Consider the following 53,651-nt stretch of genomic DNA (forward strand, 5'->3'; position numbering starts at 1 on the left):
CCAGGGCCCCGAGGGGGATGTCGGCGGTGGCGGCGGTGGCGATGGCTCGCAGCACCACGGTGCCGGCCGCGGCCCGGCGGCTCATGACCTCGGCCGCCAGGCGGGACTTGCCCACCCCGATGGGCCCGGCCACCAGCACGCCCCGCCCCTCGGGGGCGTCGAGCACGGCGGCGATGGCGGCCAGCTCCGGGGCCCGCCCCACCAGCGGGGGCGTGGCCAGGGCCCGCAGCGACGGCGGCTCGGCCGGCCGGTCCACCGGCTCAGCCCAGGAGGGCACGGAGCTGGGAGATGGACAGGACGTTGCCCCCCCGGGCCCGGGAGCCGGCCCGCACCCGCTCGTCGTTGCTGGCCACCACCACGACCCGGTCGGGGGGCTCGGCGTCGACCATGTCCAGGAGCACGTCGTCGGCCTCCACCCCCTCGTCGGTGAAGCGGACCCGCACCTGCCGGGTGACGCCCTGCACCGACGCCGCCACCCCGTCGAAGACGGCCACCGCCTCGACCCCGGATCGAGCCTCCAGGACGGCCAGGCCGCTCACCAGGCGTTGGCGCTGGTCGGCCAGCGGGGTGTCGGGCCACATGGCCAGGGAGGCGTTGTAGCCGTCGACCAGCAGGATGGCCCCGGGCCGGCGGACGAGGTGGTCGGCGGCCTCGGCGGTGTCGTCGTGGATGCCGCCGGGCAGGCGGGCCGGGCGGCGCCGGGCCCGGGCCGGCGGGCGGGCCGGGGGCGACCCCTCCGGGGGCCCGCCGGCCTCGACGGCGGCGTCGGGTTCCTCGTCCGGGGCCTCGGTCCCGTCGCCGGGACCGGCCGGCGCCGGTTCGGTCGGCGCCGTCGGCTCGGTCGGCTCGGCCAGGGCGGCCACCGCGGCCAGGGCGGCGTCCAGGGCGGTCGAGGCGTCGGTGGCCTGGGCCACGGCCCGGGCCAGGGCCGCCCGGTCGACCTCGGCCCGCCGCGCCGCCTGACCCGTCCCACCCTCTCGCAGCTCCCGGAGCTGCTCGTGGGCTCGGGCGTGGGCCTCCTCCAGCTGCTTCAGGGCCCGGACGGCCTCGGTCCGCTCGTCCTCGGCGGCCCGGGCCCGGTCCTCGGCCTCGTCGGCCGCCTGGCGGGCCGCGGCCAGGTCCTGGCGGGTGGCGGCCAGCTCCTGCCGGAGGTCGGTGGCCTCCAGGCGGGTCCGCCCGGCCTGGGCCACGGCCCGGTCCCGGGAGTCCTCGGCCGACCGGCGGGCCCGGCGCTCCCGGGTGAGCTTCTGGCGGACGTCGGCCTCCTCGACATCGGCCGCCTCCACCTGCACCATCTCCTCCAGGGCCGCCTCCCACCCGTCGGGCCGCTCCAGCCACAGCCGCTGGGCCGGGGTCAGCTTCTCCAGCTCCACCAGCAGGGCCACCCGGGACCGGAACGGGTCGTCGTCACCGGCCCGGTCGGCGGCGGCCAGGGCCCGGGGGCCGAGGCGGCTCAGGCGCACCACCGGCCGCAGCGGCAGGGGCACGAGGGACGGGTCGGTCTCCATGTCGTGGCGGGCCACGCCGATGGCCAGCTCCAGGAGGTCGTGGAGCAGGACGCTCCGGGCCTTCTGGAGGGACTTGGGGCCGGGGGCCGACACGGTGCGCTCGGTCCTGGCCGGCCGTCAGGCCCCGGCGAGGGCCTCGACCGCGCCGGACGGCCCGCACCAGGCGCACTCGACCACCTCGACCACCTCGCCCAGCACCTCCGTGCGCTCCACGGTGAGGTCGCCCCCCACCGTGTAGTGGTGGAAGGCCCGGGTACGGCGGGTGGCGGTGACGTCGAAGCGGGTGAGGTTGCCGCACGACGTGCAGCGGTAGCGGGTGGGCGGCCGCGGGTCGCCGGTCACGGGGGCCGAGGGGGAGGGATCGGGCATCGCCCGGCATCGTACCGACGCGTACCACCCCGACCGGTGCGGGCAGCCGATGACACCGGGATGACCCGTTGACGACGAACACAGGTTCGCCCTAGCGTCGAACACGTGTCCGCCCCCCGCCGCTCCCCCGCCGGGCCCGGGGGGCAGGCCTCCTTCGACGACCTGGGCACCCCCCTGCACCAGGTCACCTTCTGCGTGATCGACATCGAGACCACGGGGGGCCGGGCCACCGACGGCGGCATCACCGAGGTGGGGGCGGTGAAGCTCCGGGGCGGGGAGTGCGAGGGCACGTTCCAGACCCTGGTCAACTGCGGCCAGGCCATCCCCCCGGCCATCACCGTGCTGACCGGCATCACCGACGCCATGGTGCTGCCCGCCCCCCGCCTCGGCCCGGTGCTGTCGGCCCTGCGGGAGTTCGTGGGCGACGCCGTCATCGTGGGCCACAACGTGCGCTACGACCTCGGCTTCCTGAACGCCGCCTACGAGGCCCACGGCTCGACCCGCTTCCCCAACCGGTGGGTCGACACCTGCGCCCTGGCCCGGCGCCTGGTCCGTGACGAGGTGCCGAACTGCAAGCTCGGCACCCTGGCCTCGCGCCTGCGGCTCGACCACCAGCCGTCGCACCGGGCCCTCGACGACGCCCTGGCCACCGGCGACCTCCTCCACGTCCTGCTGGAGCGGGCCGCCGGGCTGGGGGTGCTGGGCCTGGACGACCTGCTGGCCCTGCCCACCATGGGCGGCCACCCCCAGGCCGCCAAGCTGGCCCTGACCCGGCACCTGCCCCGGGCCCCCGGGGTCTACCGCTTCCGCGACCGGGGCGGGCGGTTGCTGTACGTGGGCAAGGCCACCGACCTGCGGTCCCGGGTGCGGTCCTACTTCTCGGGCGACGACCGCCGGAAGGTCGGGCAGCTCCTGCGGGAGGTCGAGGCGGTCGACGCCATCGTGTGCACCAGCCCCCTGGAGGCGTCGGTGCTGGAGCTGCGCCTCATCCGGGCCCTCGACCCCCGGTTCAACCGCCAGGGCCGGGCCCGGGGCGGGCCGGTGTGGGTGAAGCTCACGGCCGAGCGGTTCCCCCGCCTCTCCGTCGTGCGCCAGGTGCGGCCCGACGGGGCCGACTACCTCGGGCCCCTGCCGTCGACCCGGGCCGCGGCCCGGGTGGTGGAGGCCGTCCACACCGCGCTGCCCATCCGGCGCTGCTCGGGCGCCCCGGGCCGGCGGGCCGCCCGCTGCGCCCCGGCCCAGATCGGGCGGGCCCTCTGCCCCTGCGCCGGCGACCTGGCCGAGGACGAGTACCGGGCGGTGGTGGCGGCCGTGCGGGCCGGCTGGGACGGGCGCCCCGACCTGCTCCTGGCCCCCCTGGCCCGGCGCATGGAGGTCCTGGCCGCCGGCGAGCGCTTCGAGGAGGCGGCCGAGGTGCGGGACCGGGCCGCCGCGGTGGTGGCCGCGCTGCGGCGGGGCCGGAGGCTGGCCGCCCTCGCCGCCAGCGGGCGCACCGAGCTGGCCCTGCCCGGGGGGGCCGGCGCCGTGCTCGACGGAGGGGTGCTGACCAGTGCCTGGGGGGCCGACGGCCAAGTGCGGGCCCTCGACGTGGTGGCCGGCGTGCCGCCCCCGGTGGCCGACGGCCCGGGGGGGCCGGGCACGGCCGCGGTCGACGCCGAGCGCCTGTGCGTGGCCGCCTGGCTGGACCGGGCCGCCGGTGCCGTCCGGGTGGTGCACAGCGAGGGTGGCCTGGCCTCGGCGTGGCCGGCGCTGCCCCGGTTCCAGGCCCTCCCGCCCCGGCCCACGGCTCCCTCGGCGCCGGCCGGGGCAGCCGGGGCGGGAGCCGGGTCCGCCCGCGCCGCCGGACGGCGCTCGGGTCGGCCCCGGCCCGAGATCCCCGCCAGCGCCCTGGCCCGGTCCGGCGCCTGAGCCCACCGGGGTGGCGCCCCAGAGGCGAACGGTGGCCCACCCCACGGGCGCGAGCCGGGTCACCGGTACCCTGGCCCGGTGGACGCCTTGGCCGCCGCCCTGATCGTCGCCCTGGTCCTGACCCTGCTGATGGCGCTGGCCGCGGTGGTGGCCCTGCTGGTCGGCCTGCGGCGCCTGGAGCGGCGCAACCGGGTCAGCCCCGACGTGCCGTCACCGGCCCCGTCGTCGTGGGGGGCCGGGCACCCGTCGGCCCCGGCCCGGCTCCACCGGCGGCTGCGCTCGGCGGTGGCCGCGTCCCGGGCCGCCTGCGCCACCGCGCCCTCCGCCCCCCGCCTGGCCGAGCTCACCGCCGAGTTGGAGGCCGAGGCCGTGGCCCTGGACGGGCAGATCGTGGTGGTGGCCCACCTGCCGGCGCGGAGCCGGCGGGTCCCGTTGGCCGGCCTGGCCGCCCGGGTGCGCCAGGTCGAGCAGGTGGCGTCGCAGGTGTCCCTGCTGGCCGTCCGGGCCCAGGCTCCGATGGTGGCCGCCGGCCAGGCCTCGGCCCTGGACGAGCTGGCCCGCCAACTCGACCTGCTGGAGCAGGCCCGCACCGAGGTGGCCGACATCGAGGCCGCGGCCGGCGTGGCTCGCCCCAGCCCCTACGCCGACCCCGGTTCCTAGGTCAGAGGCCGGCGGTGCGGGCGGCGACGGACGTGGTGACCAGGCGGTCGAGGGCGGCGGCCGCCGCCCCCGAGTCGAGGGCGGCCCCGGCCCGCTCGATGCCGTCGGGGTAGTCGTCCACCTGCCCGGCGGCCACCAGGCCGGCGGCGGCGTTGAGGACCACGATGTCGCGGTGGGGGCCGGCCTCGCCGGCCAGCACGGCCCGGGCCAACCGAGCGTTGGTGGCCGGGTCGCCGCCCCGCAGGTCCTCCAGGCGGGCCGGGCCCAGGCCGAAGGCCAGGGGGTCGACGGTGAGGGGGCGGATCGCGCCGTCGGTCACCTCGACCACGTTGGAGGTGGTGGTGATGGTGATCTCGTCCAGCCCGTCGCCGCCGTGGACGACGAAGGCCCGCTCGGCCCCGTGGGCCAGCAGCACCTCGGCCATGCGCTCGGCCATGGTGGGGTCGCCCACCCCGACCACGTAGCGGCGGACCCGGGCCGGGTTGGCCAGGGGCCCGAGGATGTTGAACACGGTGGGCACCCCCAGCTCCTTGCGGGTGGGCCCGGCGTGGCGCATGGAGGCGTGGTACCGGGGGGCGAAGCAGAAGCCGATGCCGGCCTCGGCCACGCACCGGGCCACCCCCTCGGGCCCCAGGTCGATGACCACGCCCAGGGCCTCCAGCAGGTCGGCCGAGCCGCACGACGACGAGGCGGCCCGGTTGCCGTGCTTGCACACCCGGGCCCCGGCGCCGGCCACCACGATGGCGGCCAGGGTGGAGACGTTGATGGAGTGGCTGCGGTCGCCACCGGTGCCGACGATGTCGACCACGCCGTCGAGGTCGGGCAGGGGCACCCGCTCGGCGGCGGCCAGCATGGCGTCCAGCATCCCCCCCATCTCGGCCGCGGTCTCCCCCTTCATGCGCAGCGCCACGATGAAGGCGGCGATCCGGGCCGGGCTGGCCTGGCCGGCCAGGATCTCGGCCATGGCCGCCCGGGCCTCGACCGGGGTGAGGTCGCGCCGCTGGGTCAGTGCCCCCAGGACCCCGGGCCACCCCCCCACCTCGTCCAGCGACGGCGTGTCGTCAGCGGGAGCAGCAGCGTCAGCGACCATGGCCCGGCAACCTAGAGCACCCCGGCGGGGACCCCGTGGGGGTTCAGTCCCACCACAGGTGGCCGGCCAGGACGCCCTTGCCGATGAGGCCGAGCTGCACCTGGGTGGTGCCCTCCACGATGGTGAGCTGCTTGGCGTCGCGGTAGTACAGCTCGGTCATGTGGTCCTTCATGTAGCCGGCCGCGCCCAGCATCTGGAGGCACACGTTGGAGGCCTGCACCGCCACCTCGGTGGCCTTGTACTTGGCCATCGACAGGTAGGGCACGAACTCCTTGGTGAACTTGCCCTCGTCGGCCATGACCGCGGCCCGGTAGGTGAGGAGGCGGGCGGCCTCGATCTCGGTGGCCAGCTTGGCGATCTCCCACTGGGTGCCTTGGAACTCCGCGATGGTCTTGGTGAAGGCGGCCCGCTCCTTCACGTACTCGGTGGCGTACATGAGGGCCCCCTCGGCCAGGCCGATGCCCCGGGCGGCCACGATGGGGCGCATGGAGTTGAGGCCCTGCATGGCCGCCTGCCAGCCCCCGATCTCGCCGATGACGTTGGCCGCCGGCACCCGCGCCCCGTCCAGCAGCAGCTCGCCGGTGGCCACGCCCCTGACGCCCATCTTCTGGTCGAGGGTGCCGACCTGGACCCCGTCCCAGCCCCGCTCGACCACGAAGGCGGTGATGGAGTCGTGGTCCCGGCTGGCCGGGTCGGCCGAGGTCTTGGCGAACACCGTGTACCAGTCGGCCTGGGCCACCCCGGAGATCCAGCACTTGGTGCCGGTCAGCACCCAGTCGTCGCCGTCGGGCACCGCCTTGGCGCGCATGCCCATGACGTCGCTGCCGGCCTGGGGCTCGGACAGGCAGAAGGCCCCCCGCTTCTCGCCGGTGGCGATGGGGGCCACGTAGCGCTCGTTGAGGTCGCGGCTGCCGGCGATCATCACCGGGCCGGTGGGCAGCCGGGTCAGGAGGAGCATCAGGGCCGCGGTGTTGGAGTACTTGGCCACCTCCTCCATGGCGATGGTCAGGCCCAGGATGCCGGCCCCGCCGCCGCCCAGGTCCTCGGGGATGCACAGGCCCAGCAGGCCCGTGTCGCGGAACACCTCGAAGATGTCCTGCGGGTACTCGTTGGACTCGTCGATCTCCCGGGCCCGAGGCTTGACCTTGTCCTGGGCGATGCGCCGGCAGGTCTCCTGCAGGGCGGTGAGCTCGTCGGAGAACGTGAAGTCCATGGCCGGCGACGGTACCGGTCAGCGCAGGGGCAGGCGCAGCTCGACCTCACGGATGGCGGGGGCGGGCTCGTACGGCCGTTCGGCGCCGGTGGGGACGAAGCCGAGGGCCTCGTGGAAGGCCCGGGCGTGGGCGTTGCGCTCCACCAGCCACTGGCGGACCTCGACGGCGTTGGCCCTGACCGCCCAGTCCCGGACCGCGCCCACCAGGGCGTCGGCCACGCCGATGCGGCGGAACGGCGGGGCGGACCACAGGGAGGTGAGGGTCACGGCCCCGTCGTCGGTGCGGAAGGCGCTGACCATGCCGGCGGTGTCGGGGCCGACCTCGGCGAACCAGGTGGCCTGGTCGTCGGCCCCGCTGTGGGCCTCGGCCACCCGGGTCCAGGCCTCCACGGGACGGGCCCGGGCCGCCTCCAGGTTGGTGGTGAAGGTGCCGGGGCTGTCGGCGATGGCGGCCAGGCGGACCTCCCGGAGGAGGGGCCCGTCGCTCTCGGTGATGCGGCGGATGCGGACCTCGACGCCGGGGGCGGGGCCGGCGACCTCACCGGCGGGGATGGGGTCGCCCGGGGCGGTGGCGTCGGAGGGCATGGTGGCGGGGACCGGTCCGGGGCTCAGGCCGAGCGCCGACGCTGCCGGATGATCCGGCGCCTCTCCCGCTCGGAGCACCCGCCCCAGATGCCCTCCTTCTCCCGGACGCCGAGGGCGTGCTCCAGGCACAGGTCGACCACCGGGCACTGTGCGCACACGGCCTTGGCGTCGAGGCACTCGTCCTCGTCGTCCGCCGGGTAGAAGATGCTCGGGTCGAGGCCCTTGCAGGCGGCCTGCCTGCGCCAGGGCGGGGTGCTCGTGGTCGCGTCGCTCACGGATCGTTCTCTCTCGGGGCCCCGGCCCACGGTGGGTGCCCGCGGGGGTGCAGCCAGGGAAGGGGCGAGTATCGCCGTGCCCCGGGCCACGTGTCCAGACCGATCCGGCCGGAGCCGAGGGGACCTCACGTCCCCCGCAGGTCGGCCAGGAGCTCGGCCCGGGTCTCGTCGCCCAGCATCGTCTCCTCGTCGTAGGCCGGGTGGGCCACGGCCAGGCGGACCGGCCCGGCCTCCACCGCGTCGACCTGTTCGGGGGTGAGGCTGAAGTGCACGTAGTGGACCGCGGCGGTGATCTCGTCCCGGGTGAGCTGGCTGGCGTGGGCCGGGTCGACCTGGCAGCGCGCGACGGCGCCGTCGCCGTCCCCGGCGGCGCTCAGGCGCAGCTCGACGGAGGTCTCGATGCCGACCAGCTCGGGCAGCCACCGGCGCATGGCGTCGTCATCGGTCAGCTCGATGAACAGGCTGGCGGCCAGGTGGCCGGGCTCGGGCACGAGGGGGTTGTAGACGTCGAGCTCCTCCTGGATGCCCTCGTCGGTGCCGATGCGCTCGACCCGGGCCATCTCCTGGATCTGGAAGCGGACGGTGTCACGGTTCTCGAACACCAGGGTGACGAAGGGCCCCACCCCCACCCGGCGGCGCTTCTTGAGGGCGATGACGTGGCGCCGGAAGGCGTCGCGCTCGCGCTCGTACGCCCGTTGGTCGGCGATGTCGTCGATGGTCAGCTTGGCCATGGGGGGCCTCCTAGTGGCTGGTGGCGCCGGGCTCGGGGTCGATGGCGTAGGCCCGGGCCAGGACCTGGACGGGGTGCGAGGGCCGGGCCCCGGTCTCCAGCTCGATGGCCCCGTTGGCCAGGCTGCAGTCGCCGCACACCACGCGGGCGCCGCTCTTCTCGACGCCAGCGGCCAGCTTGCGGGCCACCTTGCGGGCGTCCTCCATGTTCTCGGCCCGCAGGCCCCAGGTGCCGTCGATGCCGGAGCACTCGGCCACCAGGCGCACCTTGGTGCCGGTCTGCTTGAGCAGGTCCCGGCTCTTGAACCCGATGTTCTGGGCCCGCAGGTGGCAGGCCCCGTGGTAGGTCACCTCGTCGGGCACCTCGCCGGTGAAGTCGGTGTCGAGGTCGGGGCCGCCGCCCTTGTGGACACGGCTCCACAGGAACTCCGCGGCGTCCATGGTCCGGGCCGCCACCAGCTCGGCGTCGGCCCCGCCCACGTAGTCGCGGTAGTCGTTCTTGAGGACGAAGCTGCAGGTGGGCTCGGGCACGACCACGGTGGAGGGCCGGCCCTGGTCGTCGCTCCGGCGCAGGGCCCCGGCCAGCACCTCCACGTTGCCCCGGGCCATCTTGGAGAAGCGGGCCAGGTCCCCCTGGTGGAGGGCGGGGGCGCCGCAGCACTGCTGGCCGGGGGGCAGGTCACAGCCCACGCCGTTGCGGTCGAGCACCTTCACCAGGTCCTGGCCGATGGCCGTGTCCTGGTACTCGACCAGGCAGGTGGGGAACAGGGTGGCGTGGGCGTCGCGGCCCTCGACCTCGGCCGGGGCGCCGTCACGGCGGGCGAACCAGGTCGAGAAGCGGGCCTTGGCGTACGGCGGCAGCACCCGCTGGGAGGAGATGCCGACCGTGGCCTCCATGGCCTTGCGGGGCAGGGTCTCGGGGGTGGCGACGGCCCGGTTGGCCAGGCCGGAGAGGGCGCTGCCCACCTTGCCGGTGAGGTCGGTGCGGCCCAGGGCCTGGTCGGTGAGCCGGGTGCGGAGGCTCTTGCCGCCGCCGGCGTGCTGCACGGCCTTGGCCCGCAGCATCAGGCGGGGGAAGTCGAGGGCCCACTCGTGCTTGCCCGGCGTGTACGGGCAGTTCAGCTCCCCGCACAGCTTGCAGTTGTAGCACTGGTCCACGACCTGGAACCGCTCCTGGTCGGTGAGGCGCTCGGAGTCCTGGTCGTCGTGCTGGTCGATGGCCGCGAACAGGGTCGGGAAGGCCGGGCAGAACTTGAAGCAGAGGCGGCAGCCGTGGCACAGGTCGTAGACCCGGTTCATCTCCTCCCGCAGGTCACCGGTGTCCAGGTAGGCGGGGTGGAACGGGTCGTAGGTGGTGGTCACGGAGCCTCCCGGGGCGGGGGTCGTGGCGATGCGGCGAGAGCGGCCGGCGCCACGGTGGCGGGTGCGGTCGGGGGACAGGGCGCAGGCGGGAGGCGAGCGGGCCGCCACCCCGGCCGCGCCCCGCCAGGGGCCCGGCCGGGGGTGGATCCGGTGGCCGGCTCAGGGGTGGCTCAGGACAGGGCCTCGAGGCCCTGCTGGAAGCGACCGGCGTGGCTCTTCTCGGCCCGGGCCAGCGTCTCCAGCCACTCGCCGATCTCCTCGAAGCCCTCGTCGCGGGCGGTCTTGGCGAAGCCCGGGTACATCTGGGTGTACTCGTAGGTCTCGCCGGCGATGGCGGAGCGGAGGTTGTCCTCGGTCTCCCCCACCGGCTCGCCGGTGGCGGGGTCGCCCACCTCGGCGAGGAAGTCGAAGTGGCCGAAGGCGTGCCCGGTCTCCCCCTCGGCGACGGACCGGAACAGGGCGGCCACGTCGGGGTAGCCCTCGATGTCCGCCTTCTGGGCGAAGTAGAGGTAGCGACGGTTCGCCTGGCTCTCGCCGGCGAAGGCCTCCTTCAGGTTGTCCTCGGTCTGGGTGCCCTTGAGCTCAGCCATGGGGTGTCTCCGTTGTGGGTGGGTGGGTGGATCCGGCCGCGGCGCGGCTCAGACGTGGGCCGGTGCAGCCCGGGTGCCACCGGGACCCTCGGCCGGGGCCTCGGGCGAGCACTGCTCGCAGAGGCCCCGGAAGACGATCTCGGTGGCGGTGACGGTGAAGCCCGGCGAGGTGCCGGCCGGCAGGGCCACGGCCCCGACATCGGCGTGGACGTCGTGGATCCGGCCGCACCGGTCGCAGACCAGGTGGTGGTGGGCCTCGAGGGTGGGGTCGAACCGGGTGGCCCCGGTGCCCAGGTCGAGCGGGACCAGCTCGCCCATGGCGGCCAGGTCGTTGAGCGTCTGGTACACGGTGCGCAGCGACACGGTGGGCATCTGGGCCACCACCGCGGCGTGGACGGCCTCGGCCGTGGGGTGGACGGCGCTGCCGTGGAGCACGCCGAAGATGCACTGGCGCTGGGGCGTGACCTTGAGGCCACGGGCCCGGAACATCTCGGTCAGCTCGTCGGGGGACTTCACCGCCGCCGACCCTACCGCTCTCCTTGCTCATCAGCAACGATTGTTGAGATCTGGCCCTTTCGGGACGACCGGGAGGGCGGTCGTAGGCTCCGGGGCCATGATCGACACCCCGTGCCGCTGCTCCCGCCCCGAGGGCCGGTCGTGATCGGGCCGGGGTGGTTCGACCGGGCCGACGCCCTGCGCCGCCTGGAGGACGACGGGGTCGACGTGCTGGTGGTGGGCGGGGGCATCACCGGCGCCGGGTGCGCCCTCGACGCCGCCTCCCGGGGCCTGCGCACCGGGCTGGTGGAGCGGGACGACTTCGCCTCCGGCACCTCGTCGAAGTCCTCCAAGCTGGTCCACGGCGGGCTGCGCTACCTGCAGCAGGGCGAGGTCCAACTCGTGTACCAGGCCCTGCACGAGCGCCAGCGGCTGCTGCGCAACGCCCCCCACCTGGTGAAGGTCCTGCCCTTCCTCATCCCCATGTTCACCGGCAAGGGCGGGGTGATGAACCCCAAGCTGTCCCGGGCCCTGGGCTCGGCCATGTGGGCCTACGACCTGACCGGCGGGCTGCGCATCGGCAAGCGCCACGAGCGCATCTCGGTCGACGAGGCGGTGGCCCACATGCCCACCCTCCGCGCCGACCGCCTGGCCTCGTCGTACCTCTACTACGACGCCCAGGCCGACGACGCCCGCCTCACCCTGGCCCTGGCCCGCACCGCGGCCATCGACCACGGCGCCGCGGTGGCCAACCGCACCCGGCTGGTGGGCCTGGACAAGGACCCCGCCGGGCGGGTCACCGGGGCCCGGGTGGAGGCCGACGGGCGCCAGCGCACCATCCGCTGCTCGGCCGTGATCAACGCCGGCGGCGTCTGGGCCGACGATGTGCGGGCCCTGGACGAGGGCACCCACCCGGACTCCATCCGGCCGGCCAAGGGCGTGCACATCACCGTGCCCTGGGACCTGGTCCGCAACGACATCGCCGCCGTGGTGCCGGTGCCGGGCGACAAGCGGTCGGTGTTCGTCGTGCCGTGGGGCGACCTGACCTACATCGGCACCACCGACACCGACTACCGGGGCCCGGTGGAGGAGCCGCAGTGCACGGCCGAGGACGTGGCCTACCTGCTCAAGGCCATCAACGGGGCCATCACCGGCACCATCACCGAGGCCGACGTGGTGGGCAGCTGGGCCGGCCTCCGCCCCCTGGTGAAGTCGGCGACCACCGGTCGCACCGCCGACCTGTCCCGCCGGCACCGGGTGGCGCCGTCGGCCAGCGGTGTGGTCACCATCACCGGCGGCAAGCTCACCACCTACCGGGAGATGGCGGCCGACACCGTGGACGCGGTGGTCGAGGGGTTCCCCACCGACCTCCCCCGCCGGGCCCGCCGGAGCCGCACCGCCAAGCTGCGCCTGCGGGGGGCCGACGGCTACGACACCCTGGTGGTGGACGCCGAGGAGCGCACCCTGCACCTGGCCCAGCGCTACGGCGGCGAGGCCCGCACGGTGCTGGCCCTGGCCGACCGGGACCCGGCCCTGGGTCGGCCCCTGGTGACCGGCCTCCCCTACCTGCGGGCCGAGGCCGTCTACGCCGCCCGCCACGAGATGGCCCGCACCGTGGACGACGTGCTCAGCCGGCGCACCCGGGCCCGCCTGCTGGCCCGCGATGCCTCGGACGTGGCCGCCGAGGACGTGGGCGCCCTCATCGCCCCCGAGCTGGGGCTGACCGCCGAGCAGGTGGCGGCCCAGGTGGCCGACTACCGCCGGATGCTGGCCGCCGAGCGGGCCGCCAACGCGGCCCCGACCGACGACCAGGTCGAGCCCGGTCCGGTGGCCACCGATCCGGTCCCCGAGGCCGACTCGCCGCGCCTCACCGAGGAGACCCGCCTGGCCTGATCCCGGCTCGGGCCCGCTGAGTAGGGTCCGGCCGTGACCGAGCTGACGCCCGCCCCGGGGACGCCCACGCCGCCCATCGCCCTGGCCGGCGACCCGGCGGCGGCCACCATCCGTCTCCCGGCGCCGGCGGTGGAGCTGGACGACGCCTTCCTGCGCCGGCTGGCCGGCGCCTGCGCCGAGGTCACGGTGGACCCGGTGGCCACCGCCGAGGCCGGCCGCGACTGGTGGCCCCTGGCCATGGTGTGGGCCACCGGCAACCAGGTACCGGCCCGGGCCGGGGCCGTGGCCCGCCCGTCCACCGAGGACGAGGTGGCCGCGGTGGCCGCCCTGTGCCACGAGGCCGGGGTGCCCCTCACCACCGCCGGGGGTCGCAGCGGGGTGTGCGGGGCGTCGATCCCCATCTTCGGCGGGGTCGTGCTCGACACCACCGCCCTGTCCGGCATCCGGTCCGTGGACGACGCCTCGCTGGTGGTCGACGTCCGGCCCGGCACCTTCGGTGACGCCTTCGAGGACGAGCTCCAGGCCACCCACGGGCTCACCGTCGGCCACTGGCCCCAGTCCATGGCCCTGGCCACCGTGGGCGGCTGGGTGGCCTGCCGGGGAGCGGGCCAGTACTCGACCCGCTACGGGAAGATCGAGGACATCGTCACCGGCCTGGACGTGGTGCTGGCCGACGGGCGCCGCATCACCACCGGCGGCCAGCCCCGCCAGGCCGCCGGGCCCGACCTGACCCAGCTGTTCGTGGGCTCCGAGGGCACGCTGGGCATCATCACCGGCGTGCGCCTGCGGGCCCACCCCCGCCCCACCCACGTGGCCAAGGCGGCCTACGGGTTCCCGTCCTTCGAGGCCGGGCTGGAGGCCATGCGCCGCATCCTCCGCCGGGGGGCCACCCCCGCCGTGCTGCGCCTCTACGACGACATCGAGTCCGAGCGCAACCACCAGACCACCGGCACCCACGACCTGCTGGTCCTGGACGAGGGCGACCCCGGCCTGGTCGACGCGGGCATGGCCGTGGTGGCCGAGGAGTGCGCCGGGACCCCGGCCCTGGACGTGGCCCTGGTCGACCACTGGCTGGCCAAGCGCAACGACGTGGCCGCCCTGGAGGCCCTGATCGGCCGGGGCTACGTGGTCGACACCATGGAGGTCAGCGGCCCGTGGGCCGCCCTGCCCGCCATCTTCGCGGCGGCCACCGCGGCCATCCGGGAGGTGGACGGCACCCTGGTGGCCTCGGCCCACCAGTCCCACAGCTACCTCGACGGCGGCTGCCTCTACTTCACCTTCGCGGCCCAGGTCGAGCCCGACCGGCGCGACGCCTACTACCAGGCCGCCTGGGATGCCGGCACCCGGGCGGTGCTGGCCGCCGGCGGCTCGCTCAGCCACCACCACGGGGTGGGCGTCAACCGGGCCCGCTTCGTGCGCGACGCGCTGGGCCCCGCCTTCGACGTGCTGGCCGCCACCAAGGCCGCCCTCGACCCGGCCGGCATCCTGAACCCGGGCAAGCTGGGCCTGCCGTCGCCCTTCGGCGAGCTCGCCTGGCCGTGACCGAGGGGGCGGGCGGGCGCCCCGACGGCGTCGACTGGGGCCTGGCCCTGCGGGCCGGGCTCAACGGCCTGGTCTTCGTGGCCCCCGCGGCCGTGGTCGGCCAGGTGCTGGCCGACGACGACGGCGAACTGGGCGGCGCCACCGCCCTGGCCGTGGTGGCCGTGCAGCTCCTGGGCTTCGCCTTCGCCGGGTGGGTGGTCCGTCGCCTCGCCCCCCTCTCCCCCATCGCCACCTGCGCCGCGGCCGGGGCCCTGTGCTGGGCCCTGCTCCAGTCGGCGGGGATCGTCACGTCCGTGCTCCGGGGGCAGGACCTGGCCCCGCTGACCTGGGCCGCCACCGGCCTGCTGGCCACCGTCACCGCGGCCTGCGGCGGCCTCCTGGCCCGGGTCGAGCGCGTGCCCCCCCGCCCCACCCCGACCTCCGAGGACGACCCCATGACCGAGGACCGACCATGACCGCCGACCCCCGCCTCCTCGTCGTCGACGTCGGCACCAGCAGCGTGCGGGCCGGCACCGTCGGCCGCGACGCCCGCGTGGCCCACGTCCACCACCGTCCCCTCCTGCCCGACACGCCGGCCCCGGGCCTGGTCGAGTTCGACGGCGCCCTGATGGCCACCACCGTCCTGGAGGTGGCCCGGGCCGCCCTGGCCGAAAGCGGCCCGGTCACCGCGGTGGGCATCACCAACCAGCGGGCCTCGACCCTGGTGTGGGACCGGGCCACCGGGGAGCCCGTGGCCCCCGGCCTGGGCTGGCAGGACCTCCGCACCATCGGCACCGTGCTGGAGCTGTCGGCCGAGGGCATCCACATGGCCCCCAACCTCCTGGGCACCAAGGCCCAGGCCATCCTGGACCAGGTCGACCCCGACCGGAGCCGGGACCTGTGCATCGGCACCGTCGACTCGTGGGTGGCGTGGACGCTCTCCGAGGGCGCCCTGCACGTCACCGACCCCACCAACGCCGCCCTCACCGGGCTCCGCACCCTCGACAGCACCGGCTGGGACGACGACGTGCTGGCCCGCCTGGGCATCCCGGCCGACGCCCTGCCCCGCGTGGTCGACTCGGTCGGGGTGGTGGGGCCGGCCACCGCCCTCGACGGGGCGCCGCCCATCGCCGGCCTGGCCGGCGACCAGCAGGCCTCCCTGGTGGGCCAGGGCTGCCTGGCCCGGGGCCAGGCCAAGGCCACCTTCGGCACCGGCGGCATGCTGGACGTGTGCCTCGGCCCCGAGCGGCCCGCCTTCGCCACCCGGGGACCGGCCGGCGCCTTCCCCATCGTCACCCGCAGCCGGGGCGGGGAGCTGACCTGGGGCGTGGAGGCGGCCATGCTCTCGGCCGGGACCAACGTGGAGTGGCTGCGCGACGACATGGGCCTCATCGCCGATGCCGCCGAGTCCCACACCGTGGCCGCGGCCTGCGACGACAGCGAGGGCGTCTGGTTCGTGCCCGCCCTGCTGGGCCTGGGCGCCCCCAAGTGGGACTACGGGGCCCGGGGCACCCTGCTGGGCGTGAGCCGGGGCTCGGGCCGGGCCCAGGTCGTCCGGGCCGTGCTGGAGGGCGTGGCCCACCGGGGCGCCGACCTGCTGGAGGCGGCCGAGGCCGACGGGGGGGTGGACATCCCCCGCCTGCGGGTCGACGGGGGCATGAGCGACAACCCCACGTTCGTCCAGGCGCTGGCCGACGCCACCCAGCGCCCGATCGAGGTCTCGCCCGAACGGGAGGCCACCACGCTGGGGGCCGCCTACCTGGCCGGGCTGGCCACCGGGGTGTGGTCCGAGGACGCCGAGCTGGCCGCCCTGTGGGCGCCCCGGGCCGTGGTCGAGCCGGCCCGGGCCCTGGACCGGGAGCGCTGGGCCGAGGCCGTCCGGCGGTCCGAGCGGTGGATCCCGGAGCTGTCCGGGCTCGACTTCTGAGGCCGCGGGGGCGCGCACTAGACATGGCGACCGTGCCGCTGCCGACCGGGGCCCCGACCCCGGGGTGCCGACCCAAGGAGGACGAGTGGGGACCCACCCGCGACTGCCAGGCCTGACCGCCGACCGGGAGCCCGGCGAGGCCATGCCGCTGGTCCTGGCGGCCGACGCCGGGGCGTCCCGGCGGGCCTTCCTGACCAAGGTGGCGATCGGGGGCGCGGCCCTCACCGTCGGGTCCCAGCTGGTGCCGGCCACCCGCCTGCTCCCCACCTCCGGGGCCCAGGAGGGCGGCGAGGCGCTGGCCCTCGACGAGGACGAGACCCGGATGGAGTTCCTGGCCAGCATCGCCCTGGCCGCCTCGGAGGCCTACCGGGCCGCCGCGGCCCGCACCACCGATCCCCTGCCCGAGCCGGTGGCCGAGGTGGTCGCCGCCTTCGGCCAGCACCACAGCCAGCAGGCCACCACGTTCCTCGGCCTCCTGCCCGAGGGCTACGACATCGAGTCCCTGGCTCCCAACGCCACGCTCCTGGCCGAGCAGACCTCGGCCCTGGACGGGGCCGACGGCGCCGAGGCCGTGCTCGGCGCCCTCCGCTCGCTGGAGGAGTCCCTGGCCGCCACCCACTTCGTGGCTCTGGGGGCCCTGGAGTCCCAGGACGACGCCCGCGTGGTGGCCACCGCCCTGCCGGTCTGCGCCCAGCACGCCACCGTGCTCGGCGTGCTCGAGGGTCGGGCCCCGGCCGACGTGCTGCCCGAGGCCCAGACCGGCGAGGGCGCCCTGGCCCTGGCCGACCACCCGGTGACCGGCGGCACGGAGGGCGGCGCCGAGGGGGGCCAGGACAGCACCACCACCACCGCCAACGACGGCGGTGACGGCCCCGACGCCAACGGCGAGGGCGGCACCGGCCAAACCGGCGAGGGCACCGACACCGGCGGCGGCGGCGCCACCGACGAGGGCGGCACCGGCGGCGGCGACTCCGGCCAGGGCCAAGGTGGCCAGGGCCAGGGTGGCGCCGGCTCCGACGAGACGACCGAGGGCTAGAGGAGACCGAGGCATGCAGCCCCACGACATCGACGCCCCGGCCGGACGCCGGCAGTTCCTGAAGCTGGGCGGGGGGGCCGTGCTCGGCGCCGCCGTCCTGGCCGCCTGCGGCAGCGACGAGGAGAGCCTCCCGGCCGAGACCGGCACCACCGTGCCCACCACGGCCACCACCCTGGCCCCGCCCCAGGGCACCACCCCCGAGGAGGGCGCGGCCAACGACGCGGTGGTGACCCGCACCCTCCGCAGCTTCGAGCTGGCCGCCGTCGAGGTCTACGGCGTGCTGCTCAGCGACGAGCCGGCGTCCACCGATCCGGACGTCACCGCCCTCCCGGCCGCCATCACCTACGCGGAGGACGTGGACGAGGTGCTCACGCTGCTCGGCGAGCGCCACACCGCCCACGCCGCCGCGCTGGTGAGCGTGGTGTCGGCCGCCGGGGGCGAGCCGGTGAGCGAGCCCAACCAGGGCGTCCTCGACGTGCTGCTGATGGCCCAGCTCCCCGACCTGACCACCCAGGAGGCGGTCCTCCGGCTGGCCCGCTCCGTGGAGGAGATCGGCGCCGCCACCCACGCCTGGGCCGCCGGCGTGGTGACCACGGCCGAGCTGCGCCAGGACCTCATGGCCATCGGGGCGGTGGCCGCCCGCCAGACGGCGTCGGTCGACCTGCTGCTCGACCCCACCGGCCAGTCGGCCGCCCTGCAGCCGATGCTCGACACCTCGGGCCCGGCCCGCCTGCCCGAGGCCCTGCTGGTCCAGGAGGGCCAGGACGGCGGCGACGTGAGCGCCGACCCCGAGGCCGCAGCCGCCGAGGGCGAGGGCACCGGGGACGGGGCCGAGAGCGAGGGCGACGGCGGCGGCGGGGCCGTGGGCGAGTCCGACGGCGGCGGTTGACCGCCACGCCCGACCCGCACCGCGGGCGCGTTCGACGGGCCGGCACCCACGGGCCAGACTGGACCGGTGGTGGTGAGCCGTCCGGGTGACCGCGGCAGGACCGGCGCCAGCCGGTCCCGCTGAGGAAGGTCGGGGCTCCCCAGGGCACGGTGCTGGCGAGAGCCAGGACGGGGCGACCTGTCGGTTCAGGGCAACAGAGAGCAGACCGCCGATGGCCCCGGAGAGATCCGGGGCACAGGCAAGGGTGAAACGGTGCGGTAAGAGCGCACCAGCGTCGTGGGTGACCACGGCGGCTCGGCAACCCCCACCGGGAGCAAGGCCGAACAGGGACAGGGTGGTCCGCCCGTCACGTCCCAGGTGGGCCGCACAGATGGATGGTCACCGAACCGGACCCCCGCAAGGGACCGGGGAACAGAACCCCGCCTACAGGACAGCTCACCACCACACACCCCCTGACCAGGGGAAACGCCCCCGCGAAGGCCTGCAACCCCACATCAGCCCCACCACACCGATCTGACCAGGGCCGATGCGTCGCCCCCTGGACCTTGAGTGTATTTCTCGACTTCTGGGCGCAGCGTCCGATGAGCGGGGCATGAGCGAAACCCGTCGCGCCGCGGACGCGCCCGACACGGTGGACCCCGACGACGTGGCGGACCGCTCGCCACGGCGCCACTGGATCACCCGAGCCCGGGCCTGGCTGCCCCGGGGGGGCACCTTCAGCCCCGAGGACTTCGCGGCCCGGCACCGGACCGTGCTGGTCGTCCTGTGGGGCCACGTCCCCGCCCTCCTGGCCTTCGGCCTGATCCGGGGGGTGCCGCTGACCCACCTCCTCCTGGAGTCTCAGGTGGTGGTGTGCATCGCCGCCGCCGCCTCCCAGAAGCACGTCTTCGCTCCCCGCCTGCGGGCCGCCCTGGCCGCCGTCGGGCTGCTGCTGTGCTCGGCCATCCTCGTGCACCTCTCGGGCGGCTCCATCGAGATGCACTTCCACTTCTTCGTCATGGTCAGCCTCATCTCGCTGTACCTGGACTGGCTGCCCTTCCTGGTGGCCATCGGCTTCGTCGCCCTCCACCACGCGGTGCTGGGCATGGCCCAGCCCCGGCGCGTGTTCGACCACGACGCGGCGTGGGCCGCCCCGTGGAAGTGGGCCCTGATCCACGCCGGCTTCGTGCTGGCCGCCAGCGCCGCCCAGATCGTCTCCTGGCGCGTGGTCGAGGACCAGCACGACCGGTCCCAACGGTCGTTGCGGCGGAGCGAGCGTCGCTTCCGGGCCCTCATCGAGCACTCCCTCGACGCCGTGGCCGTCGTCTCCCCGGAGGGGCAGGTCGTCTACGACAGCGCCTCGGTCGAGCGGGTCCTGGGCTTCCCTCCCGGCCACCGCACGGGCGAGCCGGCTCTCGACTTCGTCCACCCGGAGGACGTGCCCCGGGCCGCGGCGGTGATGACCTCGGTCCTCCAGGAGGCCGGTTCCACCCAGACCGTCGAGCTGCGGGGCCGCCACGAGGACGGCTCCTGGCGCTGGCTCGACGCCCGGGTCACCAACCTGGTCGACCAGCCCGACATCGGGGGCCTGGTCGTCAACTTCCGCGACGTGACGGCCAAGCGGCAGCTGGAGGACGAGCTGGCCCACCAGGCCTTCCACGACTCCCTGACCGGCCTGGCCAACCGTGCCCTGTTCCTGGATCGCCTGGAGCACGCCCTGACCCGCCAGGGCCGGGTGCCGACCGAGACCCTGGCCGTGCTGTTCGTGGACCTGGACGACTTCAAGACGGTGAACGACGCGCTGGGCCACGGCGCCGGCGACCGCCTGCTCCAGGAGATCGGCGGCCGCCTCCGGGACTGGTCCCGGACCTCGGACACGTGCGCCCGCCTGGGCGGGGACGAGTTCGCCGTCCTCATCGAGGGCCTGCGCGACGAGGACGAGGCCACCACCACCGGCAACCGGCTCCTCGAGGTGCTGTGCCAGCCGTTGACGGTCGAGGGCAACCTCATCGTCCTCAGCGCCAGCGTCGGGATCGTGGTCAGCGACGGCACCGAGACGGCCGAGGACCTGGTCCGCAACGCGGACCTGGCCATGTTCCGGGCCAAGCGCACCGGCAAGGGCCGCTTCGAGCTGTACGAGAAGGCCATGCACGACGACGCCCGGCACCGCCTGGACATGCGCGAGGCCCTGCGCCGGGCCATCGACCAGGGCGAGCTGGTCAACCACTACCAGCCCATCGTCGACCTGAGCACCGGCGCCCTGGTCGGCGCCGAGACGCTGCTGCGGTGGAACCACCCCCGCCGGGGCGTGCTGGCGCCCGAGGCCTTCCTGGAGATCGCCGAGGAGACCGGGCTGATCTCGCCCATCGGGCGCGCCGTCCTGCAGCGGGCGTGCCGGGACGCGGCCTCGTGGCCGACCGTCGACGGCCCGCCGCTGACGGTCAGCGTGAACCTCTCGCCCCGGCAGCTCCAGGAGCCGACCATCGTCGCCGACGTGGCCGAGGCCCTGGCCACCGCCGGGCTGCCCGGTGAGCACCTGACCCTGGAGATCACCGAGTCGGTCCTCATCCACGACCCGGGAGCGGCGGCGGCCACGCTCCGGGACCTGAAGGACCTGGGGGTCTCCATCGCCCTCGACGACTTCGGGACCGGGTTCTCGTCCCTCAGCCACCTGGCCCGCTTCCCGGTGGACTGCCTGAAGATCGACAAGAGCTTCATCGACCCCCTGACCGAGGGGGCCGACCAGGAGCACGCCGCCCTGGTCGACGCCATCCTGGAGATGAGCAACCGGCTGAAGCTGAAGGTCACCGCCGAAGGTGTGGAGCGCCTCGACCAGGTCGAGCGCCTGATCGAGTTGGGCTGCGCCACCGGCCAGGGCTGGCACTTCGCCAAGGCCATGTCCCACGAGCACCTGGTCCGCCTGCTCACCTTCGACCTCCCCACCGGCTCCCTCCCTCCCGCCCTCGAGGACGCCCGCCCCCACGAGACCGCCTGACCGTCCCGAGGTGGGTGGGGTCGTCACCGTCGAGCGACGACCCCACCTACCCGGCGGATCAGGTCAGCTCGAGATCGGTGACCGTTGCCGACACGCCGTTGAGGCTGGCGAATGGCGAATCGCACTCGCCGGCCTCGAAGTAGCCCGACCCGTCGAGCGGGCCATCGGGATAGGCGCCGTACAGGGAAAGATGGAGGAGCAGCTCGCACACCTGCTCACCTGGTCCGCAGGTCGCCGGCGCTTCCACATCGCCATCCAGGTCGTGGATGGTGAGGTAGAGCGTCACGTTCTGCGTCCAGAACCCTCCCGCCGTGATGCTCCCGGTGTTGTCGGCTTCGACACCGGTGTAGAGCTCGCTCTCGAGTCGCCACCACTGGCCTGCGAAGCGGTACACCATCTCGGGCACGTCCACGCCGGTGACCTCGGTGGTCGTGGGCAGAGAGCCGGCCAGGTCGGTGTCGACGCCGACTTGGTGCCAATCGACGTCACAGGGATCCTCGGCCGGCGGCTCGTTGAGCTCGAAGCCGAACTCGTACGGGTCGACTTCAAAGGTGAGGGTGTCGCCGGTGTCGCAGCTGGCCGCAGTCAACGTGACCAGGACCGAGACGACGAGGACGAGCAGGGGCCGACGACGGCCGACGATGCGCATGACGCGCTCCTTTTGATGGAGTGGGTGAACCGGCCCGCGACCGGTCGGCGCCAGTGGACCACCCCTCGGTTGCCATCCGTGCGCGAGGACGCCACTCAACGTGGGCTCGGGCCAAGACGACCCGTCGCCGGTACCCTCGGGGGCATGGAGGAGCGGCTGAGCTTCGAGCAGATCCGGCGGGCTCCGAAGGTGCTGCTCCACGACCACCTCGACGGGGGGCTGCGGCCCCGGACGGTGGTGGAGCTGGCCGCCGAGCACGGCTACACCGGCCTGCCCACCACCGACGTGGACGACCTGGCCGGGTGGTTCACCCAGGGGGCGGCCCGCCGCGACCTCGACCTCTACCTGGAGACCTTCGAGCACACCGTGGGCGTCCTCCAGGAACGCGACGCCCTGGCCCGGGTGGCCGCCGAGTGCGCCCAGGACCTGGCCGACGACGGCGTGGTCTACGCCGAGGTGCGCATGGCCCCCGAGCTGTGCCTGGAGCGGGGCCTGACCCTGGACGAGGCCATCGGGGCCATCCTCGAGGGGTTCCGCCTGGGCACCGCCGACGGGCGCCTGGAGGTCGGCCTCCTGGTCACCGCCATGCGCCACGCCGCCAACTCCAAGGAGGTGGCCGAGGCCGCCCTCCGCCACCGGGACGAGGGCGTGGTCGGCTTCGACATCGCCGGCAGCGAGGCCGGCCACCCCCCCACCCGCCACCTGGACGCCTTCCGCACCGTGTCGGAGGAGAACTTCCACATCACCATCCACGCCGGCGAGGCCTTCGGGCTGCCGTCGATCTGGGAGGCGGTGCAGATCTGCGGGGCCGAGCGCCTGGGCCACGGCGTGCGCATCGTGGACGACATCGACGTCACCGGCGACGGGGTCCGGCTGGGGCGCCTGGCCTCGTTCGTGCGCGACCGGCGGGTGCCGCTGGAGATGTGCCCGACCTCGAACGTCAACACCGGGGTGTGCGACACCATCGCCGAGCACCCCATCGGCCTGCTGCGCCGGCTGCGGTTCCGGGTCACGGTCAACACCGACAACCGGCTGATGAGCGGCACGTCGATGAGCCGGGAGATGGCGCAGCTGGTCGACGCCTTCGGCTACGGCTGGGACGACCTGGAGTGGCTCACCCTCAACGCCATGAAGTCGGCGTTCTGGCCCTTCGACCGGCGCCTGCGCATCATCAACGAGCGCATCAAGCCCGGCTACGCCGCGCTGCGGGCCTCCGGCCTGGGCGTCAGCCTGGCCGGTTAGCGCGGCGGCTGGCCGTCGGCGGTGTAGGCCTCGCCCTGGACCCGGGCCAGCTCCACCAGGTCGTCGAGGGCCACGGTCATGTCCACGAGGTGCAGGCCCCACTCGTGGTCGAGGGTCTCGGTCACCAGGCTGCCCAGGGGCCGGGGGTCGGCGGCATCGGCCCGGGCCACCGACAGGTAGTCGTGCGTCTCGGTGGCCTGGCACGACACGTCGAGGGCGTCGGGCAGGGCCACGAACGGCGTGGTGACGTCCTCGGTGCCCTCGACCCGGCCCACCAGCGGCGCCTCGACGGGGGCCACCGGGTCGGCGTGCTGGCGGCCCAGCAGGCCCACGGCGTCGACGCACAGGGCCCGGCCCCCCTCCCCGGCGTCGGCGAAGATGCCCCCCGCCGGTGGCGGTGAGCCCTCGGGCCAGCTCGACCACGTCACCACGCAGCCGACCTGCTCGGCCGAGGTGCAGGCCGGGATGGAGCTGAACGTGCCCCCGACCTCGGCGCCCTCCGGCGCCCGGGCCGCCCCGCCGAACAGGTAGGCGGCCACCAGCCGGTCGCGGAGGGCCGGCTCGTCGTCGACCTCCTGGCGCAGCAGGTCCACCAGGTGGCCCATGCCCTGCGAGTGTCCGATGACGATCACGCCCCGGCCGTCGTTCCAGCGGGTGATGTAGGTCTTCCAGGCGTCGAGCACGTCCGCGTAGGCCACGGGCCCGGCCTCGGCGAAGGCCCCACGCCCCAGCCCCGACAGGGTGATCTGCTGGTAGGCGGGGGCGAAGACCCGGCACGAGCGGGCGAACTGGGCGGCCTGGGCCACGACGGTCAGGGCCTCGGGATCGCTGCGCCCCACCACCCGGTTGCTGTTGTTGCGGACGTCGTTGGACACCGTCGGGTAGACGTAGAAGCAGTCGATGGGGGGCTCCGCCGCCGGCTCCCGCTCCTCGACGGTCCGGGTGCCGTCGGCGGCGATGGTGGTGACGTCGAGGTCTCGGCAGACGTCGTCGGCCAGGTCGGGCCGGCAGATCCACGGCAGCTCCTCGTCGTAGACGTTCGAGGCGTAGCCCGCGTAGGGAGCACCCCCGCCGCCGGCGCCCGTGGTCGACGACGAGGGCGCCGTGGTGGTCCCGTCGGCGCCCTCGGCGTCGCCGTCGGAGCTCGAGCAACCCGCCACCAGGACCAGGGCCGCCCCCACGGCGAGCAGGCGGCGGGCACGGCGAGGGACGGGGCGGGTCGTCATCACGGGCCAGACTGGCACAGTGCACACCACCGTCGTCGACCACCCACTCGCCGCCCAGGCCCTGGGCAGGCTGCGGGACGAGACCACCGAGCGGGTGGCCTTCCGCCAGGCCATGGACGACCTGGCCGGCATCCTGGTGGTGGAGGCCACCCGCACCCTGCCCACCGTCCAGGCCGAGGTGCGCACGCCCCTGGCCACCACCCGCGTGGTGCGGGTGCACCCGGCCCCGCTGGCCGTGCCGGTGCTGCGGGCCGGCCTGGGCCTGCTGCCCGGCGTGCTGCGCCTCCTCCCCGACGCCCCCACCGGCTTCATCGGCGTGGCCCGGGACGAGGGCACGCTGGAGCCGGTGCCCTACATGGACTCGGTCCCCGCCGACCTGGGGGGCCGGCCGGTGCTGGTCCTCGACCCCATGCTGGCCACCGGCGGGTCGCTCACCTACGCCTGCCGGCTGCTGCGGTCGCGGAACCCGGGCCGGGTGACGGCGATCTGCGTGCTGGCCGCCCCCGAGGGCGTGACCCGGGTGAGCAGCTCGGGCCTGGTCGACGACCTGGTGGTGGCGGCGGTGGACGAGCGCCTGGACGACACCGCCTACATCGTGCCCGGCCTGGGCGACGCCGGCGACCGCCTGTTCGGCACCGCCTGAGCCCGACCTGAACCGATCAGGTCGTCGACCAGAGCGCGTCGACGAAGCGTTGGTCCTCGTCGAACAGCCAGCACTCCCGCAGGCGGGCGTCCTCCACGCGGAACACCAGCACCCGTTGCACCACCCGGCCGGGCTCGTCGCCGGCGACGCCCAGCCGCTCCTCGACCACCAGGGCGCTGCGCTCGGCCCCGACCAACACGTCGACCACCCTCTCCAGCACTCGGGCCGAGCGCGCCGTGGCCTGGGCCAACGCCGTCACCGCGGCCTCGAAGCCGACGTGGTCGCCGGCCAACGGGCTGGAGCCGAAGTAGTGGATGACCAGGTCCGGGTGGTAGCAGGCCAGCACCCCGTCGAGGTCGCCGTCCTGCCACGCCCGGGCGTAGCGGTGGAGGACGGTCTCCTCCGGCATCAGTCGAGGCCCAGGGCGGGCGGCAGAGCGGCCAGCAAGGTGGCCAGGCCCTCGTCAGCCCGGGCCCGGGCCCCGGCCAGGTCGCCGTCGCTGACTGGCTCCACGACCTCCACGTAGCACTTGAGCCGGGGCTCGGTGCCGCTGGGCCGGACCACGACCCGGGCCCCTTCCAGGGCCAGGCCCACCACATCGGCCGGCGGGAGGGTGGGTCGGGGTGTGCCGTCCAGGAGGTCGGCCACGCCGGCCACCCGCCGCCCGGCCAGCGCGACCGGGGGTGAGGACCGCAGCCGGGCCATGGCCCCGGCGATGCGGGCCGCCCCCTCGGCCCCCTCCAGGAGCGCCGTCCACCGGCCGGTGGCGTGCACGCCGAAGCCTCGGGCCAGCTCGTCCAGCCGGTCGAGGACGGTGACGCCCCCGCTGGCCAGGTCGCTCACCATCTCGGCCGCCAGGAGCAGGGCTCCGATGCCGTCCTTGTCCTGGACCAGGTCGCCCACGCAGTACCCCAGGGCCTCCTCGTAGCCGAAGGCCAGCCGCCGTCCGGGGCCGGGTGAGCGCACGATCCACTTGAAGCCGGTGAGGGTCTCGGCGTACGGCACGCCGGCGTCCACCGCCAGGGCCCGGAGGAGGGTGGAGGACACGATGGTGGTGGCGAACACGCCCTCGGGGGGCAGGCCGCCCCGGCGCACCAGGTGGTCGGCCAGCAGCCACCCCAGCTCGTCGCCGGAGAGGACCCGCCAGGCCACCTGGTCCCGCACCGCCCCCCGCTCGGGGTCGTGGACGGCCATGGCCAGCCGGTCGCCGTCGGGGTCGTTGGCCAGGGCGACATCCGCGCCGGCCCAGGCCGCCTGGCCCCGCAGCTTGTCCAGGACCCCGGGCTCCTCGGGGTTCGGGGAGGGGACGGTCGGGAAGTCGGGGACCGGCTCGGCCTGCTCGGGCACCTCGTGGAGGGTCACGAAGCCGGTCATCCGGCAGGCCCGCCGCACCGTCGCCCCGGCCACGCCGTGGAGCGGGGTGTAGGCCACCTGCACCGGCGCCTGGTCGCCACGGCCCCGCAGCACGGTGGCCAGCAGCTCGGTCAGGTACTCGTCGACGATGTCGAGGCTGACCCGCTGGATCAGGGGGTTGGCCGCGCCGCTGAGCGGGACCTGGGACAGGGGGCCGGCCGCCTCCATGTGGGCCACGATGGCGGAGGCCTGGTCCACGTCCACCTGGCGCCCCTCGCCGTCGTACACCTTGTAGCCGTTGTCGGTGGCCGGGTTGTGGCTGGCCGTCACCATGATGCCGGCGGCCGCCCCCAGGTGGCGGACGGCGTAGGCCAGCACCGGCGTGGGCACCAGGTCGGGGAGGACGTGGACGGCCAGGCCGTGCCCGGCCAGGACCTCGACGGCCTCGGTCTCGAACACCTCGCTGCCGTAGCGGGCGTCTCGCCCGATGACCACCCCGCCCCGGGGATCGCCGGCGCCGCCGGCCAGGACCCAGCCGGCCACGCCGGCCGTGGCCCGGCGGACCACGGCCCGGTTCATGCGGTTGGGCCCGGGACCCAACGGGCCCCGCAGGCCGGCCGTGCCGAAGGCCAGGGCGGTGCGGAACAGCTCCCGCAGCTCCGCCGCGGCCTCCTCCTCGCCGTCCTCGACCCGGTAGACCAGGAGCTGGAGGGTGCGGGCGTCGGAGGGCTTCGGGTCCTCGGCCACCCAGGTCCGCACCCGGGCCAGCAGGGCGTCGAGCTCGGGGTTCCCGGTGATCGGTCCCATCGACACGCCGCCGATCAGGCGTCGACCAGGTGGAGGAGCTGGGCCAGCGACAGGCCGGGCCGGGCGCCGGTGTGGCCGAGGACGGCGGCGGCGGCCACCGAGCCCAGCCGCCCGCACCGATCCAGGCCCATGCCCTGGGTGTAGCCGTAGAGGAAGCCGGAGGCGTAGAGGTCGCCGGCGCCGGTGGTGTCGACCCGCTTGGGCACCTCGTGGGCGGCGACGTGGTGGGTGGTGTCGCCGGCCACCACCACCGAGCCGTGGCGGCCCTTGGTGACGCAGGCGATCTTGCACCGGCCCCGGACCTTGGCCACCGCGTCCTCGACGTCGTCGACCTGGTAGAGCCGGGTGATCTCGTCGGTGTTGGCGAAGAGGATGTCGACCCCGCCGTCGATGAGGGCCAGGAAATCGTCGCGGTGGCGCTCGACGCAGAAGCCGTCGGACAGGGTGAGGGCCACCTCGCGCCCGGCCTCGTGGGCCGCCGCGGTGGCCACCCGGTAGGCGGCCTTGGCGTCGTCGCGGTCGAACAGGTAGCCCTCCAGGAACGTGACCTGCGAGTCCCGGACCAGGTCGAGGTCGACGTGGTCGGGGCCGAGCAGCGACGACGCCCCGAGGTAGGTGCTCATGGTGCGCTGGGCGTCGGGGGTGACGACGATGAGGCACCGCCCGGTGGCCGGGCCGCTGGTGGCCCGGGGCGAGGTGAAGGCCACATCCAGCGAGGACAGGTCGTGGGCGAACACGGTGCCCAGCTCGTCGTCGTGGACCCGGCCGATGTAGGCGGCCCGGCCGCCGAAGGAGGCCACGCCGACCAGGGTGTTGGCCGCCGAACCCCCGGACATCTCGGTCCGGTGGGCCATGGCCCGGTACAGCTCCTCGACCCGGTCGTCCTCGACCAGGGCCATGGAGCCCTTGGTCAGGTCGTGGGTGTCGAGGAAGGCGTCGTCCTCGTGGCTGAGGACGTCGACCAGGGCGTTGCCGATGCCGACGACGTCGTAGGAGGGCGTGGTCACGGGCCGCGACCCTACCGGGGCCCGCGGCCCGACCCGGACCGCGCCGCCCGGGAGGCCGGCCCCGGCCCGTCGGCCCCCCGCACCGGCGACCCGGCCCGGTACTGTGACCAGCGCAACAGCCCGGCAGGAGGAGCTGCGCATGTCCCCCACCCCCCCGGCCCCCCGTGCCCCGGGACGGCCCGGCGCCCACCGGCGCCTCGCCGTCGCCGCCTCCCTGCTGGCCGTCCTGGCCGGCCTGGGCGTGGCCCCGGCGCCCGCCCCCGCCGGGCCCACCTCCCCGGTGCCCGCCTCCGTCGTACCCGCCGCCGCCGGGGCCCCCGGGCCCGGGTTCGGTGCCCCCGGCACGCCGGCCCGCCCGGGCTCGGAGCGCTACGTCCGCGACGCCTACGCCTCGGTGCTGGGCCGGGGCATCGACGAGCCCGGCCTGGCCTACTGGGGTGGCCGCCTCGACGGCGGGACCAGCCGGGCCACCTTCGCCAAGCTGCTGGTCCTCTCGCCCGAGTCGCTGCGGCGCCAGCTCCGGGCCCTCTACGAGGACGTGGGCATCACCCCCGGCCCCACCGACATCGGGACCGACGCCGAGGCCCTCCGCACCGGGGCCACCTCCCTGGAGGGGGTCCTGGTGCGCCTGCTCTCCACCGCCGAGTTCTCCGAGGGCCCCGGCGGGGGGACCCCCGAGGGCTTCGTGGCCGCCCTCTACGAGCGGGTCCTGGACCGGCCGGCCGAGCCGGCCGGCGCCGCCTACTGGGTGGGGCGCCTGGAGGCCGGGGCGTCCCGGTCCACCGTGGCCCGGGGCTTCGTGCTCTCGACCGACCGGCTCCGCACGGTGGTGGCCGCCGCCTACGACCAGGTCCTGGGGCGCACCACCGACGTGCCGGGCCGCGACTACTGGGTGGCCCGCATGGTGCGGGGCACCGGGCTCCTCGACCTGTTGCGGTACCTGCTCGACAGCGCCGAGGCGTGGTCCATGGGCTGCAGCCTGCTCGACGCCGGCCACTGCCTCCTGCCCTTCCCCAACGACCAGATGACCGTCCCCGACCCGTCGACCGACACCGGCCGCCGGGTGGTCCTCAAGTCGCCCTGGGTGCCCGCGCCGGTGGGCGGGCCCGCCTTCGACCCCTCCGAGTGGAACCGCCAGGACGGGTTCAGCCCGGGCTCGGCCATCATGGTCTCCAGCCGCGGCATCGACCCGGGGCAGTCGGGCCTGGCCCCCCTCACCGACATCGGGGCGTCGCTGGACCCCGACGCCCCCCTGGTGCTGGTCGACCTCGACACCGGCCAGCGCTGGCCCTACTGGGCCGAGCTGGACAGCAACGCCCCGGCCGGTCCCCAGCGCGCCCTGGTCGTCCGGCCCGCCCGCAACCTCCTCGACGGCCACACCTACGCGGTGGGCATCGGCCCCGTGCGGACCGCCTCGGGGGCGGCCGTCACCGCCCCGGCGGGGTTCCGGGTGTTCCGCGACCAGTTGCCCAGCGGCAGCCGCCGGGTCAACGAGCAGCGGGAGCCCACCGAGGCGGCCATCGACGCCGTGGTCGAGGCCGGCCTGGACCGCTCCACCCTCCACCTGGCCTGGACCTTCACCGTGGCCAGCACCCGCAACCTGGCCGAGCGCATCGTCCACATGCGCGACGAGACCCTGGGTGGCCCCGCCGGCCAGGTGGCCCCCGACTTCACCGTGACCGCGGTGGCACAGGGCGGCGACCAGACCACCCGGGTCGAGGGCACCTTCCAGGTGCCGCTGTACCTGACCGGCACCGGCGCCCCGGGCAGCCGCCTGCGCCTGGGCCCCGACCACCTGCCCGAGCCCCGGGGCACCGTCACCGCCCCCTTCGTGTGCACCGTGCCCGACTCGGCCCGCACCACGCCGGCCCGGGCCGGGCTCTACGGCCACGGCCTGCTGGGCAACGGCAGCCAGGCCAACTCGGGGTCGGTCCGGCCCCTGGCCCGGGAGCACAACATGGTGTTCTGCGGCACCGACTGGGCGGGCATGTCCGACTCGGACATCGGCAACGTGCTGGAGATCCTGTCCGACCTGTCGCAGTTCCCGGAGATGGCGGACCGGATGCAGCAGGGCTTCCTCAACTTCATGGTCCTGGGCCGGCTCATGACCCTGCCCGACGGCCTGGTCACCCACCCCGCCTTCCAGCGCCCCGGGGGGGCACCGGCCATCGACGGCGGCGACCTCACCTACTACGGCCTGAGCCAGGGCGGGATCATGGGCGGGGCCCTGGTGGCCACCAGCCCCGACATCACCCGCGGGGTGCTGGGCGTGCCGGGCATGAACTACAGCACCCTGCTGGAGCGCAGCGTCGACTTCGACCTGTTCTTCACCTTCCTGGCCCCCGAGTACCCCAGCGCCCTGGACCGCATCCTCATGATCTCGGTGATCCAGATGCTGTGGGACCGGGGCGAGGCCAACGGCTACGCCAACCACATGACCGCCGATCCCCTGCCCGGCACCCCCACCCACGAGGTGCTGCTCCAGGTGGCCTTCGGCGACCACCAGGTCACCCAGTACGCGGCCGAGGTCATGGCCCGGACCTACGGGGCGGCCACCAACGACCCGCCGTTGGCCCCCGGCCGCCTGCCGGACGTCGCCCCCCTGTGGGACATCGACCGCATCGGCGCCTACCCCTACGCCGGGTCGGCCATCGTGTACTGGGACAGCGGCACCCCGGCACCGCCCGTGGCCAACCAGCCCAACCGCGCCGGTGAGGACCCCCACGGCGACCCCCGCTCCGACCCCGACGCCCGCGACCAGATCAGCGCCTTCCTCCAGCCCGACGGCCCGGTCGTCGACGTGTGCGGGGGCGGCCCCTGCGTGGCCGACGGCACGTAACCGCTACTCGCTGCTCTGGACCACGTAGTCGTCGATGAGGGGCGGGCCGCCCTCGGAGCCGGGCACGAAGGTCAGGGTCACCGTCTCGGTGGTGCGCACCCCGTCGGTGCGCACGTAGCGCAGGGTCAGCTCGGCCCGGGCGGCGTCGGCCTCGATCCGGGGCCGGCCCCGGACCTCGACCGAGGCGATGGTCTCGGTCCAGTAGGCGACGTAGCCCTCGTAGGTCTGCTCGGCCTGGAAGCGCGGCGACAGGCGGCTCCACGACGCCTCGAGGTCCCCGGCCCGCACCAACTGGTAGTAGCGGTCGACGGCGTCGCGGTAGGCGGCCTCGCCGGCCGGGGCGGTGGCCCCGGGGTCGGGCTCCGGGTCGGATCCCGGAGGTTCGGTCCCCTCGGGCACCGACAGCTCGGCCCGGGGCTCGGTGGATCCCGGGGCCGCCGTGCCCTCCGGGGCCTCGGTGCCGGGGGGGCTGGCGGGGGCGCCCTCGGTGGTGCCGGCCACCGTGGCCGCCGCCGGCCCGGCCCGGCCCTCCCCGTCGTCGCGGGTGAGCAGCCAGCCGGCCCCGGCCAGGACCAGCAGCAGGGCCACCACGGCGACGGCCAGGACGCCCCGGCGGCCGGCCGGTGCCTCCGGCGGCGCGTCCGGTGGGGGGGCCAGGGGCCGGGTGGGGGCACCGTCGTCGGGCGGCGGGCCGGCGGCCAGGGCCTCCAGGGCCACGCCCAGCTCCTCGGCCGACGCCGGCCTGGCGTCGGGGTCCTTGGCCAGGCAGCGGTCCACCAGCTCGGCCAGGGCCGGGGGCACGCCCAGGGGCCGGAGGTCGGGCGGCGGCTGGGTGACCACCCGGCCGACCCGGCCCACCAGCGGCTCGCCGGGGAGGCCGGCGAAGGGCGCCTGCCCGGACAGGGCGGCGTGGAGGGTGGCCCCCAGGCCGTACACGTCGGCGGCCGGGGTGGACGGGCCGCCGGAGAGGATCTCGGGGGCGGCGTAGCCGATGGTGGCCTGCACCGACCCGGTGGCGGTGGTGGCGGCGTCGGCCAGGCGGGCGATGCCGAAGTCGCTGAGCTGGGGCTCGCCGTACTCGGAGAACAGCACGTTGGCCGGCTTCACGTCCCGGTGGAGCACCCCGGCGGCGTGGGCCGCGGCCAGCGCCCCGGCCAGGCGGGCCCCGATCCGGGCCGCCTCGGCCGGGGCCAGGGGGCCGTGCCGGGCGATCCGCTCGTGCAGGGAGCCGCCGGCGGCGTAGGGCATGAGCAGGTAGGGGTGGCCCGTGGCGGTGACCCCGGTCGAGAAGGCGCCGACGATGTTGGGGTGGTTGGAGAGTCGGCCCATGGCCGTGACCTCCCGCCGCCAGCGGTGGACGGCCCGCTCGTCCATGCCGGGGGCCAGCAGCACCTTGACGGCCACGTCGCGGCCCAGCTCGGGCTGGCGGGCCCGGTAGACGACGCCGAAGCCGCCCCGGCCGACCTCGACCAGGTCGGTCACGCCGGGCACCACCGGGGGGGCGAGGGCACCGCCGGGGTCGACGCCGGTCACGCGGGCCTCCGGCACATGGGGGCACCGTACCCAGGCTGCCCCCGATCCCGCCCGGTAGGGTCCGGATCTGACGATCCGTCAGGTTCTCGGAGGACCGCCATGCCCGCCCCCGCCCCCGTCCCGGCCCTCGGCGCCGACGGCTGGTTCACCACCGACCCGGAGCCGGCCCTGGTCGGCCACCGCTGCCCGGCCTGCGGCACCGTGGCCTTCCCCCGCCCGGCCCTGGGCTGCCCCAACCCGGCCTGCGCCTCCGACGACCTCGAACCCACCCCCCTGGCCCGGCGGGGCCGGATCTGGAGCTACACCGACGCCCGCTACCAGCCCCCGGCCCCCTACGTGGTGCCCGGATCGGAACACGAGCCGTTCTGCATCGCCGCCGTGGAGCTGGAGGCCGAGCGCCTGGTGGTCCTGGGCCAGGTCGTCCCCGGCGTCACCGTCGAGGACCTCCACGTCGGCCAGGAGGTCGAGCTGGTCGTCGTCCCCCTCTTCACCGACGACGAGGCCGTCCACCAGGTGTGGAAGTGGCAGCCGGTCACCGGGCCCGGCCGGTGAGCGCCACCCCCCGGCCCGTGGCCGTGCTCGGCGTCGGCATGCACCCGTGGGGGAAGTGGGGCCGGAACTTCGTGGAGTACGGCCGCACCGCCGCTCGCCGGGCCCTGGCCGACGCCGGGGTGGAGTGGTCCGACATCGACTTCGTGGCCGGCGCCGACACCATGCGCAACGGCTACCCGGGCTACGTCTCGGGCGCCACCTTCGCCCAGGCCCTGGGCTGGACCGGCAGCCGGGTGGCGTCGTGCTACGCGGCCTGCGCCTCGGGCTCGGTGGCCCTGGAGGCGGCCCGCACCCGCATCCTGGCCGGCCTCTCGGACCTGGCCCTGGTGGTGGGGGCCGACACCACCCCGAAGGGGTTCCTGGCCCCCAACGCCGGTGACCGGCCCGACGACCCCGACTGGCTCCGCTTCCGGCTCCTGGGTGCCTCCAACCCCGCCTACTTCGGCCTCTACGCCCGCCGCCGCATGGAGCTGTGGGGCGCCACCGACGAGGACTTCGCCCGGGTCAAGGTCAAGAACGCCCGCCACGGCGTGGCCAACCCGCAGGCCCGGTACCGCACGGAGGTCACCGTGGAGGAGGTGCTGGCCAGCCCGCTGGTGGCCAGCCCCCTGCGCCTGCTGGAGATCTGCGCCACCTCCGACGGGGCCGCGGCGGTGGTCCTGGCCTCGGAGGCCGCGGCCCGCCGCCTGGCCACCGACCCGGTGACGGTCCGGGCCGTGTCCACGGTGACGCCCACCTACCCCAACGTCGTCCCCGACCTGCCCGACATCGCCGCCGACTCGGCCCTGGCCGTGCCCGCCCCGGCCACCACGTTCAAGGCCTCCATCGCCGGGGCCTGCTACCAGGAGGCCGGCATCGGGCCCGAGGAGCTGTCCCTGGCCGAGGTCTACGACCTGTCCACGGCCATGGAGCTCGACTGGTACGAGGACATCGGCCTGTGCGGCCCGGGCCAGGCCGAGGGACTGCTGCGGGACGGCGCCACCGAGATCGGCGGCCACATCCCGGTCAACCCGTCCGGGGGGCTGGCCTGCTTCGGCGAGGCCGTCCCGGCCCAGGCCCTGGCCCAGGTGTGCGAGGTGACCTGGCAGCTCCGGGGCCAGGCCGGCGCCCGCCAGGTGGAGGGGGCCCGGGTCGGCATCACCGCCAACCAGGGCCTGTTCGGCCACGGCTCGTCGGTGCTGCTGGCCCGGTAGGTCAGTACAGCTAGATCAGTACCGGCGCTCGGGCACCTGGCGGTCCGGGTGGTCGAGGGCGATGTGGGACTGGAGCTCCACCAGGTTGGGGAAGAGCAGCTCACAGAACGGGCACCGGTGGGCGTCGGCCATGGGCCCAGTGTGGCCGGGCCCCGGGGGGATTGCGCGGTCACCGCTCACGACAGGGCCCCGCCCCTCCCCCAGGCTGGCCGGACCAGCCGACAGAGACGGGAGACGGCGCCCATGGGGCTCTTCGATGCGTTCAGGGGGGTGACCGGCGGGGTCGACCCCGCCCTCACCACCCACGGCCTCCGGGGCCGGGGCCTGGTCGTCGGCGTCCAGCTCAACGGGGCCGAGGTGTCCTTCGGGGCCGACTCGTACCGGGTGTGCGACCTGCACGTCCAGGTGTTCCTGGACGGGGGCCAGCCCTACGTGGCCGCCTGCCGGCAGCGGGTCCACGAGGTGGTGCTGCCCCAGCTCGGCGCCGGAGCCGCGGTGTCGGTCCGGGTCGACCCCCAGGACGCGTCGCGGGTGGCGGTCGTCTTCGGCGAGGAGCCGCCGGTCGTCACCCTGGGCGTCCCGGCCGACGGCGGGTCGGCCACCATCCTGGCCCGGGGCGCGCCGGCCGAGGCGGTGATCGTGGCCAGCGCCCCGCTCGGCATCCGCAACCACGAGGGCCACGACGTCGCCCTCTTCACCCTCACCGTGCTGCCCATGGGGGGCGACCCGTACCAGGTGCAGGTGGGCAACCCCATGCCCCGGGCCGCCCTGCCCTTCGTTTTCCCGGGGGCCCGGGTGCCGGTCAAGGTGGGGCCCGAGGGGCCGCAGTCGGTGGCCATCGACTGGGACGCGGCCGCGGCCGGCTCCCCCGGCCCGGCCCGCGCCTGACCGCTCCGTGCCTGACCGCCCCGCGGTCAGGCCAGCCAGCGGCTGAGGGCCTCGACCACCACGGCGGGCTCGTGGCGCCCCTCGACCTCCACGGTGATGCCGATGGTGGTCCGGACCGCCCCGGTCGCCTCGACGGCGTCGACCACCGTGGCCCGGGCCCGCACCCGAGAGCCGACGGGCACCGGGGCCCCGAAGCGCACCGACCCCGTCCCCACGTTGATGCCGCTGCTCACCCCCCGCACCTCGACCATCTCGGGGAGGAACAGGTTGGTGAGGGCCAGCAAGAGCAGGGGCGGGACCTCGTGGGCCCCCTCGCCTTGGTGCGGCCCGCCACCGGTGGCGGCCCGGAAGCGGTCCACCCGCCCGGGGCCGACCTCCAGCCAGCCGGTGGGGCCCAGCTCCCGACCCACCGCGGCCCGCACCGCGTCGAGCCCGTCGAGGACGGCCGGCGGCGGGGTCACGGGTGCTGGCTGGACACGGCCACCACCTCGCCGGTCATGTACGACGAGTAGGGGCTGGCCAGGAAGACGATGACGTTGGCCACCTCCCACGGCTCGGCGGCCCGGCCCGACACCTCCCGGGCCGTCAGCTCGGCCAGCACCTCCTCGCTGGTCACCTTGGCCAGGAAAGGGTGCAGGGCCAGGCTGGGCGCCACCGCGTTGACCCGCACCCCCCACGGCGCCGCCTCCACCGCGGCGCAGCGGGTGAGGGCCATCACCCCGGCCTTGGCCGCCGCGTAGTGGGCCTGGCCGGCCTGGGCCCTCCACCCCAGGACGGAGGCGTTGTTGACCACCACCCCGCCCCGGCCGCCGTCGCGCAGGTGGCGGAGGGCGGCCCGGGTCATGCGGAACGTGCCGGTGAGGGTGACGTCGAGCACGGTGGACCACTGCTCGTCGGTCATGTCGACCAGCTCCGCGGTGCCCCCCAGGCCGGCGTTGTTGACCACCACGTCGACACCGCCCAGCTCGTCGGTGGCCGCCGTGAACAGCGAAGCCACGTCGTCCTCCTCGGTGACGTCGCAGCGGGCGGTGGCCGGCCGGGACCCCGTCTCCTCGGCCAGGCGGTCGGCCGTCTCGGCCAGGCGGCGCTCGTGCACGTCGCTGATGAGCACCCGGGCCCCCTCCTCCAGGGCCCGACGGGCCACGGCCGAGCCGATGCCGGTGCCGGCGGCGGCGGTCACGACCACCGCCCGGTCCCGGAGCAGGCCGTGGCCGGGGACGTAGTCGGGGGCGGTGGTCATGGTGCCTCCTGGGGCCGGGGCTCTCGGGGCAGGCCGAGGCCCCGCTCCCCGATGATGGTGCGCTGGATCTGGTTGGACCCGCCGTAGATGGTGTCGGCCCGGGTGAACAGGAACAGGCGCTGGGCATCGGTGAGCCGGTCGCCGGCGTCGGGGCCGGCGCCCTCCCGGCCCAGCAGGGCGCGCGGACCGGCGGCATCGACGGCCAGCTCGCCCAGGGCGCGGTGCCAGCGGGCCCAGTACAGCTTGGTGACCAGGGCCTGGCGGGGCGTCTCGGCCGTCGTCGACAGCACCCGGAGCGTGGTCCACCGCATGATCTCCAACTCGGCGTGGAGCCGGGCCACCCGCTGGCGCAGCACCGGCTCGCCGAGGCGGCCGCAGGCCCGCAGGTCGGCGACCACCGCGTCGAGCTCGTTGCGGAAGGCCAGTTGCTGGCCCAGCGTGGAGGCCCCCCGCTCGAAGGCCAGCAGGCCCATGGCCACGGCCCACCCGCCGCCGACCTCCCCCACCACGTCGGCGTGGGCGGCCCGGGCCCCGTCGAAGAAGACCTCGTTGAACTCGGCCGTGCCCGTGACCTGGCGGATGGGCCGGACCTCGATGCCGGGTTGGTCCATGGGCACCAGGAAGAAGGTGAGACCCTTGTGCTTGGTGACGCCGTGCTTGGCGGCGCCGTGCTTGGCACCGGGACGGTCGGTGCGGGCCAGGACGACGCACCACTGGGCCCACTGGGCCAGCGACGTCCACACCTTCTGGCCGTGCAGCGCCCATCCGTCGCCGTCGCGCTCGGCCCGGGTCGAGACGTTGGCCAGGTCGCTGCCGGCGTCGGGCTCGGAGTAGCCCTGGCACCACAGCTCGGTCCCGGACCGGATGCCGGGGAGGACGCGCCGGCGCTGCTCGTCGGTGCCGAAGTGCAGCACCGTCGGGCCGACCAGGCCCTCGCCGATGTGGCCCACCCGGCCGGGCCCCCGGGCCCGGGCGTACTCCTCGAACCAGATCACCTGCCGGTGAAGGCCGAGCCCCCGACCGCCGTGCTCCGCCGGCCAGCCCACCGCCGTCCACCCGTGGGCCCCCAGGTGCCGCTCCCAGGCCCACCGCTCCTCGACCAGGGCGTGCTCGTCCCCCGGCCCGCCCCGCCCCCGCACCACCGCGAACTCCCCGGCCAGGGCCTCGGTGAGCCACCCCCGCGCCTCGGCCCGGAACGCCTCGTCCGCCGGGCTGAAGCGCAGGTCCATGACGCCGGGAGGCTATCTGACACCCCGTCAGGTCGGCGCAGGGCGGATCGGTCGTCTCGGTCGACATCGGTCGATGGGGGTGCCGTCGGGTCGGTGGACGTCGAGGGTGTCGCCGGGTCCGCGGGCGAGGTGGAAGCGGCCTTCGTGGACGCGGTGGTGGTGGAACCGGCACAGCAGGCACAGGTTGGCCAGATCGGTCGGCCCGGTCCCTTTGCTGGGGTCGTAGGGCTCGATGTGGTGGGCCTCGCACCAGTCCGCGGGGGCGGAGCACCCGGGGAACTGGCAACCCCGATGCGCGAAGGCCAGCGCCCGCTTCTGGGCCCGGGTGGCCAGACGCACATCGAAGCCGAGGTCGAGGACCTCACCCTTGGCGCCGACCAGGACGCGGTGCAGGACTGCTTCGCAGAGCAACCGCTGCATGGTCGGGACCGGGATGGTGGTGCCGTCGCGGGTCTCACACACCCGGGACTTCTGATCGGTGTCGTCCTCGATGGGCGCGTCGAGGAGGGTGCGCTCGTCCACGATGACCTCGATCGAGGGGCGGATCTCACCGTTCTTGATCCCCACGCGACCCTTGCGCACCAAGACCTGCACCAACGCCTGCCCACGCCGCTCCGGCGGAGCCAGACCATCCTCGGGTCCGAACACCCCGGTGCGGAACATGTCATCCACCTCGGCATCGATCACCGAACCGACGATGGCCCCGTGCTCGGGATCCATCTCCCCGTCGAGCACGTAGCGCCCCTGGAAGGTCTGGGCCAGGTTCACCGCCACCCGCGGCGCCGGATCCGGCGGCGGGCCGTCCGGATCGATCGAGCCGACGGCCAGACGGGCGAACTGCTGCCACGACTGCAAGAACCGCCGCGCCTCATCAGCCCGCAACGCGGCCACCTCCTCCACCAGGTACGCCTCCTGCTCCGCGAACACCCCAGCCAGCTCCGGGGTGCGCACCTCCATCAGCGCATCCACCTTCACCCGCCCCAACCGCCCCTCACGCGCCGCAACCTCCACCAGCGGCGCGTCCCGCAGCTCCCGGGCCAGGCGCACCTCGTGCCGCGCCGCACCAGGCATCACATCCACCCGCGCCGCCAACCACGCCCCCGCCGAACGCGCCGCATCACCAGCCCACACCATCCGCCCGCCCAACACCCCCGTCGCCTCCACGATCGCCGCATCCAACACCGCCCGCAGCCGATGCAGATCCCGCACGTGCCCCCGCACCGCCTCGTCACAGAGCTCCCCCGGCACCACCGCCAACAGCGCGGACGCGTCGAGAGACACCTCACATCCCCTCGGGACGGTCACCGGACATGCCATCCATCCTACCGAACCTGTGTTCCCTAAAACCTCCGGGACCCCGCCTGACCAGGGTTTTCTGACCCGTGTCGCGGGTGGCCACAGCGCGCTCGGGCCCGGCCGCGGTCTGCGGCCGGGCCCGAGTGCGCGACAGGGCAGGACGCGCTAGATCTGGCCCTCGCCCTCCACCTGGGCGCCGGTCTGGGCCGCCTCCTGGTAGGCGTCGGCCACCGACTCCGGGACCTCGGTGCCGGCCGCCGCCGCGGCCGCCTCCTCGTCCTCGGTGGGGGGCCGGTCAGGGGCGTGAGCGGCCCGGGCGTCGTCCTCGTCGACGGCCCGCGTGGCCTCGTCGGTCAGGTCGGGGTCGCTGCCGGAGTCGGTCATCTGTCCTCCTGGGGGGATGGATCCAACCGGCACCTGGCGTGCCGGCACCGGGACCCCTTCCCGGCGGCGGGGCGTCCACGCACACCGCCGGCCGGGCCGGGCCGGCCACGTAGCGTCGGGGGGTGCCCTCGCCGCCGCCGTCGCCCGCCGCTGCCCGGGTGCGCGGGAGCCGGGCCCACCGGGCCGTGCTGGCCGCCTTCGTCGCCATGGGGCTGGCCGTGGGCACGTGGGGGGCCCGGGTGCCCGACGTCCGGGCCGACCTGGACCTCAGCGAGGGCTCCCTGGGCGCCGCCCTCCTGGGCCTCTCGATCGGGGCGGTGGCCGGGTCGTGGCTGGGCGGGGCCCTGGTGCGGCGCCTGGGGGCCCGCCGGGTGGTCACCGGGGGGTGGCTGCTGATGGCCGCCACCCTCGTCCCGCCGGGGCTGGCCGGCTCGTGGGCCACGCTGGCCGCCTCCCTCACCGCCGTCGGCCTGGCCATCGGGGTCATCGACGTGGCCGTGAACGGCGCCGGTGTGCAGCTCGAGGAGGTGTCCGACGAGCCGCTCCTGAGCGGCCTCCACGCCGGGTGGAGCGGCGGCGTCCTGGTCGGGGCCGGGGCCGGGGCGCTGGCCGTGGCGGCCGGGGTGGGGACGGGGCCGCACCTGGTCCTGGTGGCCGGCACCGTGGCCGTCACCGCCCTGGTGGCGGGGCCCCACGTGCCCGCCGGGCGCATCGCCGTGATCGCCGAGGCCCTCCACGACGGGGCGGCCGACGGCAGCGGTCCCCGGCGACGGGCCGCCACTCGGCGGCTGTCGGCGCTGGCCGCCATCGGCGGGGCCATCTTCCTGGTCGAGGGGGCCCTGCTGGACTGGTCGGGCATCCTCGTGCGCGACGACCTGGGCGGCGGGGCCGTGCTCGGTGCCCTGGCCGTGACCGGCTTCTCGGCCGGGGGCCTGGTCGGCCGGATGGCCGGGGACGGGCTGGCCGCCCGGTGGGGGCCCGACCGCCTGATCCGGGTGGGTGTGGTGGTGGCCACCGTGGCCTTCGGGGCCGCGCTGGCCAGCCCGTGGGCGGCGCCGGTGCCCGTGCTCCTGGGGGTCGTGGGGGTGGGGATCGCCCCATCGGTGCCGCTGGCCTTCGCCGCCGCCGGGCGGGCCCACGGCGAGCGGGGCATCGCCGTGGTGACCACCGCCGGCTACGGCTCGTACCTGGCCGGCCCCGGCATCATCGGCGGCCTGGCCCACGCCGTCACCCTGCAGGCCGCCCTCGTCGTCCCCCTGCTCCTGGTGGCGGCCACCGGCGCCCTGGCCTGGAGCACCCGTCCACCCAGCCGAGATCGAGGCGGCACCGCTCCGCCCCCGGTCAGCGGCAAAGAAGGTCCTTGGCGATGTGGGTGATCTGGATCTCGTCGGTGCCGCCACGGAGGCCGCAGGCCGACCCAGCAACACGGTTCGGCGCAGCCCAGATCGAGGCGGCACCGCTCCGCCCCCGGTCAGCGGCGAAGGAGATCCTTGGCGATGTGGGTGATCTGGATCTCGTCGGTGCCGCCGTAGATCTGCAGGACCTTGGCGTCGCGGGCCAGCTGCTCGACGCGGAACTCGCTCATGTAGCCGTTGCCGCCGAAGAGCTGGACGGCCTCCAGGGCCACCTCGGTGGCGGCCCGGGCCGAGTAGAGCTTCATGGCCGAGGCCTCGGCCAGGGTCATGGTCCGGCCGGCGGCGGACATCTCGACGGTGCGGAACACCAGGTTCTCGACGTTGAGGCGGGCCACCTCCATGCGGGCCAGCTTGTCCTGGATGAGCTGGAAGTCGCCGATGGGCTGGCCGAACTGGACCCGGTCCTTGGCGTACTGGACCGAGAGGTCCAGGCACTCCTGGATGATGCCGAGGGCCATGGCGGCCACGCCGGAGCGCTCCTGGAGGAAGGTGGCCTTGGCCCCCTCGCGGCCCCCCTTGGCCACCTCCTCGGTCTCGCCGATGAGCCGGTCGCGCCCGACCCGCACGTCGGTCAGGAACAGCTCCCCGGTGGGCGAGCTGTGCATGCCCATCTTGCGGAGGGGCTTGGACTGCTCCAGGCCAGGCATGCCCCGGTCGAGGACGAAGGACAGGACCTTGCGCTGCGAGAGGTCGTTGCCCTCGTCGAGCTTGCAGATGAAGACGATGGTGTCTGCGTAGGGGCCGTTGGTGATGAACGTCTTGGAGCCGTTGAGGACGTACTCGTCGCCGTCGCGCTTGGCCGTGGCCCGCATTGAGCCGAAGGCGTCGGACCCGGAGCCGGGCTCGGTGATGGCCCAGGCCCCGACCTTCTCCAGGGTCAGCAGCTCGGGGACCCAGCGCTCCTTCTGGGCGATGGTGCCCTTGGCGTTGATGGCCGCCGAGGTGAGGCCCATGGACACGCCCATGGCGGTGACCATGCCGGGGCAGACCCGGCACAGCTCGATGATGGGGATGAGGGTCAGCGAGGAGGCGCCGCCGTCGCCCTCGCGGGTCGGCTTCTCGGGGGGCGTCCCTCCGGCGTCGACGGCGGCGGCCACCGCCTTCTCGAACTCGATGCCCTTGGCGAAGCGGTCGCGGGCGGCCACGTCCATGCCGAAGTCGCGGAACATCTTGCGGAGGACGTCGTACGGCGGGGTGTCCCCGTGCTCGAACTCGTCGATCCGGGGGCGGATCTCCTTGTCGATGAACTGGCGCACCGCGCCCCGCACCATCTCCTGCTCCTCGGACCACTGGTACACGGCAACCCCTCGGCTCGTCGGCGTCGGGTCCACGGTAGGGCGCACTTGACCGGGCGGTCTAGTTGCCGGGCCACCCGCCGGGGCGACGCCGAGCTAGCTCAGGCTGACCCGCTGGGCCGCCGGATCGGAGGTGGAGCCGAGGGTGATCCGCCCCCAGTGGGTCTTGCGGGTGTACTCGCCCAGGAGCCCCACCTCGCCCTCGCGGCCCGCCGTCCACGTGGCGTAGGCCACCCGCAGCAGGCCGGTGGCGTCGCGGAAGGCGGTGAGCCCCCCGGGCCCGCTCCGGCCGTTGCCGCCCATCAGCATCGGGCCCCGCGTGTCCAGGGTGCACGGGCCGGTGGGGGCCGCGCAGCGGGCGAAGCCGGTGACGTAGCTGGAGGTGTTCCACTGCCCGGCCGAGTAGAAGAGCAGGTAGGTCTTGGTCTGCGGGTCGTAGGCCATGGTCGGGTTCTCGAGGAAGACGTGGCCCCGGAGCGTGGTGTCGACGGTGCCGTCGTGCCAGGGCAGGCCCTGGGAGGCGAGGATCGTCGGGGTGGCGTTGATCCCGCCCACCACCCGGCCGACGCTGTCGAGACGGACCACGCCGATGTTGTCCCGGGTGCGGCTCAGGGCCACCAGGAGGTGCAGCTTGCCGTCGTGGCCCCGCACCACCTCGGGGTCCAGGGCCCCTCGGCCCCACCGGTTGGAGGCGGGCTGCCCGGCGATGGCCCCCTCCGCCGGGAGGCCGCAGTACAGCGGCGTGCTCCAGGGCGTGAACGGTCCCAGCGGCGAGGTGGCGTCGGCCCGCCCGATGCACAGGTCGTTGTTCTCGTTGGTGGTCGCCGCCCGGTGCTTGGCCGCGAAGTACACGACGAAGGCGCCGTTGATCCGGGTCACCGAGGGGGCCCAGATCTCCCACTCGGTCGGGTCGACCCACGCCGGCCGGTCGGGCATGGCGTCGCGGGGGTTGGTGGCCCAGTCCAGCTGGCTCTGCCCGAGGGTGCCGTTGAAGCTGGAGATCGGGCGGACCGGGAGGCGCATGTTGTTGGTGGAGCCGTACAGGTAGGTGGCCCCGGCGTGGACCAGCACGGCCGGGTCGGAGTTGTCGAACACCCGGGGCGCGTTGGGCCGCTGGCCCACGGCCGGTTGGCCCAGGGTGGGCCCGCACGCCGCCACCAGGCCCATGGCCAACGCCACCGCGCCGATCGACACCGCCGTCTTCGTCCTGCGCTTGCTCATGCTTCTGCTTCCTGCCCGCGGGCGCGGGGGTGAACGCCGCCCCTCGCACCATCGGCCGCCGAGTCCCGAAGTGGAGGGTTCAGTCTGGCAGGGCGCCGTGGCGTCGGTCGAGGTGGCTGCCGGTCAGCGGCCCGGGTCGGTCCCCCGCCGCCAGGTCAGCCAGGCCGACGCCTGCGCCACGCTGACCGGGCGACCGCCGGCCACCCGGGCCCGGCGGGCCAGTCGGTGCCGCCGCCGGAGGTGCCGCTGCAGCACGTGGGCGGCCACGTCGAGCAGCCAGGCGTCGAAGGCGGTGGCCTCGGGCTCGAAGGTGTGCCGGCGGGCCCAGGCCTCGACGAAGGTCTGGACGGTCAGCTCCTCGCCCAGGTCGTGGCCCACCTCCGCCTCGAGGTAGCGCATGACCACGCCCACGTGGGCCCGGTACAGGTCCGACGGGTCCTCGTCCCAGGGCGAGGGCGTGTCATAGGCGAACGGGACGGCGGACATCCCTGAGCGCTCACGCGACACCCCTTCACCCCCCAACTGCGTCCTTGCGCTGGCCGTAGCTCCTGCCATCAGACCACGACGGAGGTTGCGCGACATGCGCGGCCAGCACCGCCGGCGAGCCCGGGTCTGAGGCATCACGTCCTGGTCTGGCCGGGGAGATTCGAACTCCCGACCCCCTGCTCCCAAAGCAGGTGCGCTACCAAGCTGCGCCACGGCCAGTCGGGGTCACGGTACCGCAGGCGCCCAGGCCGCCCGGCGGCGGCCGGGCTCGCCGGGGGAGGTGGCGCACCGGCGCTGCGGCCGTCGCGCCCGGGGTGGGAGGATGGCCCGACGCACCCACCGGCCCCACCGCGGGCCTCCGACCAGAGCCGGGCGGCACCATGAGCGACACCCCCGAAGCCCCCTCCCCCAGCCCGCCCGAGGTGGCGATCCTGACCCTGGCCGAGGAGCCCGAGGCCTGGGCCGCGGCCGGCTTCGCGGTGGACGAGGGCGGGACGTGCCGGCTGGGCCACGTCACCCTGGAGCTGATCGGCCGGGAGGCCGGCACCGGCGTGGTCGGCTGGGCGTTGCGGGGCCTGCCCGAGGGGGCGGCCACCGACCTCGAGGGCTTCCCGACCCGGGCCACCGACCAGGGCCGGGCCCAGCCGGCCGAGCACCCGTGCTCGGCGGTGGCCGTGGACCACCTGGTCCTCCTGTCCGACGACCTGGAGCGCACCGTGGGCGCGGCCGCCACCGTGGGCCTCACCCCCCGCCGGTGGCGCGACCACGTCCTGCCCGACGGCACCGAGGCCCGGCAGGCCTTCTTCCGGGTGGGCCAGGTGGTGCTGGAGGTGGTGGCCCCCCGCGCCCGCCCGGCCCAGCCCCGCCCCGGGGTGCGGGCCTTCGGGCTGGCCGTCACCGCCCTGGACATCGAGCGGGCCCGGGCCTGCCTGGGCGACGCCCTGGGCCCGACCCGCCCGGCGGTCCAGCCCGGCCGCTTCATCGCCACCGTGCGGCGGGGTGCCCACGGCCTGACCATCCCCCTGGCCCTGATGAGCCCCGCCCCCCGCCGGCCCCCCGGGCCCGCCGGCGGCCCGCCCCCGGCCGACGGCCGGGCCGGCGACGCCCCCGCCGGCCCGAGCGACGCCGACCCGAGCAGCACCGACCCGAGCGATGCCGACCCGAGCGACTCCGGGCCGAGCGACCCCGGGCCGAGCGACTCGGAGCCCGAGGGGCCCTTCGCCATCCCCGGCTGAGGTCCCGGCCCGGGCGGGCCCGCCGGCCGCCCGGCACGGGTAGGGTCGCCGCGGTGATCACCGCCGCGCCGTCAGCCTGATGCTCGACCACGTCTTCACCGACGCCATCGGCGCCCTGCGCGACGCCATGGAGTCCGCCTTCCTGGAGCGCCAGGCCTTCGAGGAGCGGTTCCACGCCGATGTCCTGCTCGGCGACCTCACCTGGGAGACGTCGTACTCGCTGCCGGGCGAGGGCGTGCCCCCCCGCACCCGGGCCGACATCACCCTCGACTGGCCCACCTGGGCCCAGACCGCCTACCGCTCCTGGTACATCGGCGAGGAGCTGGACGAGCCGCCCCGCATCGAGATCGAGATCGTGATGCGGGTCCAGCGCCTGGCCACCTCGCCGGGGGTGGCCGAGGTGCTGGCCAGCCTGCCCGAGGAGTCATCGATCATCGGGGCCGAGCGCCTGCAACGCTCCGGCCCCACGCTGGAGACGGTGTTCGACGACGACCTGGCCGCCGAGGAGTACGCGGTGGAGGTCTCCTACGAGGGGTCCTACGACCTGGAGGAGGAGGTGCTGGCCGACGGGTCGGTGCTGGACTCCCACTTCGCCTCCATGGGCGGCTGGATCGCCTCCACCCTGGTCCGGCTGGGCGACCTGAAGCTCGACTACCTCCCCCCCGAGGACGCCCACAGCTGAGCGGCGGGCCGTAGGGTCCCCGGCCATGTCCGATGTCGTGATCGTCGAGGTGGCCGACGGGGTCGCCACCCTCACCCTCAACCGACCCGAGGCCCGCAACGCCCTGTCCACCGAGCTGCTGCGGGCCCTGCCCCGGGTGGTGGCCGACCTCGACGCCGACCCCGCGGTGGCCGCCCTGGTGCTGACCGGCGCCGACCCCGCCTTCTGCGCCGGGCTCGACCTGCGGGAGGTGGGCCGCGGCGACGGCGGGCCCCTGCGGGCCAGCGGGGCCATGGGCGGCACCGACGCCGAGGCCCGGGCCCGGCGCGGCCCCCTCCCCCACCGGACCAAGCCCCTCATCGGGGCGGTCAACGGGGCGGCGGTGACCGGCGGGCTGGAGCTGGCCCTGGCCTGCGACTGGCTGGTGGCCTCGGAGCGGGCCCGCTTCGCCGACACCCATGCCCGGGTCGGCATCCAGCCCGGGTGGGGCCTGAGCGTGCTCCTGCCCGAGGCGGTGGGCCTGCGCCGGGCCCGGGAGATGAGCGCCACCGGCAACTTCGTCGACGCCGACACGGCCCTGCGCTGGGGCCTGGTCAACCACGTGGTGGCCCACGACGACCTGCTGGCCACGGCCCAGGGCCTGGCCCGGGACGTGGCCTCCAACGACACCGCGGCGGTGAGCCGCCTGCTGGCCACCTACGCCGAGGGCAGCGAGACCACGGCCGGCGAGGCCTGGGCCCTGGAGGCCCGGGTGGCGGCCGAGTGGCAGGGCCGGGCCTTCGACCCGGCCGAGGTGGCTCGGCGCCGCCAGGCCATCACCGAGCGAGGTCGGGCCCAGCAGGGCTGAGCCGGCCCGCCCGGGTGGGGCCTAGGCCGTCTCAGCCTCGGCCGCGGCGCGGTCCTTGCTGACCTCGTCCAGCAGCTCGTACTCCTCGCCGGTGTCGACCCAGCTCTCGAACTGGGTCACGCCCAGGGTGTCGAAGCGCTTGCGGAGCCAGCCGTCGTTGGCGTCCAGCAGGCCCAGCTTCTTGCAGTTGGGCACGATCTTGGAGAACAGGAGCTGCTGGAACGGGTCCTCGTTCTTCTGCTCCGGGGTCACGTTGAAGACCTGGAGGGCGTCCTTGGTGCTGACGCCCATGCGGTCCCACACCTCTTGCTGGAGGAACCGGTCGCGCATGCGCACCGCGGCCTCGAAGGCGAACTCCTGGCGCTCCAGCAGCTCGGCCTCGGTCAGCTCGGCGTAGTACTCCTTCAGGCTGAGCACGCCGAAGGCCACGTGGCGGGCCTCGTCGCTCATGACGTAACGGAGGAGCTGCTTGAGCAGGGGGCAGGGGGTGGTCTGGAAGGCCATGCCGAAGGCGGCCAGGGCCAGGCCCTCGACCATGACCTGCATGCCCAGGTAGGTCATGTCCCACCGGCTGTCCTCGATGATGTCGTCTAGGAGCATCTTGAGGTGGGCGTTGATCGGGTAGTGGCCCGAGAGCTTGGTGTCCAGGTAGCGGGCGAAGACCTCGACGTGGCGGGCCTCGTCCATGACCTGGGTGGCGGCGTAGTACTTGGCGTCGATCCACGGGACCGTCTCGACGATCTTGGCCGTGCACAGCAGGGCGCCCTGCTCGCCGTGCATGAACTGGCTGAGGCTCCAGTTCTGGGTCTGGATGGAGAGGTCCATCCACTCCTTCTCGCCCCAGCGCTCGAACACGGTGCCGGTGAGGTCGATGCCCATGTCGGCTCGCATGGAGATGCGCATCTCCATCATGCGGCGGGCGAACTCCTCCTGGTCGACCGGCGTCTCCCACGGCAGGTCCGTGGTGCCGTTCCACATGGAGTTCTTGGCCTTCTCGTAGAGCTTCTCGAGGGAGGGCCGGGCCCCCTTCTCGTAGTCCCAGGTGAAGATGGCGTCCGCGTTGTCCCGCACGGCGTGGATGGCCTCGTCGACGTCGGTGTTGGAGACCGACAGGATGGCCTCCAGGTCGTCGACGTCGTCGCGGCCGAGGATCTCGGCGTCGCGGTCAGGGGTGTCGGTGGTGGCCATGTCAGGTGCTCCTCGGGGGACGATCAGGTCGCTGGGGGTGAGTCGGTGGTCAGGTCGACGGACGGGGGGACGGCCAGGGCGGCGATGAGGTGGGCGATGAGCTGCTCCCAGGGCCCGGCCTCGGGCAGGGGCACCTCGACCGCGTCGAGCAGGAGGAAGCCGAAGCCCAGGGCGTGGCAGAAGGTCACCAGCACGTCGGTGTCGAGCTCGGCGCCGATGCCGCCGGTGGCCTTGGCCGCCTCGATGACGGCCCGGAGGCGGTCGCGGCGCTCGACCACCCGGCCCCGGATGAGCTCGGCCACCGCGGGGTCGCGGCGCGCCGCGATGAAGGCCTCGGTCAGCAGGGCGCTGTCGCGGTCGCCGTCGCAGGAGCGCTGCACCAGGTGGCTGCCGGCGATGGCCAGCACGTCCTCGGCCCGGCCCTGGAAACGGTGGTCGGCGAAGAGCGAGTCCAGCTCGTCGGTGGTGTGGGCGTCGAGGGCGGCCACCAGGAGCTCGGCCTTGCCGGCGTAGCGGCTGTAGATGGCGCCGGTGGTCACGCCGGCCCGGCGGGCGATCTCGGCCACCCCGGCCCGGTCGTAGCCCCGCTCGGCGAACACCGCAGCGGCCGCGTCGAGCAGGCGATCGCCCAGGGTGGGCGAGGGGTCGGCCACCGGTGGCGGTTCGGGGAGGCTCTCGGCAGCGACGACCACCCGACGATAATAACGGTTGTTATCGCCGAGGGGAAGGGGGTCGCCACCTCCCCCAGCCGAGGCCCGGACCGGGGGGTAGGGTGCGGCCGCATCCCCCCCGCCCGCGACGACCGGGCCCCGGTCGCCAGGGTGGTCCCCACAGAAGGAGACCGCTGTGCGCCCTCGCCGATGGTTCCGCCTCTTGTCCCTCCTCGCGGTGCTCGGCCTGGTGCTGGCCGCCTGCAGCACCGAGGACGACCCCGAGGGGGTCGACACCGAGCAGGGGTCCGAGGACGGAGGCGGAGGTGAGGAGGCCGCTGCCACCTGCCAGGGCCAGACCGGCGACGAGCCCTCGGCCGAGGCCGTGGGCGGCGGCTCGGGCGACGGGTCCGGCCTGCGGGTCGGCATGGTGCTCGACATCGGCGGCGTCGACGACGACTCCTTCAACGAGGCCGCCAACACCGGCCTGGAGCAGGCCGAGGAGGACCTCGGCGTCGAGGTCCAGCTGCTGGAGCCCAACGAGGACGGCTCCAACCGGGGCGAGCTGCTCCGCTCCCTGGCCGAGGACGGCTACGACCTGGTCATCGGCGTGGGCTTCCTCTTCACCGACAGCATGACCCCGCTGGCCGCCGAGTTCCCCGAGGTGCACTTCGCCATCGTCGACTCGGTGATCGAGGCCGAGAACGTGTCGTCGCTGGTGTTCGCGGCCGAGCAGGGCTCGTTCCTGGTCGGGGCGGCCGCCGCCCTCACCAGCGAGACCGGGCAGATCGGCTTCATCGGGGGGCAGAACGGCGAGCTGATCCAGACCTTCCAGGCCGGGTTCGAGGCCGGCGTGGCCCACGTCGACCCCGAGGCCGAGGTGCAGGTGACCTACATCTCCGAGCCGCCCGACGACACCGGCTTCCGCGACCCCGCCTCGGCCAAGTCCATCGCCGATGGCATGTACGCCGACGGCGTCGACGTGATCTACCACGCCGCCGGCGGCTCCGGCGTCGGCCTGTTCCAATCGGCCACGGCCGAGGACCGGCTGGCCATCGGGGTGGACTCCGACCAGTACCAGCAGGTGTCCGAGGAGACCCAGCCCTGCATCCTCACCTCGATGCTCAAGCGGGTCGACCAGGCCGTCTACAGCACCATCGAGTCGCTGGTGGCCGGCGACCTGGCCGGCGGGATCCAGAGCTTCGACCTGGAGAGCGGGGGCATCGACTACGCCCTCGACGGCGGCCAGCTCGACGCCATCCAGGACCAGCTCGACGGCCTGAAGCAGGACATCATCGACGGGACGATCGAGGTGCCGACCACCCCCGGGTCGTGACGGCCGCCGCTGTCGAGCTGACCGGCATCACCAAGCGGTTCCCGGGGGTCGTCGCCAACCGGGACGTGTCGCTGCGGGTCGAGGCCGGCACCATCCACGCCATCGTGGGCGAGAACGGGGCCGGCAAGTCGACCCTCATGAACATCCTGTACGGGATGCAACGCCCCGACGAGGGCACCATCGCGGTGGACGGCCAGCCGGTGGCCCTGCGCCGGCCCAGCAGCGCCATCAAGGCCGGCATCGGCATGGTCCACCAGCACTTCATGCTGGCCGACAACCTCACCGTGCTCGAGAACGTGGTGCTCAAGGCCGAGCCGCGCCTGCCGGTGGTCCTGGCCCGGGCCGCGGCCCGCCGCCGCATCCTGGAGCTGGGGCGCACCTACGGCCTCACCGTCGACCCCGACACGCTGGTCGAGGACCTGGGCGTGGGCGACCGGCAGCGGGTCGAGATCCTGAAGGTCCTCCACCGGGGCGCCCGGGTGCTGATCCTCGACGAGCCCACCGCCGTCCTCGTCCCCCAGGAGGTCGACGACCTGTTCGCCAACCTCCGGCAGCTGGCGGCCCAGGGCCTGACCGTCATCTTCATCTCCCACAAGCTCGACGAGGTCCTGGCCCTGGCCGACACCATCACCGTCATGCGGGGCGGCACCACGGTGGCCACCGTGGCCCCGTCCGAGGTCACCGCCCGGGAGCTGGCCAACCTGATGGTGGGCCGCGAGCTGCCCAGCCCCGAGACGCAGGAGTCCACCGTCACCGACACCGTCGAGCTGTCCCTGCGCGCCGTCACCGTGGCCGGCCCCGGCGGCCGACCGGCCCTCGACACCGTCGACCTGGACGTCCGCCGGGGCGAGATCGTCGGCGTGGCCGGGGTCGAGGGCAACGGCCAGACCGAGCTCATCGCCGCCGTCATGGGCCTGGTCGACCTGGAGGGCGGCCAGGTGCACCTCGGCGGCGACGACGTCACCGCCTGGTCCACCCGCCGGCGCCGGGAGCGGGGCGTGGCCTGCGTGCCCGAGGACCGCCACCGCGACGGCCTCCTCCTCGACGCCCCCCTGTGGGAGAACGCCGCCCTGGGCCAACAGACCCGGCCCCCGTTCGCCCGGGGCCGGTTCGTCGACCGGGCCGGGGCCCGGCGCCGCACGGCCGAGATCATCGAGGCCTACGGCGTGCGCACCCCCGGGCCCGACGTACGGGCCGGCGCCCTCTCCGGCGGCAACCAGCAGAAGCTCATCACCGGGCGCGAGCTCACCGCCGGCCCCGCCGTGCTGGTGGCCGCCCACCCCACCCGGGGGGTGGACGTCGGGGCCCAGGCCGCCATCTGGGAGGAGCTGCGCCGGGCCCGGGCCGCGGGGCTGGCGGTGCTGCTCATCTCGGCCGACCTCGACGAGCTGGTCGGCCTGTCCGACACCCTGGTGGTCCTGTACGGCGGCCGGGTGGTGGCCCGCCTCGACCCGACGTCGACCACGCTCGACGACCTCGGGGGCCACATGACCGGGGCCTCGCCCACCGACGGCCCGGGCCGCCCGGCCGGCGTCACCACCGCCGCCGGGCCGGGGCCGGCGTGACCCAGCGCGTCGCCCTCACCCTGGCCGCACCGCTGCTGGCCATCGTGCTGGCCCTGTCCGTCTCCAGCGCCGTGCTGCGCGCCACCGGCCACTCCCCGGTCGACGTCCTGGCCCTGCTGGCCGACCAGCTCACCCAGGTCGGGGAGCTGGTGAAGACGGCCAACCGGGCCGGGCCGTACTACATCTCCGGTGTGGCCGTGGCCGTCGGCTTCAAGATGAACCTGTTCAACATCGGGGTCGAGGGCCAGTACCGCCTGGCCGGCGTCACCGCCGCCGCAGCCGGCGCCGCCCTCCCGCTGCCCGGCCCCCTGCGCCTCCTGGCCGTCGTGGCCGTGGCCATGGCCGTGGGCGGGGCCTGGGCCGGCATCGCCGGCGTGCTCCGGGCCCACCGGGGCGTGAGCGAGGTGATCTCCACCATCATGCTCAACGCCATCGCCCTCGGGATCACCCCCTTCGTCCTCACCCGCTGGTTCCGGGAGGAGGAGGTGGAGGGCGCCGTCGACTTCGGCATCCGCACCCGGGAGATCCCCTCCGGCCACCTGCCCGACCTCGACGCCCTGGTGCCCGGCGCCCTCCCCGGCGGCGTCCACCTCAACGCCTTCGTCGTGATCGCCGCCCTGGTGGGCGTGGGCTACTGGGTGCTGGTGTGGCACAGCCGCTTCGGCTTCGACCTCCGGGCCTCGGGGTCCAACCCCCACGCGGCCCGGGCCTCGGGCGTCGACGCCCGGCGCATGACCGTGGTGGCCATGGCCATCTCCGGGGCCATCGCCGGCCTGGTCGGCCTGTCCAGCATCATCGGGGCCGCCCCCCACCGCTACACCGACGAGAGCTTCCTGGCCGGCCTCGGCTTCACCGGCATCGCCATCGCCCTCCTGGGCCGCAACCACCCGGTGGGCATCGCCCTGGGCGCCTTGCTGTGGGCGTTCATGGACGTGGCCCGCACCCCGATGTCGCGGGCCGACCTGCCCCGGGAGATCACCACCATCATGCAGGGCATCATCGTGCTGTCGGTGGTGGTGGCCTACTCGGTGGTGGTCCGGGTGGCCCGCCGGCGCGACACCGCGGCCCTGGCCCGCCAGGTCGACCCGGCCGGGGCGACGGCGTGACCGTCGTCGACCCGGGCCTCACCGCGCCACCAGCCGAGCCGGCGGCCACCGGACGGGCCGACCCGTTGCGCCGCGTCCCCCCGTCGGTGCGCTTCGTGCTCTACGGCGCCCTGTTGATCCTGGTGCTGACCACCGCCGAGCAGCTCACCGACACGTCGCGCCTGACCCTGGCCAACACCTGGGAGTCGGCCCTGCAGCTGACCGTGCCCATCGCCCTGGCCGGCCTCGGGGGCCTGTGGTCGGAGCGGGCCGGGGTCGTCAACATCGGCCTCGAGGGCATGATGGTCCTGGGCACGTGGATGGGGGCCTGGGGCTGCATCGAGTTCGGGGCCTGGGCCGGGGTGGTGGCCGGCGTCCTGGGGGGCGCCCTGGGCGGGCTCCTGCACGCGGTGGCCACCATCGCCTTCGGCGTCGACCACATCGTCTCCGGCGTGGCCGTCAACATCCTGGGGGCCGGCATCGCCCAGTTCCTCAACCTGGAGACGTTCGCCTCCACCAACCAGTCGCCCACCATCCCCGAGAACGTGGGCCGCATCCGGGTCCCGGGCCTGAACGACGTGGTGGGGGGCGTGGCTGGGGGCGACCTGACCTCCGGCTCCCTGCTGGCGTGGCTGGCCCTGTCCACCGCCGGCCTGGTGGCCGCCGCCCTCTGGTTCCACCCCGGCCGGGCCAGCGACGACGGCGACGGCGGCGACGGCGACGGCGACGGCCGGGGCTCCGGGGGCGGCGTGGCCCGGCTGGCCGCCGACCTGGCCCGCCCGGCCCTGCTCGGGGCGCTGGCCGTGGTGGTGGCGCTGACCATCATCGAGCTGGCCCCCTACCTGGACGACCAGGAGCGCTTCTTCGTCTCGGAGCTGGGCCGCATCGTCATCGGCCTCACCGCCGAGGTGTCGCTGGTGGTGGTGGTGGGCGTCCTGGCCTTCCCGGCCAGCGCCTTCGTCCTGTGGCGGACCAAGTTCGGGCTGCGGCTGCGGGCCGTGGGCGAGGACCCGGTGGCCGCGGCCTCGCTCGGCGTCTGGGTCTACCTGACCCGTTTCGTGGCCGTCACCATCTCGGGGGCCCTGGCCGGGCTGGGCGGCGTGTCGCTGGTCTACGTCTTCGCCCAGAAGTTCCAGTCGGGCCAGACCAACGGGCGGGGCTACATCGGCCTGGCCGCCATGATCTTCGGCAACTGGTTGGTCGGCGGGCTCGTGCTCGGCGCCGGGCTGTTCGGGTTCATGGACGCCATGCAGAGCCAGGTCGACGCCACGGCCCACGCCATGTTGCTGGTGGCCGCGCTCCTGTTCGGGGTCATCGCCGTCCATGCCGCGCTCGGACGCCGCTGGCGCAGCGCGGTGATCGTGGCCGTCGTGGCCGCCGCATTCGGGGTCTGGTACGGGACGAGTGACAGCGTCCCGACCGAGCTGATCCCGTTCCTGCCCCACGTGACCACGCTGGCAGTGCTCGTGTTCTCCGCCCAACGGCTGAGACCGCCTGCCGCCGACGGGCGGATCTTCCGGCGGTCCCGTTGAACGACGTCGACTGGGAGGCGCTCCGGGTGG

At 75.0% G+C, this 53,651-nt stretch carries 50 protein-coding genes, 1 tRNA gene and 1 other RNA gene (1 of these 52 cut by a window edge); 24 read left to right on the forward strand and 28 right to left on the reverse strand.

Going from position 1 to position 53,651, the window contains the following annotated elements; all coding sequences use genetic code 11:
- The 3 genes in view from VEW93_14630 to VEW93_14640 are tightly spaced (at most 24 nt apart) and all read right to left on the reverse strand, a layout consistent with a single transcriptional unit that may run on beyond the window.
- Window positions 1–256 carry the start of a LuxR family transcriptional regulator gene (locus tag VEW93_14630; protein ID HYI63026.1) on the reverse strand. It extends 2,480 nt beyond the left edge of the window, so the window shows 256 of its 2,736 coding nt (coding positions 1–256); it begins with the start codon at window positions 254–256; the stop codon falls past the left edge of the window.
- Window positions 257–260: 4 nt separating this feature from the next.
- A complete protein-coding gene (locus tag VEW93_14635) occupies window positions 261–1,601 on the reverse strand; it encodes an NYN domain-containing protein (GenBank protein ID HYI63027.1) in 1,341 nt (446 codons plus the stop codon).
- Between the two features lie 24 nt (window positions 1,602–1,625).
- Window positions 1,626–1,877: a hypothetical protein gene (locus tag VEW93_14640; protein ID HYI63028.1), complete on the reverse strand. Its 252-nt coding sequence runs from the start codon at window positions 1,875–1,877 to the stop codon at window positions 1,626–1,628.
- A gap of 105 nt (window positions 1,878–1,982) precedes the next feature.
- On the opposite strand from VEW93_14640, the gene VEW93_14645 reads away from it, so the two are divergent.
- Window positions 1,983–3,785, forward strand: a complete 1,803-nt coding sequence (locus VEW93_14645) for a DEDD exonuclease domain-containing protein (protein ID HYI63029.1) — start codon at window positions 1,983–1,985, stop codon at window positions 3,783–3,785.
- A gap of 78 nt (window positions 3,786–3,863) precedes the next feature.
- Window positions 3,864–4,445, forward strand: coding sequence for a hypothetical protein (locus VEW93_14650; protein ID HYI63030.1), 582 nt, complete (start codon window positions 3,864–3,866; stop codon window positions 4,443–4,445).
- Between the two features lies 1 nt (window position 4,446).
- Here the strand turns inward: VEW93_14650 and trpD are convergent, their stop codons facing one another.
- From trpD to VEW93_14690, 8 genes are all read right to left on the reverse strand, one after another.
- A complete protein-coding gene (gene trpD / locus VEW93_14655) occupies window positions 4,447–5,535 on the reverse strand; it encodes an anthranilate phosphoribosyltransferase (protein ID HYI63031.1) in 1,089 nt (362 codons plus the stop codon).
- Between the two features lie 43 nt (window positions 5,536–5,578).
- The gene (locus VEW93_14660) at window positions 5,579–6,748 is read right to left on the reverse strand and encodes an acyl-CoA dehydrogenase family protein (GenBank protein ID HYI63032.1); all 1,170 of its coding nucleotides are present in this window, start codon (window positions 6,746–6,748) and stop codon (window positions 5,579–5,581) included.
- A gap of 18 nt (window positions 6,749–6,766) precedes the next feature.
- The gene (locus VEW93_14665) at window positions 6,767–7,333 is read right to left on the reverse strand and encodes a GNAT family N-acetyltransferase (protein HYI63033.1); all 567 of its coding nucleotides are present in this window, start codon (window positions 7,331–7,333) and stop codon (window positions 6,767–6,769) included.
- A 23-nt stretch (window positions 7,334–7,356) separates the two neighbouring features.
- Window positions 7,357–7,608 (reverse strand): WhiB family transcriptional regulator, encoded by a 252-nt coding sequence (locus tag VEW93_14670; protein ID HYI63034.1) that lies wholly within the window; start codon window positions 7,606–7,608, stop codon window positions 7,357–7,359.
- 125 nt (window positions 7,609–7,733) lie between these two features.
- On the reverse strand, window positions 7,734–8,339 hold the full coding sequence (locus VEW93_14675; GenBank protein ID HYI63035.1) for a DUF3501 family protein: 606 nt from the start codon (window positions 8,337–8,339) through the stop codon (window positions 7,734–7,736).
- A gap of 10 nt (window positions 8,340–8,349) precedes the next feature.
- The gene (locus VEW93_14680; protein HYI63036.1) at window positions 8,350–9,699 is read right to left on the reverse strand and encodes a heterodisulfide reductase-related iron-sulfur binding cluster; all 1,350 of its coding nucleotides are present in this window, start codon (window positions 9,697–9,699) and stop codon (window positions 8,350–8,352) included.
- A 170-nt stretch (window positions 9,700–9,869) separates the two neighbouring features.
- Entirely contained in the window at window positions 9,870–10,289 is a 420-nt protein-coding gene (locus tag VEW93_14685) for a rubrerythrin family protein (GenBank protein ID HYI63037.1), read from the reverse strand.
- A gap of 48 nt (window positions 10,290–10,337) precedes the next feature.
- Window positions 10,338–10,805, reverse strand: a complete 468-nt coding sequence (locus VEW93_14690; GenBank protein HYI63038.1) for a Fur family transcriptional regulator — start codon at window positions 10,803–10,805, stop codon at window positions 10,338–10,340.
- A gap of 141 nt (window positions 10,806–10,946) precedes the next feature.
- On the opposite strand from VEW93_14690, the gene VEW93_14695 reads away from it, so the two are divergent.
- From VEW93_14695 to VEW93_14730, 8 genes are all read left to right on the forward strand, one after another.
- Window positions 10,947–12,677, forward strand: a complete 1,731-nt coding sequence (locus VEW93_14695) for a glycerol-3-phosphate dehydrogenase/oxidase (protein ID HYI63039.1) — start codon at window positions 10,947–10,949, stop codon at window positions 12,675–12,677.
- A 33-nt stretch (window positions 12,678–12,710) separates the two neighbouring features.
- Window positions 12,711–14,219 carry an FAD-binding oxidoreductase gene (locus VEW93_14700; protein HYI63040.1) on the forward strand — a complete coding sequence of 503 codons (1,509 nt, stop codon included), beginning with the start codon at window positions 12,711–12,713 and terminating at the stop codon, window positions 14,217–14,219.
- Entirely contained in the window at window positions 14,216–14,674 is a 459-nt protein-coding gene (locus tag VEW93_14705) for a hypothetical protein (protein ID HYI63041.1), read from the forward strand. Before VEW93_14700 ends, VEW93_14705 begins: the two co-directional genes overlap by 4 nt.
- Complete coding sequence (locus VEW93_14710; GenBank protein ID HYI63042.1) at window positions 14,671–16,125, forward strand: FGGY-family carbohydrate kinase; 1,455 nt, start codon at window positions 14,671–14,673, stop codon at window positions 16,123–16,125. Before VEW93_14705 ends, VEW93_14710 begins: the two co-directional genes overlap by 4 nt.
- Window positions 16,126–16,210: 85 nt before the next feature.
- Entirely contained in the window at window positions 16,211–17,161 is a 951-nt protein-coding gene (locus tag VEW93_14715; protein HYI63043.1) for a twin-arginine translocation signal domain-containing protein, read from the forward strand.
- Window positions 17,162–17,174: 13 nt separating this feature from the next.
- Window positions 17,175–18,050 (forward strand): ferritin-like domain-containing protein, encoded by an 876-nt coding sequence (locus VEW93_14720; GenBank protein HYI63044.1) that lies wholly within the window; start codon window positions 17,175–17,177, stop codon window positions 18,048–18,050.
- A 73-nt stretch (window positions 18,051–18,123) separates the two neighbouring features.
- An RNA gene (gene rnpB, locus VEW93_14725) (RNase P RNA component class A) lies at window positions 18,124–18,492 on the forward strand.
- A gap of 150 nt (window positions 18,493–18,642) precedes the next feature.
- The gene (locus VEW93_14730; GenBank protein ID HYI63045.1) at window positions 18,643–21,024 is read left to right on the forward strand and encodes an EAL domain-containing protein; all 2,382 of its coding nucleotides are present in this window, start codon (window positions 18,643–18,645) and stop codon (window positions 21,022–21,024) included.
- 58 nt (window positions 21,025–21,082) lie between these two features.
- On the opposite strand, the gene VEW93_14735 is transcribed toward VEW93_14730, so the two are convergent.
- The gene (locus VEW93_14735) at window positions 21,083–21,673 is read right to left on the reverse strand and encodes a hypothetical protein (GenBank protein ID HYI63046.1); all 591 of its coding nucleotides are present in this window, start codon (window positions 21,671–21,673) and stop codon (window positions 21,083–21,085) included.
- A gap of 144 nt (window positions 21,674–21,817) precedes the next feature.
- Between VEW93_14735 and VEW93_14740 the strand changes: the two genes are divergently transcribed.
- Window positions 21,818–22,915, forward strand: coding sequence for an adenosine deaminase (locus tag VEW93_14740; protein ID HYI63047.1), 1,098 nt, complete (start codon window positions 21,818–21,820; stop codon window positions 22,913–22,915).
- Here VEW93_14740 and VEW93_14745 read toward each other — a convergent pair.
- Window positions 22,912–24,141: a DUF3089 domain-containing protein gene (locus VEW93_14745; protein ID HYI63048.1), complete on the reverse strand. Its 1,230-nt coding sequence runs from the start codon at window positions 24,139–24,141 to the stop codon at window positions 22,912–22,914. The genes VEW93_14740 and VEW93_14745 overlap by 4 nt on opposite strands.
- 19 nt (window positions 24,142–24,160) lie before the next feature.
- On the opposite strand from VEW93_14745, the gene upp reads away from it, so the two are divergent.
- Window positions 24,161–24,784, forward strand: a complete 624-nt coding sequence (gene upp, locus VEW93_14750; protein ID HYI63049.1) for a uracil phosphoribosyltransferase — start codon at window positions 24,161–24,163, stop codon at window positions 24,782–24,784.
- Window positions 24,785–24,800: 16 nt separating this feature from the next.
- On the opposite strand, the gene VEW93_14755 is transcribed toward upp, so the two are convergent.
- The 3 genes from VEW93_14755 to VEW93_14765 are packed head-to-tail and all read right to left on the reverse strand — an operon-like array spanning window position 24,801 to window position 27,951.
- Window positions 24,801–25,193, reverse strand: a complete 393-nt coding sequence (locus VEW93_14755) for a nuclear transport factor 2 family protein (GenBank protein HYI63050.1) — start codon at window positions 25,191–25,193, stop codon at window positions 24,801–24,803.
- Window positions 25,193–26,944, reverse strand: coding sequence for a phospho-sugar mutase (locus VEW93_14760; protein HYI63051.1), 1,752 nt, complete (start codon window positions 26,942–26,944; stop codon window positions 25,193–25,195). Before VEW93_14760 ends, VEW93_14755 begins: the two co-directional genes overlap by 1 nt.
- 14 nt (window positions 26,945–26,958) lie before the next feature.
- Window positions 26,959–27,951 (reverse strand): adenosine kinase, encoded by a 993-nt coding sequence (locus tag VEW93_14765; GenBank protein HYI63052.1) that lies wholly within the window; start codon window positions 27,949–27,951, stop codon window positions 26,959–26,961.
- Window positions 27,952–28,090: 139 nt separating this feature from the next.
- Between VEW93_14765 and VEW93_14770 the strand changes: the two genes are divergently transcribed.
- Complete coding sequence (locus VEW93_14770; GenBank protein HYI63053.1) at window positions 28,091–30,790, forward strand: DUF4214 domain-containing protein; 2,700 nt, start codon at window positions 28,091–28,093, stop codon at window positions 30,788–30,790.
- A 3-nt stretch (window positions 30,791–30,793) separates the two neighbouring features.
- Here VEW93_14770 and VEW93_14775 read toward each other — a convergent pair whose 3' ends face one another.
- Window positions 30,794–32,338: a protein kinase gene (locus VEW93_14775; GenBank protein ID HYI63054.1), complete on the reverse strand. Its 1,545-nt coding sequence runs from the start codon at window positions 32,336–32,338 to the stop codon at window positions 30,794–30,796.
- 84 nt (window positions 32,339–32,422) lie between these two features.
- On the opposite strand from VEW93_14775, the gene VEW93_14780 reads away from it, so the two are divergent.
- The 3 genes from VEW93_14780 to VEW93_14790 all read left to right on the forward strand — a co-directional run bounded on the left by VEW93_14780 (window position 32,423) and on the right by VEW93_14790 (window position 34,956).
- Window positions 32,423–32,875, forward strand: coding sequence for an OB-fold domain-containing protein (locus VEW93_14780; protein HYI63055.1), 453 nt, complete (start codon window positions 32,423–32,425; stop codon window positions 32,873–32,875).
- On the forward strand, window positions 32,872–34,068 hold the full coding sequence (locus tag VEW93_14785) for a lipid-transfer protein (GenBank protein HYI63056.1): 1,197 nt from the start codon (window positions 32,872–32,874) through the stop codon (window positions 34,066–34,068). Before VEW93_14780 ends, VEW93_14785 begins: the two co-directional genes overlap by 4 nt.
- A 270-nt stretch (window positions 34,069–34,338) precedes the next feature.
- Entirely contained in the window at window positions 34,339–34,956 is a 618-nt protein-coding gene (locus VEW93_14790; protein ID HYI63057.1) for a hypothetical protein, read from the forward strand.
- Window positions 34,957–34,982: 26 nt separating this feature from the next.
- On the opposite strand, the gene VEW93_14795 is transcribed toward VEW93_14790, so the two are convergent.
- The 5 genes from VEW93_14795 to VEW93_14815 all read right to left on the reverse strand — a co-directional run bounded on the left by VEW93_14795 (window position 34,983) and on the right by VEW93_14815 (window position 39,105).
- Window positions 34,983–35,417 (reverse strand): hypothetical protein, encoded by a 435-nt coding sequence (locus tag VEW93_14795; GenBank protein HYI63058.1) that lies wholly within the window; start codon window positions 35,415–35,417, stop codon window positions 34,983–34,985.
- Window positions 35,414–36,196, reverse strand: coding sequence for an SDR family oxidoreductase (locus VEW93_14800; GenBank protein ID HYI63059.1), 783 nt, complete (start codon window positions 36,194–36,196; stop codon window positions 35,414–35,416). Before VEW93_14800 ends, VEW93_14795 begins: the two co-directional genes overlap by 4 nt.
- Complete coding sequence (locus tag VEW93_14805) at window positions 36,193–37,425, reverse strand: acyl-CoA dehydrogenase family protein (protein HYI63060.1); 1,233 nt, start codon at window positions 37,423–37,425, stop codon at window positions 36,193–36,195. The genes VEW93_14800 and VEW93_14805 overlap by 4 nt, the downstream gene beginning before the upstream one ends.
- A 27-nt stretch (window positions 37,426–37,452) precedes the next feature.
- Entirely contained in the window at window positions 37,453–38,706 is a 1,254-nt protein-coding gene (locus tag VEW93_14810; protein ID HYI63061.1) for a DUF222 domain-containing protein, read from the reverse strand.
- Window positions 38,707–38,886: 180 nt separating this feature from the next.
- Window positions 38,887–39,105, reverse strand: coding sequence for a hypothetical protein (locus VEW93_14815; protein HYI63062.1), 219 nt, complete (start codon window positions 39,103–39,105; stop codon window positions 38,887–38,889).
- Window positions 39,106–39,227: 122 nt separating this feature from the next.
- On the opposite strand from VEW93_14815, the gene VEW93_14820 reads away from it, so the two are divergent.
- Complete coding sequence (locus tag VEW93_14820) at window positions 39,228–40,481, forward strand: MFS transporter (protein ID HYI63063.1); 1,254 nt, start codon at window positions 39,228–39,230, stop codon at window positions 40,479–40,481.
- A 95-nt stretch (window positions 40,482–40,576) separates the two neighbouring features.
- Here VEW93_14820 and VEW93_14825 read toward each other — a convergent pair whose 3' ends face one another.
- The 4 genes from VEW93_14825 to VEW93_14840 all read right to left on the reverse strand — a co-directional run bounded on the left by VEW93_14825 (window position 40,577) and on the right by VEW93_14840 (window position 43,741).
- Complete coding sequence (locus tag VEW93_14825; protein HYI63064.1) at window positions 40,577–41,818, reverse strand: acyl-CoA dehydrogenase family protein; 1,242 nt, start codon at window positions 41,816–41,818, stop codon at window positions 40,577–40,579.
- A 93-nt stretch (window positions 41,819–41,911) separates the two neighbouring features.
- A complete protein-coding gene (locus VEW93_14830) occupies window positions 41,912–43,036 on the reverse strand; it encodes a family 43 glycosylhydrolase (GenBank protein HYI63065.1) in 1,125 nt (374 codons plus the stop codon).
- 123 nt (window positions 43,037–43,159) lie between these two features.
- Window positions 43,160–43,522: a sigma factor gene (locus VEW93_14835; GenBank protein ID HYI63066.1), complete on the reverse strand. Its 363-nt coding sequence runs from the start codon at window positions 43,520–43,522 to the stop codon at window positions 43,160–43,162.
- Window positions 43,523–43,664: 142 nt separating this feature from the next.
- Window positions 43,665–43,741 (reverse strand) — tRNA-Pro (locus VEW93_14840).
- 161 nt (window positions 43,742–43,902) lie between these two features.
- On the opposite strand from VEW93_14840, the gene VEW93_14845 reads away from it, so the two are divergent.
- The 3 genes from VEW93_14845 (at window position 43,903) to VEW93_14855 (ending at window position 46,265) form a co-directional block, all read left to right on the forward strand.
- On the forward strand, window positions 43,903–44,757 hold the full coding sequence (locus VEW93_14845; protein ID HYI63067.1) for a hypothetical protein: 855 nt from the start codon (window positions 43,903–43,905) through the stop codon (window positions 44,755–44,757).
- A gap of 79 nt (window positions 44,758–44,836) precedes the next feature.
- Entirely contained in the window at window positions 44,837–45,439 is a 603-nt protein-coding gene (locus VEW93_14850) for a hypothetical protein (GenBank protein HYI63068.1), read from the forward strand.
- 25 nt (window positions 45,440–45,464) lie between these two features.
- A complete protein-coding gene (locus VEW93_14855; GenBank protein HYI63069.1) occupies window positions 45,465–46,265 on the forward strand; it encodes an enoyl-CoA hydratase in 801 nt (266 codons plus the stop codon).
- A gap of 21 nt (window positions 46,266–46,286) precedes the next feature.
- On the opposite strand, the gene VEW93_14860 is transcribed toward VEW93_14855, so the two are convergent.
- Together VEW93_14860 and VEW93_14865 are read right to left on the reverse strand one after the other, a co-directional pair.
- Window positions 46,287–47,453: a ferritin-like domain-containing protein gene (locus VEW93_14860; GenBank protein ID HYI63070.1), complete on the reverse strand. Its 1,167-nt coding sequence runs from the start codon at window positions 47,451–47,453 to the stop codon at window positions 46,287–46,289.
- A 23-nt stretch (window positions 47,454–47,476) separates the two neighbouring features.
- The gene (locus VEW93_14865) at window positions 47,477–48,145 is read right to left on the reverse strand and encodes a helix-turn-helix domain-containing protein (GenBank protein ID HYI63071.1); all 669 of its coding nucleotides are present in this window, start codon (window positions 48,143–48,145) and stop codon (window positions 47,477–47,479) included.
- A gap of 181 nt (window positions 48,146–48,326) precedes the next feature.
- Between VEW93_14865 and VEW93_14870 the strand changes: the two genes are divergently transcribed.
- From VEW93_14870 to VEW93_14885, 4 genes are read left to right on the forward strand one after another with little or no spacing between them, the layout of a single operon-like run.
- Window positions 48,327–49,439, forward strand: a complete 1,113-nt coding sequence (locus VEW93_14870; GenBank protein HYI63072.1) for a BMP family ABC transporter substrate-binding protein — start codon at window positions 48,327–48,329, stop codon at window positions 49,437–49,439.
- Complete coding sequence (locus VEW93_14875; GenBank protein ID HYI63073.1) at window positions 49,436–51,004, forward strand: ABC transporter ATP-binding protein; 1,569 nt, start codon at window positions 49,436–49,438, stop codon at window positions 51,002–51,004. Before VEW93_14870 ends, VEW93_14875 begins: the two co-directional genes overlap by 4 nt.
- A complete protein-coding gene (locus tag VEW93_14880) occupies window positions 51,001–52,110 on the forward strand; it encodes an ABC transporter permease (protein HYI63074.1) in 1,110 nt (369 codons plus the stop codon). Before VEW93_14875 ends, VEW93_14880 begins: the two co-directional genes overlap by 4 nt.
- Complete coding sequence (locus VEW93_14885) at window positions 52,107–53,621, forward strand: ABC transporter permease (protein HYI63075.1); 1,515 nt, start codon at window positions 52,107–52,109, stop codon at window positions 53,619–53,621. Before VEW93_14880 ends, VEW93_14885 begins: the two co-directional genes overlap by 4 nt.
- The last annotated feature ends 30 nt before the right edge of the window (window positions 53,622–53,651 follow it).

The sequence above is a fragment of the Acidimicrobiales bacterium genome, from assembly GCA_035630295.1.
Lineage (GTDB): Bacteria > Actinomycetota > Acidimicrobiia > Acidimicrobiales > Iamiaceae > Iamia.

Coding starts and splice junctions, on each gene's coding strand:
- VEW93_14835 (HYI63066.1), bottom strand. CDS start 43,522: ATGTCCGCCGTCCCGTTCGCCTATGACACGCCCTCGCCCTGGGACGAG.
- VEW93_14660 (HYI63032.1), bottom strand. CDS start 6,748: ATGGACTTCACGTTCTCCGACGAGCTCACCGCCCTGCAGGAGACCTGC.
- VEW93_14730 (HYI63045.1), top strand. CDS start 18,643: ATGAGCGAAACCCGTCGCGCCGCGGACGCGCCCGACACGGTGGACCCC.
- VEW93_14675 (HYI63035.1), bottom strand. CDS start 8,339: ATGGCCAAGCTGACCATCGACGACATCGCCGACCAACGGGCGTACGAG.
- trpD (HYI63031.1), bottom strand. CDS start 5,535: ATGGTCGCTGACGCTGCTGCTCCCGCTGACGACACGCCGTCGCTGGAC.
- VEW93_14845 (HYI63067.1), top strand. CDS start 43,903: ATGAGCGACACCCCCGAAGCCCCCTCCCCCAGCCCGCCCGAGGTGGCG.
- VEW93_14760 (HYI63051.1), bottom strand. CDS start 26,944: ATGGGACCGATCACCGGGAACCCCGAGCTCGACGCCCTGCTGGCCCGG.
- VEW93_14745 (HYI63048.1), bottom strand. CDS start 24,141: ATGACGACCCGCCCCGTCCCTCGCCGTGCCCGCCGCCTGCTCGCCGTG.
- VEW93_14720 (HYI63044.1), top strand. CDS start 17,175: ATGCAGCCCCACGACATCGACGCCCCGGCCGGACGCCGGCAGTTCCTG.
- VEW93_14850 (HYI63068.1), top strand. CDS start 44,837: ATGCTCGACCACGTCTTCACCGACGCCATCGGCGCCCTGCGCGACGCC.
- VEW93_14855 (HYI63069.1), top strand. CDS start 45,465: ATGTCCGATGTCGTGATCGTCGAGGTGGCCGACGGGGTCGCCACCCTC.
- VEW93_14800 (HYI63059.1), bottom strand. CDS start 36,196: ATGACCACCGCCCCCGACTACGTCCCCGGCCACGGCCTGCTCCGGGAC.
- VEW93_14830 (HYI63065.1), bottom strand. CDS start 43,036: ATGAGCAAGCGCAGGACGAAGACGGCGGTGTCGATCGGCGCGGTGGCG.
- VEW93_14640 (HYI63028.1), bottom strand. CDS start 1,877: ATGCCCGATCCCTCCCCCTCGGCCCCCGTGACCGGCGACCCGCGGCCG.
- VEW93_14805 (HYI63060.1), bottom strand. CDS start 37,425: ATGGACCTGCGCTTCAGCCCGGCGGACGAGGCGTTCCGGGCCGAGGCG.
- VEW93_14860 (HYI63070.1), bottom strand. CDS start 47,453: ATGGCCACCACCGACACCCCTGACCGCGACGCCGAGATCCTCGGCCGC.
- VEW93_14735 (HYI63046.1), bottom strand. CDS start 21,673: ATGCGCATCGTCGGCCGTCGTCGGCCCCTGCTCGTCCTCGTCGTCTCG.
- VEW93_14685 (HYI63037.1), bottom strand. CDS start 10,289: ATGGCTGAGCTCAAGGGCACCCAGACCGAGGACAACCTGAAGGAGGCC.
- VEW93_14770 (HYI63053.1), top strand. CDS start 28,091: ATGTCCCCCACCCCCCCGGCCCCCCGTGCCCCGGGACGGCCCGGCGCC.
- VEW93_14815 (HYI63062.1), bottom strand. CDS start 39,105: ATGACCGACTCCGGCAGCGACCCCGACCTGACCGACGAGGCCACGCGG.
- VEW93_14755 (HYI63050.1), bottom strand. CDS start 25,193: ATGCCGGAGGAGACCGTCCTCCACCGCTACGCCCGGGCGTGGCAGGAC.
- VEW93_14740 (HYI63047.1), top strand. CDS start 21,818: ATGGAGGAGCGGCTGAGCTTCGAGCAGATCCGGCGGGCTCCGAAGGTG.
- VEW93_14780 (HYI63055.1), top strand. CDS start 32,423: ATGCCCGCCCCCGCCCCCGTCCCGGCCCTCGGCGCCGACGGCTGGTTC.
- VEW93_14710 (HYI63042.1), top strand. CDS start 14,671: ATGACCGCCGACCCCCGCCTCCTCGTCGTCGACGTCGGCACCAGCAGC.
- VEW93_14665 (HYI63033.1), bottom strand. CDS start 7,333: ATGCCCTCCGACGCCACCGCCCCGGGCGACCCCATCCCCGCCGGTGAG.